Origin of the sequence: Tepidiphilus thermophilus, from assembly GCF_001418245.1 — a bacterium.
GTDB lineage: Bacteria > Pseudomonadota > Gammaproteobacteria > Burkholderiales > Rhodocyclaceae > Tepidiphilus > Tepidiphilus succinatimandens.
This window is the reverse complement of the sequence record NZ_LIPU01000007.1, coordinates 56440-111991: the sequence shown is the minus strand read 5'-3', so window position 1 is coordinate 111991 and position 55552 is coordinate 56440. Positions and strand designations below refer to the sequence as shown.

General features: G+C 66.4%; 54 protein-coding genes and 1 pseudogene (2 of these 55 running past the window's edge). 18 read left to right on the top strand and 37 right to left on the bottom strand.

Going from position 1 to position 55552, the window contains the following annotated elements; all coding sequences use genetic code 11:
• Together ASC37_RS11640 and tal are read left to right on the top strand one after the other, a co-directional pair.
• On the top strand, positions 1-292 hold the 3' portion of the coding sequence (locus ASC37_RS11640) for a pseudouridine synthase (RefSeq protein WP_232424753.1). The gene continues 566 nt to the left of window position 1, outside the view; only the last 292 of its 858 coding nucleotides appear in the window; its start codon lies off the left edge, out of view; its stop codon occupies positions 290-292.
• The gene (tal, locus tag ASC37_RS11635) at positions 289-1374 is read left to right on the top strand and encodes a transaldolase (protein WP_055423746.1); all 1086 of its coding nucleotides are present in this window, start codon (positions 289-291) and stop codon (positions 1372-1374) included. The genes ASC37_RS11640 and tal overlap by 4 nt, the downstream gene beginning before the upstream one ends.
• Positions 1375-1433: 59 nt before the next feature.
• On the opposite strand, the gene ASC37_RS07315 is transcribed toward tal, so the two are convergent.
• From ASC37_RS07315 to ASC37_RS07295, 5 genes are read right to left on the bottom strand one after another with little or no spacing between them, the layout of a single operon-like run.
• A complete protein-coding gene (locus ASC37_RS07315) occupies positions 1434-3311 on the bottom strand; it encodes a chemotaxis protein CheA (protein WP_055423763.1) in 1878 nt (625 codons plus the stop codon).
• Between the two features lie 48 nt (positions 3312-3359).
• Positions 3360-4226: a protein phosphatase CheZ gene (cheZ, locus tag ASC37_RS07310; RefSeq protein ID WP_055423745.1), complete on the bottom strand. Its 867-nt coding sequence runs from the start codon at positions 4224-4226 to the stop codon at positions 3360-3362.
• Positions 4223-4636, bottom strand: coding sequence for a chemotaxis response regulator CheY (gene cheY / locus ASC37_RS07305; RefSeq protein WP_055423744.1), 414 nt, complete (start codon positions 4634-4636; stop codon positions 4223-4225). The genes cheZ and cheY overlap by 4 nt, the downstream gene beginning before the upstream one ends.
• Before the next feature lie 23 nt (positions 4637-4659).
• The gene (locus ASC37_RS07300) at positions 4660-5625 is read right to left on the bottom strand and encodes a chemotaxis protein (protein WP_055423762.1); all 966 of its coding nucleotides are present in this window, start codon (positions 5623-5625) and stop codon (positions 4660-4662) included.
• Between the two features lie 22 nt (positions 5626-5647).
• The gene (locus ASC37_RS07295; RefSeq protein WP_055423743.1) at positions 5648-6622 is read right to left on the bottom strand and encodes a chemotaxis protein; all 975 of its coding nucleotides are present in this window, start codon (positions 6620-6622) and stop codon (positions 5648-5650) included.
• A 157-nt stretch (positions 6623-6779) separates the two neighbouring features.
• Between ASC37_RS07295 and ASC37_RS11835 the strand changes: the two genes are divergently transcribed.
• Positions 6780-8000, top strand: coding sequence for a methyl-accepting chemotaxis protein (locus ASC37_RS11835; RefSeq protein ID WP_055423742.1), 1221 nt, complete (start codon positions 6780-6782; stop codon positions 7998-8000).
• Here the strand turns inward: ASC37_RS11835 and ASC37_RS11510 are convergent.
• The 7 genes from ASC37_RS11510 to ppx form a co-directional block, all read right to left on the bottom strand.
• On the bottom strand, positions 7936-9582 hold the full coding sequence (locus ASC37_RS11510) for a chemotaxis protein CheB (RefSeq protein WP_072247947.1): 1647 nt from the start codon (positions 9580-9582) through the stop codon (positions 7936-7938). The two genes, ASC37_RS11835 and ASC37_RS11510, sit on opposite strands and share 65 nt — an antisense overlap.
• Complete coding sequence (locus tag ASC37_RS07280) at positions 9579-10652, bottom strand: flagellar motor protein MotB (protein WP_055423741.1); 1074 nt, start codon at positions 10650-10652, stop codon at positions 9579-9581. Before ASC37_RS07280 ends, ASC37_RS11510 begins: the two co-directional genes overlap by 4 nt.
• Before the next feature lie 12 nt (positions 10653-10664).
• Positions 10665-11516 carry a flagellar motor stator protein MotA gene (motA, locus tag ASC37_RS07275; protein WP_055423740.1) on the bottom strand — a complete coding sequence of 284 codons (852 nt, stop codon included), beginning with the start codon at positions 11514-11516 and terminating at the stop codon, positions 10665-10667.
• Positions 11517-11639: 123 nt separating this feature from the next.
• On the bottom strand, positions 11640-12212 hold the full coding sequence (gene flhC / locus ASC37_RS07270) for a flagellar transcriptional regulator FlhC (protein WP_055423739.1): 573 nt from the start codon (positions 12210-12212) through the stop codon (positions 11640-11642).
• Positions 12199-12543 (bottom strand): flagellar transcriptional regulator FlhD, encoded by a 345-nt coding sequence (locus tag ASC37_RS07265; protein ID WP_055423738.1) that lies wholly within the window; start codon positions 12541-12543, stop codon positions 12199-12201. Before ASC37_RS07265 ends, flhC begins: the two co-directional genes overlap by 14 nt.
• 153 nt (positions 12544-12696) lie before the next feature.
• The gene (locus ASC37_RS07260; RefSeq protein WP_055423737.1) at positions 12697-14340 is read right to left on the bottom strand and encodes an acyl-CoA synthetase; all 1644 of its coding nucleotides are present in this window, start codon (positions 14338-14340) and stop codon (positions 12697-12699) included.
• Between the two features lie 9 nt (positions 14341-14349).
• Complete coding sequence (ppx, locus tag ASC37_RS07255; RefSeq protein WP_055423736.1) at positions 14350-15852, bottom strand: exopolyphosphatase; 1503 nt, start codon at positions 15850-15852, stop codon at positions 14350-14352.
• Between the two features lie 118 nt (positions 15853-15970).
• On the opposite strand from ppx, the gene ppk1 reads away from it, so the two are divergent.
• On the top strand, positions 15971-18058 hold the full coding sequence (gene ppk1, locus ASC37_RS07250) for a polyphosphate kinase 1 (protein WP_055423735.1): 2088 nt from the start codon (positions 15971-15973) through the stop codon (positions 18056-18058).
• A 9-nt stretch (positions 18059-18067) separates the two neighbouring features.
• Here ppk1 and ASC37_RS07245 read toward each other — a convergent pair whose 3' ends face one another.
• Positions 18068-20254: a RelA/SpoT family protein gene (locus ASC37_RS07245; RefSeq protein ID WP_055423734.1), complete on the bottom strand. Its 2187-nt coding sequence runs from the start codon at positions 20252-20254 to the stop codon at positions 18068-18070.
• A gap of 46 nt (positions 20255-20300) precedes the next feature.
• On the opposite strand from ASC37_RS07245, the gene ASC37_RS07240 reads away from it, so the two are divergent.
• From ASC37_RS07240 to ASC37_RS07230, 3 genes are read left to right on the top strand one after another with little or no spacing between them, the layout of a single operon-like run.
• Positions 20301-21236: a DMT family transporter gene (locus ASC37_RS07240; RefSeq protein WP_055423733.1), complete on the top strand. Its 936-nt coding sequence runs from the start codon at positions 20301-20303 to the stop codon at positions 21234-21236.
• Positions 21237-21238: 2 nt separating this feature from the next.
• Positions 21239-22018, top strand: coding sequence for a M90 family metallopeptidase (locus ASC37_RS07235; protein WP_055423732.1), 780 nt, complete (start codon positions 21239-21241; stop codon positions 22016-22018).
• 53 nt (positions 22019-22071) lie between these two features.
• Complete coding sequence (locus tag ASC37_RS07230) at positions 22072-22521, top strand: host attachment protein (protein WP_055423731.1); 450 nt, start codon at positions 22072-22074, stop codon at positions 22519-22521.
• Between the two features lie 16 nt (positions 22522-22537).
• On the opposite strand, the gene thpR is transcribed toward ASC37_RS07230, so the two are convergent.
• The 3 genes from thpR to ispD are packed head-to-tail and all read right to left on the bottom strand — an operon-like array spanning position 22538 to position 24262.
• Positions 22538-23092 carry an RNA 2',3'-cyclic phosphodiesterase gene (gene thpR / locus ASC37_RS07225; protein ID WP_072247946.1) on the bottom strand — a complete coding sequence of 185 codons (555 nt, stop codon included), beginning with the start codon at positions 23090-23092 and terminating at the stop codon, positions 22538-22540.
• Positions 23085-23570 carry a 2-C-methyl-D-erythritol 2,4-cyclodiphosphate synthase gene (ispF, locus tag ASC37_RS07220; RefSeq protein ID WP_055423729.1) on the bottom strand — a complete coding sequence of 162 codons (486 nt, stop codon included), beginning with the start codon at positions 23568-23570 and terminating at the stop codon, positions 23085-23087. Before ispF ends, thpR begins: the two co-directional genes overlap by 8 nt.
• Complete coding sequence (gene ispD, locus ASC37_RS07215) at positions 23567-24262, bottom strand: 2-C-methyl-D-erythritol 4-phosphate cytidylyltransferase (RefSeq protein WP_055423761.1); 696 nt, start codon at positions 24260-24262, stop codon at positions 23567-23569. The genes ispF and ispD overlap by 4 nt, the downstream gene beginning before the upstream one ends.
• A 117-nt stretch (positions 24263-24379) precedes the next feature.
• Between ispD and amrB the strand changes: the two genes are divergently transcribed.
• The 8 genes and pseudogenes from amrB to ASC37_RS11735 all read left to right on the top strand — a co-directional run.
• Positions 24380-25207 carry an AmmeMemoRadiSam system protein B gene (gene amrB / locus ASC37_RS07210; RefSeq protein ID WP_055423728.1) on the top strand — a complete coding sequence of 276 codons (828 nt, stop codon included), beginning with the start codon at positions 24380-24382 and terminating at the stop codon, positions 25205-25207.
• Positions 25185-25775 (top strand): AmmeMemoRadiSam system protein A, encoded by a 591-nt coding sequence (amrA, locus tag ASC37_RS07205; RefSeq protein ID WP_055423727.1) that lies wholly within the window; start codon positions 25185-25187, stop codon positions 25773-25775. Before amrB ends, amrA begins: the two co-directional genes overlap by 23 nt.
• Positions 25772-26845 (top strand): AmmeMemoRadiSam system radical SAM enzyme, encoded by a 1074-nt coding sequence (gene amrS, locus ASC37_RS07200; protein WP_055423726.1) that lies wholly within the window; start codon positions 25772-25774, stop codon positions 26843-26845. The genes amrA and amrS overlap by 4 nt, the downstream gene beginning before the upstream one ends.
• Positions 26846-26856: 11 nt before the next feature.
• Positions 26857-27609 (top strand): hypothetical protein, encoded by a 753-nt coding sequence (locus tag ASC37_RS07195; RefSeq protein WP_055423725.1) that lies wholly within the window; start codon positions 26857-26859, stop codon positions 27607-27609.
• Positions 27610-27649: 40 nt separating this feature from the next.
• Positions 27650-31114, top strand: a complete 3465-nt coding sequence (mfd, locus tag ASC37_RS07190) for a transcription-repair coupling factor (RefSeq protein WP_055423724.1) — start codon at positions 27650-27652, stop codon at positions 31112-31114.
• A 28-nt stretch (positions 31115-31142) separates the two neighbouring features.
• Entirely contained in the window at positions 31143-32216 is a 1074-nt protein-coding gene (locus tag ASC37_RS07185; protein WP_055423723.1) for a 3-deoxy-7-phosphoheptulonate synthase, read from the top strand.
• The gene (gene serB, locus ASC37_RS07180) at positions 32216-33037 is read left to right on the top strand and encodes a phosphoserine phosphatase SerB (RefSeq protein WP_055423722.1); all 822 of its coding nucleotides are present in this window, start codon (positions 32216-32218) and stop codon (positions 33035-33037) included. Before ASC37_RS07185 ends, serB begins: the two co-directional genes overlap by 1 nt.
• 27 nt (positions 33038-33064) lie before the next feature.
• Positions 33065-33518 (top strand): annotated as a pseudogene (locus tag ASC37_RS11735) (transposase); the annotation flags it as partial.
• On the opposite strand, the gene ASC37_RS07170 reads toward ASC37_RS11735, so the two are convergent.
• The 20 genes from ASC37_RS07170 to ASC37_RS07075 all read right to left on the bottom strand — a co-directional run bounded on the left by ASC37_RS07170 (position 33447) and on the right by ASC37_RS07075 (position 52024).
• Positions 33447-33980: a GNAT family N-acetyltransferase gene (locus tag ASC37_RS07170; protein ID WP_055423721.1), complete on the bottom strand. Its 534-nt coding sequence runs from the start codon at positions 33978-33980 to the stop codon at positions 33447-33449. The pseudogene ASC37_RS11735 and the gene ASC37_RS07170 overlap by 72 nt on opposite strands.
• Complete coding sequence (locus ASC37_RS07165; protein ID WP_055423720.1) at positions 33977-34258, bottom strand: type II toxin-antitoxin system TacA family antitoxin; 282 nt, start codon at positions 34256-34258, stop codon at positions 33977-33979. The genes ASC37_RS07170 and ASC37_RS07165 overlap by 4 nt, the downstream gene beginning before the upstream one ends.
• Positions 34259-34854: 596 nt before the next feature.
• Complete coding sequence (gene yaaA / locus ASC37_RS07160) at positions 34855-35640, bottom strand: peroxide stress protein YaaA (protein WP_055423719.1); 786 nt, start codon at positions 35638-35640, stop codon at positions 34855-34857.
• A complete protein-coding gene (locus ASC37_RS07155) occupies positions 35637-36455 on the bottom strand; it encodes a TrmH family RNA methyltransferase (protein WP_055423718.1) in 819 nt (272 codons plus the stop codon). The genes yaaA and ASC37_RS07155 overlap by 4 nt, the downstream gene beginning before the upstream one ends.
• The gene (gene rnhB, locus ASC37_RS07150; protein ID WP_055423717.1) at positions 36452-37030 is read right to left on the bottom strand and encodes a ribonuclease HII; all 579 of its coding nucleotides are present in this window, start codon (positions 37028-37030) and stop codon (positions 36452-36454) included. Before rnhB ends, ASC37_RS07155 begins: the two co-directional genes overlap by 4 nt.
• A gap of 3 nt (positions 37031-37033) precedes the next feature.
• Complete coding sequence (gene lpxB / locus ASC37_RS07145; RefSeq protein ID WP_055423716.1) at positions 37034-38200, bottom strand: lipid-A-disaccharide synthase; 1167 nt, start codon at positions 38198-38200, stop codon at positions 37034-37036.
• Positions 38184-38966 (bottom strand): acyl-ACP--UDP-N-acetylglucosamine O-acyltransferase, encoded by a 783-nt coding sequence (lpxA, locus tag ASC37_RS07140; protein ID WP_055423715.1) that lies wholly within the window; start codon positions 38964-38966, stop codon positions 38184-38186. The genes lpxB and lpxA overlap by 17 nt, the downstream gene beginning before the upstream one ends.
• On the bottom strand, positions 38963-39400 hold the full coding sequence (fabZ, locus tag ASC37_RS07135; protein ID WP_055423760.1) for a 3-hydroxyacyl-ACP dehydratase FabZ: 438 nt from the start codon (positions 39398-39400) through the stop codon (positions 38963-38965). The genes lpxA and fabZ overlap by 4 nt, the downstream gene beginning before the upstream one ends.
• A 44-nt stretch (positions 39401-39444) precedes the next feature.
• Positions 39445-40485, bottom strand: a complete 1041-nt coding sequence (gene lpxD / locus ASC37_RS07130) for a UDP-3-O-(3-hydroxymyristoyl)glucosamine N-acyltransferase (protein ID WP_055423714.1) — start codon at positions 40483-40485, stop codon at positions 39445-39447.
• Positions 40485-41012 (bottom strand): OmpH family outer membrane protein, encoded by a 528-nt coding sequence (locus tag ASC37_RS07125; protein WP_408646107.1) that lies wholly within the window; start codon positions 41010-41012, stop codon positions 40485-40487. The genes lpxD and ASC37_RS07125 overlap by 1 nt, the downstream gene beginning before the upstream one ends.
• 57 nt (positions 41013-41069) lie before the next feature.
• Positions 41070-43382 (bottom strand): outer membrane protein assembly factor BamA, encoded by a 2313-nt coding sequence (gene bamA / locus ASC37_RS07120; protein WP_055423713.1) that lies wholly within the window; start codon positions 43380-43382, stop codon positions 41070-41072.
• Complete coding sequence (gene rseP, locus ASC37_RS07115) at positions 43379-44743, bottom strand: RIP metalloprotease RseP (RefSeq protein ID WP_055423712.1); 1365 nt, start codon at positions 44741-44743, stop codon at positions 43379-43381. The genes bamA and rseP overlap by 4 nt, the downstream gene beginning before the upstream one ends.
• On the bottom strand, positions 44740-45930 hold the full coding sequence (gene ispC, locus ASC37_RS07110) for a 1-deoxy-D-xylulose-5-phosphate reductoisomerase (protein ID WP_055423711.1): 1191 nt from the start codon (positions 45928-45930) through the stop codon (positions 44740-44742). Before ispC ends, rseP begins: the two co-directional genes overlap by 4 nt.
• On the bottom strand, positions 45927-46760 hold the full coding sequence (locus ASC37_RS07105) for a phosphatidate cytidylyltransferase (protein WP_055423710.1): 834 nt from the start codon (positions 46758-46760) through the stop codon (positions 45927-45929). Before ASC37_RS07105 ends, ispC begins: the two co-directional genes overlap by 4 nt.
• Positions 46757-47488 carry a polyprenyl diphosphate synthase gene (uppS, locus tag ASC37_RS07100; protein ID WP_055423709.1) on the bottom strand — a complete coding sequence of 244 codons (732 nt, stop codon included), beginning with the start codon at positions 47486-47488 and terminating at the stop codon, positions 46757-46759. The genes ASC37_RS07105 and uppS overlap by 4 nt, the downstream gene beginning before the upstream one ends.
• 72 nt (positions 47489-47560) lie before the next feature.
• Entirely contained in the window at positions 47561-48121 is a 561-nt protein-coding gene (gene frr / locus ASC37_RS07095) for a ribosome recycling factor (protein WP_055423708.1), read from the bottom strand.
• 9 nt (positions 48122-48130) lie between these two features.
• On the bottom strand, positions 48131-48847 hold the full coding sequence (gene pyrH / locus ASC37_RS07090; protein WP_055423707.1) for a UMP kinase: 717 nt from the start codon (positions 48845-48847) through the stop codon (positions 48131-48133).
• 15 nt (positions 48848-48862) lie between these two features.
• The gene (gene tsf, locus ASC37_RS07085) at positions 48863-49753 is read right to left on the bottom strand and encodes a translation elongation factor Ts (RefSeq protein ID WP_055423758.1); all 891 of its coding nucleotides are present in this window, start codon (positions 49751-49753) and stop codon (positions 48863-48865) included.
• A gap of 72 nt (positions 49754-49825) precedes the next feature.
• On the bottom strand, positions 49826-50608 hold the full coding sequence (gene rpsB / locus ASC37_RS07080) for a 30S ribosomal protein S2 (RefSeq protein WP_055423706.1): 783 nt from the start codon (positions 50606-50608) through the stop codon (positions 49826-49828).
• Between the two features lie 177 nt (positions 50609-50785).
• On the bottom strand, positions 50786-52024 hold the full coding sequence (locus ASC37_RS07075; protein WP_055423705.1) for an aspartate kinase: 1239 nt from the start codon (positions 52022-52024) through the stop codon (positions 50786-50788).
• 246 nt (positions 52025-52270) lie between these two features.
• On the opposite strand from ASC37_RS07075, the gene ASC37_RS07070 reads away from it, so the two are divergent.
• The 3 genes from ASC37_RS07070 (at position 52271) to ASC37_RS07060 (ending at position 54149) form a co-directional block, all read left to right on the top strand.
• Positions 52271-52609, top strand: a complete 339-nt coding sequence (locus tag ASC37_RS07070) for a helix-turn-helix domain-containing protein (RefSeq protein WP_055423704.1) — start codon at positions 52271-52273, stop codon at positions 52607-52609.
• A gap of 94 nt (positions 52610-52703) precedes the next feature.
• A complete protein-coding gene (queD, locus tag ASC37_RS07065) occupies positions 52704-53147 on the top strand; it encodes a 6-carboxytetrahydropterin synthase QueD (RefSeq protein WP_055423703.1) in 444 nt (147 codons plus the stop codon).
• Between the two features lie 63 nt (positions 53148-53210).
• Positions 53211-54149 carry an HDOD domain-containing protein gene (locus ASC37_RS07060; protein WP_055423702.1) on the top strand — a complete coding sequence of 313 codons (939 nt, stop codon included), beginning with the start codon at positions 53211-53213 and terminating at the stop codon, positions 54147-54149.
• 4 nt (positions 54150-54153) lie between these two features.
• Here ASC37_RS07060 and ASC37_RS07055 read toward each other — a convergent pair whose 3' ends face one another.
• Positions 54154-55552, bottom strand: partial view of an ATP-binding cassette domain-containing protein gene (locus ASC37_RS07055; RefSeq protein WP_055423701.1) — the 3' portion only. The gene runs 521 nt beyond the window's last position; the window shows 1399 of its 1920 coding nt (coding positions 522-1920); its start codon lies beyond the right edge, outside the window — the gene reads right to left on this strand; the stop codon is at positions 54154-54156.

The window sequence follows — 55552 nt, the reverse complement described above, 5'->3', positions numbered from 1 at the left end:
CACCACCTACGGTCACGGTTTACACAACCGCCTGTGGCGCGAGCACCTGGGCGTGTCGCGCCTGCTGCTCACCTGCTGCGATCTGGCGGTGCGCTACCCCGACAGCGGTGCACTGCTCGCGCTGCACGCGCTCGATGCGACCTTCGCCACGCTCGCCCGCCGGCTCGGCTGGGAAGAGGCGCTTTCCTTCGTCGAGGCGCCGCACGAAGATGATATGCTAAGGGCGAAGATCGCCGCCCTGGCGGCCCCTCTGGCAAGCTCCTGCGACGACGCCCTGGAAGACGACACATGACGACCCGAACCGTGCTGCATCAGCTCCTCGAACTCGGCCAACAGATCTGGCTCGACCACCTCTCGCGCGACCTCCTCGAGGGCGGACGGCTCGCCCAGCTGTTGGAAATCGGCGTGAGCGGCATTACGACCAATCCGTCCATCTTCGAAAACGCCATCGCCAAAAGCCCCCTCTATCGGGAAGACGTCGAAGCCTTGCGCCGCACGTCCCTGCCGCCGCCGGAACGGCTCGAGCGACTCACCTTCGCCGACGTGCGCCGCGCCTGCGACCTGCTCCTTCCGCTGTGGGAAGCCTCGGGCGGGGAGCGCGGCTACGTGAGCCTGGAAGTGGACCCGGCGCTCGCGCACGATGCCGCCGGCACGATCGCCGCCGCCCGGCGGGTGCATGCCGCGATCGAACGCCCCAATCTGCTCGTCAAGATTCCCGGCACCGCCGCCGGCGCCGAAGCGCTCGAAGCGCTCGTCGCCGAGGGGATCAACGTCAACGTGACGCTGCTCTTCTCGCGCACGCAGTACCGGCGCGTCGTCGAGGCCTATCGGCGTGGTCTCGAGCAACGTCAAGCCGCCGGCCGGCCGCTCGCACCCATGTTCGGCGTGGCGAGCCTCTTCCTCTCCCGGCTCGACACGGCCGTCGATGCGCTCCTTGCCGAGCGCGCGCCCGAACGCCCCGACTGGCAGGGCAAGACCGCGGTGGCCTTCGCCAAGCTCGCCTATCGGGACTTTCTGCAACATTTCGGCGAGCGCGCTTTCGGCTCCTTGCGCCGCGCAGGGGCCCGGGCGCAGCGGCCGCTGTGGGCGAGCACCAGTACCAAGAACCCCGCTTATCCGGATCTGCTTTACGTGGAACCGCTGGTGGGGCCGGAGACGGTCAATACCTTGCCCGAGGCGACGCTCACGGCGCTCCTCGATCACGGCCAGGCGCGCGGCGCGACGATCGTGGAAGACGTCGAAGCCGCCCAGGCACACTGGGAGCGATGCGCTCGGATCGACATCGACCTCGAGGCGATCGGAGAGACGCTGCAGCAGCAGGGCCTGGCCCAGTTCGAGGCGGCGCAGCAACGGCTCCTCACGCTCCTTGCCTGAAACGACGGCGGCGGGACCCGCCCGCCGCCTTTACCTCCACTTACAGCGCACCCTTTGCCTCAAGCAGGAGCGACGGCTTTCTTCGCATCGAGCGACGCCTTGCTCACCCCTTTGGTGCCCGTACCGGTCTCGAAGAGCTCCTTCATGTCGAGGATCAGCACGATCTGGCCGTTCGAGAGGATGGTCACCCCGGCCACGCCTTTGGGGCGGAAATCCTCCAGCGACTTGATCACCGCGTCCTCACGGCCAGCGAAGGTGTCGATGCCGAGGATGAAGGAGAATTCGGCCATCTGCATGAGCACCCCATAGGCCGGGGTACGCTCCAGCCTCCAGTTGAGGAGGTTGGCCAGCGGCAGGATGGGCAGTACTTCGCCGCGCACGAAGAGCGTCGCCCGCCCGCCGACCTCGCGCACTTCGTCGAGGTGGATCGGCAGGATCTCGCGCACCATGGAGAGCGGCACGGCGAAAGGCTGCTCGCCCAGGCGCACCAGCAACACCGGCAGGATCGCCAAGGTGAGCGGCAGGTTGATGATGAAGGTGGTGCCGCGCCCGACTTCGGAGCGCACGTCGATGGTGCCGTTGAGCTTGGTGATGTTGGTGCGCACCACGTCAGTGCCCACCCCTCGGCCGGAGACGTCGGAGACGCGGTCGGCCATGGAAAAGCCGGGCAGGAAGATGAGGTTCAGGCTCTGACGCTCGTCGAGGCTGTTGGCCTCTTCCGGCGTGATGAGCCCTTTCTCCACCGCCTTGGCACGGATCTTCTCGGGGTCCATACCACGGCCGTCGTCGGCGACGATGATGACGATGTGATCCCCCTCCTGCTTGGCGGCCAGCGTCACCGTCCCCTGAGGCGGCTTGCCCACGGCAATGCGCTCATCGGGCATCTCGATGCCGTGATCGACTGCGTTGCGGATGAGGTGGATGAGCGGATCGGAGAGATCCTCGATCATGGTCTTGTCGATCTCGGTCTCTTCCCCCTGGACGACGAGCTCGACTTCCTTGCCCAACTGCCGTGCCAGGTCGCGCGCGATGCGGGGATATTTCTGGAAGAGGCGCCCGATGGGCTGCATGCGCGTCTTCATGACGGCGTTTTGCAGGTCGGAGACGAGCAAATCGAGCTGATTGACCGCTACGTCGAGCGCATGCAGCGTATCCGGGTCGGTCTTGCCGGAAAGGATGTCGCTTCTGAGCGCCGTGAGGCGGTTTTTGGTGAGGCCGATCTCGCCGGCGAGATTGAGCACTTGATCGAGCCGGGCGGTGTCGACCCGGATGGCGGTTTCGCGCTGCACCGTCTCCTTGCGCGCAAGCGGCGCCATCGGACGCCGGGCTGCGGCCACGGGCACGCCAGCCCGTCCCCCCTCTTCGTCCGGCTTCCCTTTGGTCTCGTTGCTGGGCGGAGCAGTCGATCCCCCGGAACCCGACGGTGCCTTTGCAGAGGCTGCGCCCGCGCCGGTTACGGCGGCGTGCAGCGCGTCCCAGTCCGGTTCGGCCGCGTTCGGCTGCTGCGCGTTGGTTTGGGGTTGGGTCGCAGCCGTTGCGGCAGCCTCGGCGCCTTGTTCCAGCTTGCCGGCGATGGCGAGCCGCAGGCGTTCGAGCAGCTGTGGATCGGCCGGCGGCGGCTGGATGCTGCGTTCGAGATAGCCGAACATCTCGCGTACCGCCGCGGTGGCTTCCAGGATCACGTCCATCAGCGCCGGGCTCAGATGCAGCTCGCCGTTGCGCAGCTTGTCGAAGAGGTTTTCGGTGAGATGGCACAGGGTGACGAGCTCCTGTGCCCCCAAGAAACCCGCTCCTCCCTTGATGGTGTGGAATCCACGGAAGATCTCGTTCAAGAGCGCGCGATTTTCGGGGTTGCGCTCGAGTTCGACGAGCTTGTTGTCGACTCCCGAGAGTAGATCCTCGGCCTCGACGAGAAAATCCTGCAACAGGTCCTGCATTCCGGCAAAGTCGCTCACGGCCGTTCTCCCTTCGTGCGCCCGGTGCGTTCAGAACCCCAGGCTCTTCAGCAAATCGTCCACCTCTTCCTGCGAGGTGATGACCCCTTCCTTGCGCGTATCGATCACCGGCCCGTTCATCAGCGAAACTTCGACCGCCTTCTTCGGCCGCGCCTCCTCCGGAATCGCCTCGATGAGGATCTGCAGCAGCTCCGTCTCGATGCGGCTGACGATCTCGATCACTTTCTTTATCACCTGGCCGGTGAGATCCTGGAAATCCTGCGCCATCATGATTTCCATAAGCTGCTGCGTGGTCGCGCGCGAGGTGTCGGCCACGTCGGCGAGGAAAGCCCGGGTGTCGTGGGCGAGCTCGCGGAATTCCTGCGGCGAGAGGCGGTTGGCGAAGAGATCGTCCCAACGCTTCTTGAGCGCCTCGGCTTTCTCGGCAAGCGACTTCTGCAGGGGAATCGCGATGTCGGTGGCGTTGAGCACGCGCGAGGCGGCCTGCTCGGTCATCTGGGCAATGTAGTGCAGGCGCTGGCGCGCATCGGGCACGGCTTGGGCCGCTTCGGCGATGACCGTCTCGCAGCCCAGCTCCTTGAGCGCCTCGTGCAGCTGGCGCGCCACCTTGCCGAGGCGCTGAACGAGTTCGTCGTGCGGAACCTGACAGGGCGCCGGCGCTGGAGCAGCTGGTGACTCCTGCCTCGCACCTTCTTCAGCGGCGCTGAACTGCTGGGCCACGGCGTCGAAGAGCGCCTGCAGCTCGTCGCTGTCTCCTTGCGCCGGCGGCTCTTCGGGCTCCGACACGCTGCCCGCCGAACCGACGATGCTGTCGAAGAGCGCCTGCAGCTCGTCGTTGTCGCCGCTCGGGTCGGTTTGGCGTTCCGCGGAACGCTCATCAGGCGTTTTCTTGCTCATTGCGCCGATCCTCCGGCCGGTTTCTTACCCATCTTCTCGAAAATGCGGTCGATTTTCTCGGCCAGCACCGCCGCGGTGAAGGGCTTGACGATGTAGCCCGAAGCCCCGGCCTGGGCCGCGGCGATGATGTTCTCTTTCTTCGCCTCGGCGGTGACCATGAGCACCGGCAGGTGCTTGAGCTTGTCGCTGCTGCGGATCTTGCGCAGCAGCGTCAGCCCGTCCATGTTCGGCATGTTCCAGTCGGTGATGACGAAATCGTAGGGCTGCGACTCGAGCTTGTGCAGCGCCGCCACGCCGTCCTCGGCCTCGTCGACGTTGGTGTAGCCCAGCTCCTTCAAGAGGTTGCGCAAGATACGACGCATCGTCGAGAAATCATCCACGACCAGGAAGCGCGTCTTGTCGTCCGCCATCGAGCATTCTCCATCGTTGTTGATCAGCGCATCAGCAGCGGCCGCAAAGTCTCGGCCAGCATCTGCGCGTCGAATTTTTCCACATATCCATCGACCCCGACCCGCTCGCCCATCGTACGATTGGCTTGAGAAGTGAGCGAGGAATACATGATCACGGGAATGCCGTCGAAGCGGGGATCGGCCTTGATGTTCTTGGTGAGCACGTAGCCATCCATCTCGGGCATCTCGGCGTCGGTGAGGATCACGTCGAGCTGATCGCGCAAGGTCGTTCCCGTCTGCTCGGCGAAATTGGCCATGCTCTGCAGCCGCTCCCAGGCTTCCATGCCGTTGTTGGCGTGCGTGTGCTTGACGCCGAGCTTGTCGAGCACCTCGGCGATCTTCTTGCGCGCCACGCTCGAATCATCGACGAAAAACACGTGCCGACGATGACCGTCGGGAATCGGCAAGATGACGCCCACCACCGCCTCGCCGAAGGTCTTGGCCAGTACCGCCTCGACGTCGATGATCGACACCAGGCGTCCGTCGGGCAGCTCGGTGATGGAAGTGATCATGCCATGTACCTGCGAGGAGACGTTCTCCGGCTCGCGCACCTTGGACCATTCCACCCGGATGATGCGATCGACTGCATCGACCAGGAATCCCAGCGTTTTGCGGCAGTATTCGGCCACCATCATCGCCGGTGCGATGCGATCGTCCATGGGAGCGAGCTCCATCACCTTGGCGAGCGACACCACCGGGATCACGTTGCCGCGCAGGCTCACCAGCCCTTCCACGCCGGGCGGCACGTTCGGGGCGCGCGTGATGAAAGGCGTGGCCATCACCTCGCGCACCTTGAAGACATTGATGCCGAAGGTCTCGGACGTCCCGAGAGAAAAGAGCAGGATCTCGAAGCGGTTCGAGCCGGCGAGCCCCGCGCGCGCCTCGATCTCTTCGAAGCGCTCTGACGCCTTCTCGGCATCGGGGTCGACCAGTTCCGGTTCGATCACCATGGGTTCGGACGGATTGGCCATTTCAGCCCTCCTTGGCGGTTTCCTGACGTTTGGCGAACAGGCGCTGCAGCGTCTCGGCGAGTTCGCGCGGATGGAATTTGGGGACGTATTCGTCGACGCCCACCGATTTGCCCAGATACTGGTTCTGCATACCCGAGAGAGAAGAATGCATCAACACCGGCACGCCGGTGAAGCGCCGGTCGGATTTGATCTTCTTCGTGAGGATGAACCCATCCATCTCGGGCATCTCGATATCGGTGATCACGGCGCTGACGAAGTCGGTGATGGGACGACCGGTGATCTTGGCGCGCTCGGCGGCTTTTTCCAGATTCTCCCAGGCGATGCGGCCGTTGACCGCCCCCACGTAGCGTACCCCCATCTTTTGCAGGGTGCGCTCGATCTGCTCGCGCGCCACCGCCGAGTCGTCGGCGAAATACACGGTGTATCTGTCGCCATCCGGAAGCGGCTCGATGCCGGCGTACAGATCTTCGGCCTCGTCGTACTTGGTGATGTCGGAGAGCACCTTTTCCACGTCGAGCAGCATCACGAGGCGCCCATCGGGAAGCTCCGTGACCGCAGTCACCAAGCCGCCCGTTTTGGCCGTGAGCATCTCGGGCGGCACGCGGATCTGCGACCAGTCGAGCCGCAGGATGGTATCGACCGACTCGACGAGGAAGCCCTGCACCTTGCCGTTGTATTCGGTGATGATCATGATGTTGCGCTCGCTGCCGGGCTCCACCCCGACGTATTCGCCCAGGTCGACCACCGGCACGAGCACTCCGCGCAGGCTCACCACCCCTTTGACCGCCGCAGGCATGTCGGGCGCGGCGGTGATGGGCGGGGTCTTCATCACCTCGCGCACCTTGAAGACGTTGATGCCGTAGGTCTCGCGCCGCTTGGTGACCTTGCTCACGCCGAGCGTGAAGAGCAGGATCTCGAGCTTGTTGGTGCCGGCGAGCTTGGTGCGCTCGTCGATGCGTTTGAGTAGGTCGGACATCGCGCCACTCCGATTCGATCTTGGTACCGTATGTTACGGCAGCTCAGGGTTCAAACTTTAGCCGAATTACGGCATTTTTTTCCATCTATTTTTCCTCAAGTCCCGCGCCGACTTTGCCGTAATATATGTCATGACCAAAACGAACGAGGAGCGCCCCATGTTGTTCGGCCACAAAGAGCGCCTGCGCGCGCTCGAAACCCGCGCCAACGCCCTGGAAGAAGAGATCCGGCGCAAGGAGAGCGAACTCTCCGCCCTGCGCCGCCAGCTCGAAGAAGCCCAGGCCGAAGCCGATCGCTGCCGCTGGGAGAGCGACGCCATGCGCCGTGTGAGCGAGGAATTCAAGGCGTTTCACACCTCGCTTGTCCAGGTGCAGGGTAGTGTCGGCACCTTGGCGCAGCGCAGCGACGAAGACCGGGAAACCGCCGAGCAGGCCTTCGAACGTGCCGAACGCGGTCGCGAAGCGGCCGAGGCGATTGCCAAGAGTCTACGCCAACTCGCCGAGCGCTCGCAGAATGCGGCGCAGAAAGTCGGGGCGCTCGATGCGCGGGCACAGGAGATCACCGGCATCGTCAACCTCATCCGCGAGATCGCCGATCAGACGAATCTCCTGGCGCTCAACGCCGCGATCGAGGCGGCGCGCGCGGGAGAGCAAGGGCGCGGTTTCGCCGTGGTGGCCGACGAAGTGCGCAAACTTGCTGAACGCACCTCGGTGGCTACCGCCGACATCTCGCGCCTCGTCGAGCAGATTCGCAACGACAGCGGCTCGAGCCGCGAGGCCATGACCGAACTCGCCGCCGAATCGAGCCGCCTCAGCACGGAAGGAGAACAGGCGGCGCAGGAAGTCGAGGCTCTCGAAGGTCTGGTCGAACACATCGAACAGTCCGCGGGGTTGGCGGCGTTGCGCAGCTTCTGCGAACTCGCAAAAATCGATCACATTCTCTACAAATTCAGCGTCTATCAAGTGGTGCTCGGCGTGAGCGACAAGGCCGCGGCGGAATTCGCCAATCACCAGAACTGCCGCCTCGGGCGCTGGTACTACGAGGGGCGCGGCAAGGAGTGCTTCAGCGGCTTTCCCGGTTACCGCGAACTCGAGCGACCGCACCGGACGGTGCACGAGGCCGCCCAAGAAGCGTTCGAAGCGCTGGCAAAAAAAGACATCGATCACCTCGTCGAAGCCATCCACCGCATGGAGGTAGCGAGCCTCGAAGTCATGCGGGGGCTCGATCGGCTGGTCGAGGGCGCGGAAAAGGATGCCGAACTGCTCGGTTGCGTCAAAGAAGGGGAAACCGCCAAAGCCCCCTACGCCGCCAAACTCACGACCGGCCCGAAAGCCGCCGCTGTGACACCGCCCGCACGATCGCCGGCCCGATCTCGGTAAGCGGCAGTACCTCGCAGGCGGCGCCCAGGCGCACCGCCTCGCCGGGCATGCCCCAGATGACGGCGCTCGCCTCGTCCTGAGCGATGGTGTGGGCGCCGGCCTCTTTCAAGGCAAGCAGCCCCTGCGCCCCGTCGCGCCCCATGCCGGTGAGGAGCACCGCCACCGCCGCCGGCCCCAGCACCTCGGCCGCACTGAAAAAGAGCACGTCCACCGAGGGTCGATGACGGTTGACGGGCTCGGAGCGGTCCAGCCGCAGCACGTAGCCATTTCCCTGGCGTTCGAGGCGAAGGTGCGAGTGTCCCGGCGCCACCCAGGCCCGGCCGCGCACCAGGATCTCGCCGTCTCGCGCTTCGCTCACGCGCAAGGCGCACACCTGGTCCAGCCGCTTGGCGAACGAGGTGGTGAAATGCTCCGGCATGTGCTGCACGATGAGCACTGGCGGAGCGTCGGCCGGCAGGGCTTGCAGCACCGTCTTGATCGCCTCGGTGCCGCCGGTGGAGGCGCCGATGAGGATCACCGGTTCGCCGGGGTGCACAGGCTCTTCGCGCTCCCTGCACGAGGCCGCCTCCGCCCCGGCGGCCCCCGGGAGGAAAGATCTGCCGGCACGAGCGGGAGAAGGCACCCAGGATTCGCCGCACGGCGTGGCCTGCGGCGGTGCAGAAGACCGATGCTCCCCCCCTGCCGCCGCCTCCCCGTCGGCCTTGCGACGATAGATCGTGCGTCCCAGCGGCTCGAACGCCTCGCTCGCATAGAGGAGGTTCTCCGAATGCCCCAGATAGAGGTAGCCGCCCGGGCGCAAGAGGGGAGCGAAGCGCTCGAGGATCATGCGCTGGGTATGGCGATCGAAGTAGATCAGCACGTTGCGGCAGAAGATCGCCTCGAACGGCCCTTGCACCGGCCAAGGGGTTTCGACGAAATTGAGCCGGGCAAAGCGCACGAGGGCGCGCAGTTCGGCGCGGATCTGCCAGCGGCCATCGGCGAGCGGTTCGAAATAGCGGTCGCGTAGGCGAGGATCGATCGCCTCGAGCCGCTCGGCGGCATAGATGCCGCGGCGGCCCTCTTCCAGCACCTGCGTGTCGAGGTCGGTGGCGAGGATCTCGACGGGGGGATCGAGCCGCCCCCACACTTCGCAGGCCGTCATGGCGATGGAATAGGCTTCTTCGCCGCTCGCGCATCCGGCCGACCACAGGCGAGCCCCTGGGCGCTGCCCGAGCCAGGTGCGCAAGTGCTCGAAGTGGTGCGGCTCGCGGAAGAAATAGGTCAGATTGGTGGTGAGCGCATTGATGAAGGCTTCGAGTTCGCGCTCGTCGCTGCGCACCCGCGCCAGGTAGTCGGCGAAGCGCTTGAGCCCCAGCGCGCGCAGGCGGCGCGACAGGCGAACGTAGACCATGTCGCGCTTGGCCTGCGAGAGCGCGATGCCGGCTCGTTCGGCCACCAACGCCCGGATGGCGGCGAAATCCTCTTCGGTGAGCTCGAACTCGCGCGGCAGCGATTCGAGGCGGGTCTGGGCGAGGCGCTCGATGGTGCGCCGCACCTCGGCGATGCGGCGCAGCGCCGAAGCGGAATCCTCTTCGCGGTTCATGGCGAGGCTCCGCCAGGCTTGGCGGTCGGCGCAGCCGGCGGCTGACCGTACCCCTGCATGAGCGGCGCCGCATGCTCCCGCGCCCGCCAGGCATCTTCCACTTCTTTCTTCAGCACGATGATGCTGATGCGCCGGTTCTGCGGCGCGTAAGGGTCTTCGGGAATGAGGGGGGAGGTGTCGGCCATGCCGACGACGCGGAAGATCTTGGTCGGGTCGAGCCCGCCGGCGACGAGCTCGCGCCGGGCGGCGTTGGCGCGCTCCGCGGAGAGCTCCCAGTTCGACATGCCGCGCCCATCGCCGGCATAGGGTGTGGCGTCGGTATGCCCGGCGATGCTGATGCGGTTGGGTAGGTCGTTGAGCGTGCGCCCCACCGTGCGCAGGAGCCGCCGGGTGTAGTCCTGCACCTGGGCGCTACCGAGCGCGAACATGGGGCGGTTCTGCGTATCGACGATCTCGATCACCAGACCGTCGTCCGAGATGCGCATCTGGATCTGATCCTTCATCGCCCGTAGATTCGGGTCGGCCTCGAGAATCGCCTCCAGCATCGCCTTGGTCCGCTCGAGCTGCTGCAGTTCGCGCAGCTTTTCGCCCCCCATGCCGGGGCCGCTGCTGCCACCGCCGCGCCCCGGTGCTGGAGATGCCTCGGTGAGCGGCGTGCCGGCCACCCTTCCCTGCCCGCCAGTGGCGATCTCCACGTCGGAGAGGCCATGCATGGGAGAGGCGCCCTCCCCGCCTTCGCGCGTCGCGGTACTCTTCTCGCTGCGCGTCTCGCCACGCTTGACCTGGCCCACGCGCCGGCTCAGATCCTCGCCGCCGCCGGGGATGATACGCTCGGAATCGCCGGCGCCCTCCCCGCCTTCGCGCGCCACCTTGAGCGGGTTCTGAAAGAACTTGGCGATGCCTTCGAGGTCCCCTTGCGCCGTGGAGCCGAGCAGCCACAGCAAAAGGAAAAACGCCATCATGGCGGTGACGAAGTCGGCGTAGGCGACTTTCCAGGCGCCGCCGTGGGCGGCACCGCCGCCCTTTTTGATGCGCTTGATGACGATTGGTTGCTGACTCTCGTCGCTCATCGCATCGCGCCGTTATTTGCGCCCCTTCAGCTCTTCCTCGAGCTGAAGGAAGGTGGGACGATCGCGCGTCCACAGCACCTTGCGCCCGAATTCGATGGCGATCTGCGGCGGATAGCCGCTCATGCTGGCGAGCAGCACCACCTTGGCCACCTGGAAGGGTTTGGCGCCATCCTCGACTTTCGCTTCGAGCTGGCCGGCGATGGGCGCGACGAAGCCGTAGGAGAGGAGGATGCCGAGGAAGGTCCCGACCAGGGCGCCGCCGAGCTTCTTGCCGAGCACCGCCGGCGGCTCGCCCACCGAACCCAGCACATTCACCACGCCCATGACCGCGACCACGATACCGAAGGCGGGCATGGCGTCGGCAATCTTGCTCACGATATGCGGCGGCATGTGCGCTTCCTGATGGTGCGTCTCGAGTTCCTGATCCATGAGAGTTTCGATTTCGACCGGATTGAGGCTGCCACTCACCATCATGCGCAGGTAGTCGGTGATGAATTCGACGAGATGATGATCCTTGAGCACGAGCGGGTATTTGCCGAACAGGGCCGAACCCTCGGGGTTGTCCACGTCCTGCTCGATCGACATCAGCCCTTCCTTGCGGATCTTGACCAGGATCTCGTAGAGGAGGGAGAGCAGCTCGAGGTAGAAGGCGCGCGTATAAGGGGAGCCCTTGAGGGCGCCCGACAGCCGCCCGAGCACGAGCTTGAGGGTGGCGCCGTCGTTACTGGCGATGAAGCTGCCGATCATGAGCCCGACGATGGCCACGTATTCTGCCGGCACCCACAGCGCCACGAGGCTGCCGTGGATCGCATAAGTACCGAACGCGGAGGCGAGTATGATCACATACCCGAGCAGCAGAAACACGAATCCCCCCTTTTCGCTTTGCCGTGAGCCATCGAGCGCTGCGGATGCAGCCAAGCCGCCCCCGATCCGGGGGGCTCTATGTTAGCACAGGCTCATGCGTGGCGCTTGGCGCAATCGGGGGATTCAGGCGGGCTGGGCGCTCAGGCGCTTCTGTCCGCGGGAGATGGCCGTCTTGGCCGAGGTGCGGCTGCTGCCGGCGCGCGAGGGCATGTGGCAGATGCCGCAGACGAAGGTCTTGGCCGGCTCGTAGGCGTGGGTGAGGAATTCGCCGCCGCAGCAGGAGCACGGCGTGAGCTGCACCAGCTCGGCTTCGAAGAAGCGCAGCAGCGTCCAGGCGCGCGTGATGCTGAGCACCGGGTCGGTGCCAATGGCGTCGATCTGGTCGAGATAGAGGTGATAGGCGGCAATGAGCGCGTGCACGCCCTCGGCCGCACCGCTTTGCCGCACCCGGCGATGGAGGTTCATGAAAAGGGAGGCGTGCACGTTGGGCTGCCAGGTCATGAACCAGTCGGTGGAAAAGGGTAGCATCCCCTTGGGCGGGGAAGCATGGCGGATTTCCTTGTAGAGCTTGAGCAGGCGCTCGCGGCTCAAGGAAGTCTCCGCTTCGAGGAGCTGCATGCGCGCGCCGAGCCGGATGAGCTCGGCTGCAAGGCAAACGTCGGCCGCTTCTCGTTCGATCGACTCAGGTCTCGTCATGATGTCCTCCCGTTCGTTTGGTTTTCTTTCGCTGGCTGCCGTGCGCGAGGATGGCGGCGTGCAGGGTGGCGGTGAGCTCGTCGCGGGCCTTTTCTCCGGCCATGCGCTCGAGCACGGCCGCGTCGAAACGGAACTGCGGCAGCCCGATCTGCAGGCTCGCCATGCGCACCAGCTTGGCCGGCGGCAATGCGGCGAGCCAGCGCGCCGTCTCTGCTTCCAGCCCCAGCTTTACGGCGGCAGAGGCTGGGTCGCGCTGCACCATGCGCTGCGCGAGGATCAGGTAGCTGAGATTCAGGTCACGTATCTCGTCGGCGAAATCCTCGTGATCCATGCCTCTCTCCTTGGCCCAATTTTACGATAGCACGATCAGCGCGCGGCAAAAGGGGAAACAAGGGGCGCTGGACCCCGGATATCCGCCGCTTGTGGCGCCGGCGCAACGCCGCGCGGCGCACATACGCCGCACGGCGCGGCATCATGGCGCCTTTTATTCGATCGCCTCGCGCGATTTCGCCCGTTCGCGCAGGATGTACTTCTGGATCTTGCCGGTCGAGGTCTTGGGAATGGGACCGAAGATGAAGCGCTTGGGCACCTTGAAGCCGGCGAGGAGCCGCCGGCAGTGCTGCACGAGCTCTTCTTCGGTCACCGCCGCGCCTTCGCGCAGCTCGACGAAGGCGCAGGGCACTTCGCCCCACTTCGGGTCGGGCGCGGCCACCACCGCCGCGGCGGCCACCGCCGGGTGTTTATAGAGGGCATCCTCGACTTCGATCGAGGAGATGTTCTCGCCACCTGAGATGATGATGTCCTTGGCGCGGTCTTTGATCTTGACGTAGCCGTCGGGCTGCATCACGCCGAGGTCTCCGGTGTGGTACCAGCCGCCGCGAAACGCCTCTTCGGTGGCTTTGGGGTTCTTGAGGTAGCCCTTCATGACGAGGTTGCCGCGGAACATGATCTCGCCCATGGTCTCGCCATCCCAGGGCACCGGCTGCATGGTGTCCGGATCCATCACCGTGATCGCCTCCTGGGCGTGGTAGCGCACCCCCTGGCGGCCGTTGAGCCGCACCTGCTCTTCGAGCGGCAGGCTCGCCCAATCGTCGTGCTTGACACAGACCGCGGCCGGTCCGTAGGTTTCGGTGAGCCCATAGACGTGGGTGATGTCGAAGCCGATCTTGGCCATCGCCTCGATCATCGCGGCCGGAGGCGGGGCAGCGGCCACCAGGCCGGAGACCTTGTGCGTGATCCCCTTGCGCCAACTCTCCGGGGCATTGGCGATCATTGAGTGCACGATGGGCGCGCCGCAGTAGTGGGTCACCTTGTGCTCGGCGATCAGCTCGAGGATGAGGCGCGGATCGACGCGGCGCAGGCAGACGTTGGTGCCGGCGTTGGCGGCCATGGTCCAGGGGAAGCACCAGCCGTTGCAGTGGAACATCGGCAGGGTCCACAGATAGACCGAGTGCGGCGGCATGCCCCATGAGACGATGTTGCTGAAGGCATTGAGATAGGCCCCGCGGTGGTGATAGACCACGCCTTTGGGGTTGCCGGTGGTGCCGGAAGTATAGTTGAGGGAGATCGCCTCCCACTCGTCCTGCGGGTATTCGAGGGCGAACTCGGGGTTGCCCTGGGCGAGGAATTCCTCGTACTCGATCCGGCCGAGCCGCTCGCCGGGGCCGGTGTATTCCGGGTCGTCCACGTCGATGACGATGAGATCGGGGCGATGGGCGATGCGGATCGCCTCTTTCACCATCTTGGAATACTCGCGGTCGGTGATGAGCACCTTGGCCTCGCCGTGGTTGAGGATGAAGGCCACCGTCTCGGGGTCGAGCCGGATGTTGATCGTGTTGAGCACCGCGCCGCAGCCGGGTACGCCGAAATGGCACTCGTACATCTCGGGCGTGTTGTTGAGAATCACCGCCACCGTATCGTTCTTCTTCACCCCGAGCTGGCGCAGGGCGGAGGCGAGCCGCCGGGCGCGCTCCTCGACTTGTTTCCAGGTATAGCGGCGCTTGCCGTGGATGACCGCGATGCGTTCGGGGTAAATGTAGGCCGAGCGTGACAGGAAGGTGAGCGGCGTGAGCGGCACGTAGTTGGCGGGGGTCTTTTCTAGCCCCATTTCATAAGGGTTGACCGTCATGTCGTTCTCCTAAGGTTGGTTGATGGTTACGGGAATCGGATCGAGGCGCAGCGGCATGCCGACACTCGCCCATTGCGCGGTTTCGTCTTCCAGCGCGGCGCGAGTGAGCGGATGGCGACGCAGGAAGGTGGCCGGCAGCCTCAAAGCATAACCCTTGCCTTCGCGCCGGGCATGCAAATGGTCGAACCGTTTGCCGTCCCGGGCCCGATGCAGCACGGCGGCGATGCGCAGCGCGAAGATGAGATCCCATTGCGGCGAACCGGGAGGCAGTTCGGCGAGCCGCTCGAGCTTGCCGCGATGGCTCAGCACGAGGCGCGCGAGTTGCGCCTGCTCCATGCGGGAGAAGCCCGGCATGTCGGCGTGCGCCAGGATGTAGGCGCCATGCTTGTGGTGTCCGGCATGCGCAATCGACAGACCGATCTCGTGCAGTCGTGCCGCCCAGGAGAGCAGCAGGCGGTCGGGATGTTCCTCGAAAGCGAGCTCGGGGCGCAGATCGAGGGCGAGCTCGAGCGCCGTGGTCTCCACCCGCCCGGCGTGTACCCGGTCGACGCCATAGCGCTCCATGAACCGTTCGACCGAGGATTCGCGGATGTCCTGGTGATGATGCCGCCCGAGCAGATCGTAGAGTACCCCGAGGCGCAAGGCGCCTTCGGAGAAGACCATCTCCTCGAGCCCGAGCACCTCGAAGGCGGCGGCCATGATCGCCACCGCGCCGGGGAAGACCGGTTGGCGGTCGCGTTTGAGCCCTTTGAGCCCTTTGAGTGCCTCGATCGAGCCGAGCGTGGGTAACGCCTTGACGAGCTGCTGCAGCCCCTTGCGCGTGATGGTCTCACGGCTCCAGCCTTGAGCGACGAGCACGTCGCGGATCGCCTTGGCCGAACCGCTGGAACCGACGGCCCGCTCCCAGCCCAAGGCCCGAAAAGGGAGGGCAATCGCCTCGATCTCCTTGGCCGCGGCGAGCCGGGCCTCGCGCAGGCGGCCTTCGGTGATCTTTCCGTCGGGAAAGAAGCGCAGGCTGTAGGAGACGCAGCCCATGTAGAGGCTCTCGAGCAAAATGGGCTGGAAACCGCGGCCGATGATGACTTCGGTGGAACCGCCGCCGATGTCGATGACGAAAGTCTGGCGATGCGGCTCGGGCACGGCGTGCGCCACGCCGAGGTAGATGAGGCGGGCTTCTTCCCGGCCGGAGACGATCTCGATGGGATGCCCCAGGATCGCCTGCCCCTGAAGCACGAACTCGGGCGCGTTGCGCGCCACGCGCAGGGCGTTGGTGCCGACCGCGCGCACCGCTTCGGGAGGAAACCCTTGCAGCCGTTCGGCAAATCCCGCCAGCGCCGACAGCCCACGGGCGAAGGCGGCGGCATCGAGCCTTTTGTCGGCGCCGAGCCCGGCGGCCAGACGCACCGCTGCCTTGAGGTCGTCGACGGGGTAGAGCAAGTCGCCGTCGACGCGGGCGATTTCGAGCCGGAAGCTGTTCGATCCGAGATCGACGGCAGCCAGATGCGAGAACAAGCCCTTCCCCTCAGCGAATGGTCGCACGGATTGTAACGCCGAAGCGGTGGAAGCCGATGCGGGAACGCGATATGATCCAGCGGAAGATAACGCACGTGCATCGACCCTGGAGCAACGCATGCCCGTATCCATCGAGCGTCCCCCAAAGACCTATCCCGCAGAACACTTCTTCAACCGCGACCTGTCGCTGCTGCAGTTCCAGCGCCGGGTGCTGGCCAATGCCGCCGAGCCAACGGTGCCGCTGCTCGAGCGTCTGCGCTTTCTGTGCATCGTCTCGAGCAACCTCGACGAATTCTTCGAGATCCGTGTCGCCGGCTTGAAGGAGCAGCGTCGCCAGGGGGTGACCCGCCCCGGCATCGACGGCATCCCGCTCGAAGACCTGCTCGAGCAGATCAGCGCCGAGGTCCATGGCATCGTGGCGCGGCAATACGCCTTGCTCAACCAGGAAATCCTGCCCGCACTCGCCCAGGAAGGCATCGTCTTCCTGCGCCGTGCGGAGTGGAACGAGGCGCAGCGTCGCTGGATCGAGGAGTATTTTCGCAGCCAGGTGCAGCCGCTGCTCACGCCGATCGGGCTCGACCCGGCACACCCCTTCCCCCGGGTGCTCAACAAGAGCCTGAACTTCGCCATCGAGCTCGAGGGCACCGACGCCTTCGGGCGTGCCTCGGGCCGGGCCATCGTGCAGGCGCCGCGGGTGCTGCCGCGTGTCATCCGTCTGCCCAAAGAGGTGAGCGAGCACCCCTACACTTTCGTCTTTCTCTCGGCGGTGATCCACGAGTACGTACATCTGCTCTTTCACGGCATGGAGATCAAAGGCTGCTACCAGTTCCGCGTCACCCGCAACTCCGACCTCTTCCTCGACGAGGAAGAAATCAAAGACCTGCGCGACACGCTCAAGGAAGAGCTGCAACACCGCCACTTCGGCGACGCAGTGCGGCTGGAGGTGGCAGAGAACTGTTCCGAGCAGATGGCGCAGTTCCTGCTGGAGCATTTCCACCTCACACCCAAGGACCTCTACCGTGTGCCCGGCATCGTCAACCTCGTGCGCCTCATATCCATTCCCGACCTGGTCGACCGGCCGGATCTGAAGTATCGCCCCTTTCAACCGCGCATCCCGCGCGAGCTCTCGCGACCGCAGGACATCTTCCGCGTGCTGCGCCGCCAGGACGTGCTGCTGCACCACCCCTACGAGAGTTTTGAACCGGTGATCAACTTCCTCAAGGTGGCGGCCGACGACCCCAACGTAATGGCCATCAAGATGACGGTGTATCGCACCGGCACCGACTCGGTGCTGATGGAGCACCTCATCCGCGCCGCGCAGCGGGGCAAGGAAGTGACGGTGGTGCTGGAGCTGATGGCGCGCTTCGACGAGGAAGCCAACATCCAGTGGGCGAACCGCCTGCACGATGCCGGCGCGCACGTGGTCTACGGCATCTTCGGCTTCAAGACGCACGCCAAGCTCTTGATGATCGTGCGCCGCGAAGAAGGCAGGCTGCGGCGCTACTGCCATCTTGGAACCGGAAACTACCATCCTCGCACGAGCCGCTCGTACACCGATTTCGGCCTGATGACGGCCGACGAGACCATCGGACAGGACGTCTCCGAGATCTTCGATTCGATCACCGGCCTGGGCAAGCCGGGCGAGCTGCATCACCTGTGGCAGGCACCCTTCACCCTGCACGAGAACGTGCTCGCGCACATCCGCGCCGAAGCCGAAGCCGCCCGCGCCGGGCGCAAGGGGCGCATCATCGCCAAGATGAACGCGCTCCTCGAGCCGGAGGTGATCGAAGCGCTCTACGAGGCTTCCCAGGCAGGGGTGGAAATCGATCTCATCGTGCGCGGCGCGTGTGCGCTGCGCCCCGGCGTAGCGGGGCTCTCCGAGCGCATCCGCGTGCGCTCCATCGTCGGGCGTTTCCTCGAACACCACCGCATCTTCTATTTCCATGCCGACGGCGAGCAGAAGGTGTATCTGTCGAGCGCCGACTGGATGGAGCGCAATTTTTTCCGTCGCGTCGAAGCAGCGGTGCCGGTGCTCGATCCAAGGCTCAAGCGCCGCGTCATCAAGGAGGGGCTGCGCATCTATCTCCTCGACAACGCCCAAGCCTGGGAACTGGACGTCGACGGGCGCTATCGCCTCAAGCACGCCCGACGGCAGCGCCGGGCGGCGCAGGAAATCCTGCTGCAGGAGCTGGCGAAGCCCGTGTGACGCCGCCGGTCAGCGTCGACGCACTTCTACCACATCGGGCACCGCGCGCAGCGCCGCGATCGCGGCCGCGAGCCGCTCGGCATCCGGCGCCTCCACGGTGAAGTTCATCCGGGCACGGTGCTGCGTGGTCAAGGTCTGCACGGCCGTGACGTTGAGCCGCTGCACCGTAAACACCTCGCTCACGTCGCGCAGCAGCCCCTGGCGGTCGTGCGCCTCGATCTGGATCTCGACCGGATAGGCGCGACGCGGACCGGTGCCGGCGGCGGCCTCGTTCCATTGGGCGGTCACGAGCCGTTCGGGATGGCGCAGGCTCAGCTCGAGAAGATCCCGGCAGTCGGCGCGGTGGATCGTCACCCCCCTGCCCCGCGTGACGAAACCGACGATCTCGTCGGGCGGCATGGGGTGGCAGCAGCGCGCGAGCGTGGTCAGAAGGCCGCTCTGCCCCCCCACGAGGATCGCCCCGCCAGCGCGGGCCGACGGCGCGTGCAGCGGCACCGTGACCGGCCCGACCGGAGCTTCGGCTGCGGCTGGCTGTAGCGCCTGCACGATGGCGCGCGGACCGATCTCACCGCGGGCGGTGGCACGGTAGAGGGCCTCGGGCGATTTGAAGCCGAGGCGCTCGGCGAGTTTCTCCAGATTGGTGCGGGTGTGCCCCTCGCGCTGCAGCTCCCGCTCCACCAGCGAACGGCCGCGGGCAAGGAGCTCCGCCTCCTGCTGCTGGGCGAACCAGGCACGGATCTTGGCGCGTGCCGTCTTCGTCTTGACGTAGCCCAGCGCCGGATTGAGCCAGTCGCGCGAAGGGCCGCCTTCCTTGGCGGTGACCACTTCCACCGTCTGCCCCGAGCGCAGAGGGGTGTCGAGCGGCACGAGCTGGCCGTCGACGCGCGCGCCGCGGCAGCGGTGGCCGACGTCGGTGTGGATGCGGTAGGCGAAATCGACCGGCGTGGCCCCCTGCGGGAGATCGACGACGCGCCCCGTGGGGGTGAGCACGAAAATGGTATCGTCGTGCACCGCATGGCGCACCCGGTCGGCCCATTCGCTGCTGTCGACCACCTCGTCGCGCCAGGCAAGCAGCGAGCGCAAGAGGGCGATCTTCTGGTCGTAGGGCGAGGTCTTGTCCGCCCCTTCCTTGTAGCGCCAGTGCGCCGCCACGCCGAACTCCGCATGGCGGTGCATCTCGAAGGTGCGCACCTGGACTTCGAGCGGTCGGCCGTCTTCGGCGCGCACGGCGGTGTGCAGCGAGCGATAGCCGTTCGGTTTGGGTCGGGCGATGTAATCGTCGAATTCCCCGGCAATCGGCGGCCACAGCTCATGCACGCGGCTCAAGACCGCGTAGCAGTCGGCCACCGCCGGCACCAGCACCCGCACGGCGCGCACGTCATACACCTGCGAAAAATCGAGCCCTTTCTTGCGCATCTTGTTCCAGATGCTGTAGATGTGCTTGGCCCGACCATAGACTTCGGCACCGGCGATACCGAGCGCCGCCACTTCGGCCGAGAGCCGCTGCACCACGCGGGCGACGAACGCCTCGCGCTCGAGCCGGCGCTCGTCGAGCAGGCGGGCGATGCGCTTGTAGGTCTCGGGTTCGAGAAAGCGGAATGAGAGATCCTCGATCTCCCACTTGATCTGCCCCACACCGAGGCGATTGGCGAGCGGCGCGTAGAGCGCCAGGCTCTCGCGGGCATAGTCGACCCGTGCCGCGGTCTCTCCGCCCTCGCTGGCAAACCAGCGCAGGGTCTGCAGGCGCGAGGCCAGACGCAGCAGCACCACGCGGATGTCTTCGACCAGCGCGAGCAGCATCTTGCGCAAGGTCTCGGTCTGGGCTGTGTCGTCCATTCCGATCGGGACGCGCAAGCCTTCGAGGCGCTGCAGACCGCGCAGCAGCCGCGGCACGTCGGCATCGAAGCGCGAGGTGACCCATTCGAAATGCTCCGGCGCCCGTACCGGCACGGCATAGAGCAGCCCCGCGATGCACGAGGCCGGGTCGAGCCGCAGCTCGGCGGCAATCAGCGCCACCGCCATCGCGTGATCGAACACCGGCTCGCCGGTAGACAGGCGCAGATCGGCAAATTCGCGCCGGGCGAATTCGTGAGCCTCGCGCACCGCCTCGGCCTGTTCGACGGACAAACCCTCGGTGAGGGCCGCGAGCGCGAGATCGGGGGCCTTGGCGGCAAGTGTCAGTTGAGTGGCGACCATGGTTTCGTGCGAAACTATCCTTCGATCCGTGAGCCAGGAGCTTTCGATGCGCGAGCGTCCCGCGCCCTCTTTCGCCGCTTCCCACCCCTATCTCTTGCTCACCCTGGCCGTGGCCTTCTGGTCGAGCAACATGATCGTCGGACGAGCGATCCGCGACGAGGTTCCCCCGGTGACGCTCGCACTCGGGCGTTGGATCGTCGCTTTTCTTCTGACCCTGCCCTGGGCGCTGCCGCCGCTGCGGCGGCAATGGGCGGCGGTGCGCCGGCATTGGGCGATCCTGGCGCTGCTGGGAGTGCTGGGGGTGGGATGTTATAACACATTCGCCTACCTGGCGCTACGGCACACGAGCGCCACCAACGCGGCGATGCTCAATTCCTTCACGCCGGTGGCGACCATGCTGCTCGCCGCCGCCGTGCTCGGACACCGCCTCACGCGCCGGCAGGTTCTGGGCGTGGCGGTGTCGCTTGCCGGGGTGCTCGCCATCGTCGCCCAGGGACGCTGGCAGGTGCTCGCCTCGTTGTCGTTCAACCGCGGCGACCTGTGGATGCTGGGCGCCGTGGCGGTGTGGGGCATCTATACCGTGGCGCTGCACCGCCGGCCGGCCGGCATCGACCCCATGGCGCAGCTGGCGGTGTTCATCGCCGTCGGCATCCTCGTGCTGCTGCCCTTCGGCCTGTGGGAATGGCGCGACGGCCCGCCGCTACGCTGGCACGCCGACTCGCTGCTCGCCATCGTCTACGTCGGCATCTTTCCGGGCTTCCTCGGCATGGTGTGCTACAACGCCGGCGTGGCGGTGGTCGGCCCCGGCGTCGGCAGCCTCTTCCTGCACCTGATGCCGGCGCTCACGCCGCTCTTCGCTTTCGTCTTCCTTGGCGAGCGCCCGGCGTGGTACCACGCCGTGGGCATCGTCGCCATCCTTGCCGGAATCCTGCTCGCCACGGCGCGGCCGCGCTTGCCGCAGGACCGGCACGAAAGGGCTTAGCCATGCCCGCCTGGATCGATGCCTTGCGCCGCCTCTGGCGCGCCCGGAGGGAGCGCCCGGGGCCCGATGCGGCGTTCTGGGAGACGGTCGAACGCACCATTCCCTATTCAGCAAACATCCCTCCTGCGGCGCGCGACCGGGTGCGTCGGCTCGCCGCGCGCTTTCTCGCCACCAAGACCTTCTACGGGGCGCACGGGCTGCCCATCACCGACGCGCTCGCCGGCAACATCGCCTGGCAGGCGGCGCTGGTGGCGCACCGCACGGGCTTGGGCATCTACGATGACTTCGTCGGCGTCATCGTCTATCCCGAGCCCTTTCGCGTGCGCCGCCGCTTTGCCGACGAGATCGGGCTGGTGCATGAATTCGACGACGAACTCTACGGCGAGACCTGGGACGGTGGCCCGGTCATCGTGAGTTGGGGCACGGACGAGGAAGAAGGGGTGCAGGTGGTGCTGCACGAATTCGCCCACCGCCTGGACCTTGCCGACGGGGCGCTCGACGGCGTGCCGCCTCTGCCGCCCTCCCTGCCGCGCGCCCGCTGGGAAAGCGTGATGGAAACCGCGCTGCAGCGACTGCAAGACGAGCTCGATACCGGAAAGTCTCCCCCTCTCGACCCTTACGCCGAAGAAGGGCCGGAGGAATTCTTCCCGGTGGCGACGGAGACTTTCTTTACCGAACCGGCGGCGCTCGCTGCCTGGGATCCGGCGCTCTTCGAGGCGCTAGCCGAGGTCTATGCCCTTCGGCCTGGCCCCATGGTGGACTTTTCCTGCAAAACCGCCTAATCTAAAGGGCAGGAATCGAATTTCAATTCAAATATCATAAAAGGAGCTGGACCATGAAAAAAACCTGGGTATTGGTTGCCAATGCGAGCGTGGCCAAGTTCTACGAATTCCTCGGCTTCAAGTCCGGGGTGCAGCTGGTCGAGACCCGGGAACACCCGGAAAGCCGCCTGCCCACCCGGGAACTCATCACCGACAACCTGCCGTTCCCGGGCACGGGCGGTGACAAGGCGCCGCATACCGGCGAGCCGCCCGTCCCCCCCAAGAAACACGAAGCCGAACTCTTTGCCATCGAAGTGGCACGCCGCTTGCGCGAAGCGCGCGTCGAGCATGCGCTCGAGCAGATCGTGCTGATGGGCCCCGCGCCTTTCCTGGCGCTCGTCAAGGAGCATCTCGACGAACCCACGCGCAAGATCCTGGTGCGCGACGTAGAGAAGGATTACACCAAGGCCGACGACAAGACCATCGCCGAGAAGGCGGCCGAGGCGCTGCTGCCGCCCGCATGAGCCGCGTCGATCCGGTTCAGGAGAATTCACCCGCCGTCAGGTAGCGCAGCCCCTCCGGTCCCGATTCGGAGCGGATGAGGCGAAACCCCGCGGCGGGCCAGGTCAACGGCAATGGCAGACCAAGCCCCGAGGCATCGAACGCCTCGGGGCTTACTTTTCGCGCGAGCGTCACGTGCGGGCGAAACGGCCGATGCTCCACCTTTGCGCCCAAAGCGCGCGCTTCCTGGGCCAGACGCTCGATGAAACGCGCCCATGCGCCTTGCGGCGGCGGGCCGCTCAAGCACGCCACCCTCGGTCCGCCCCAACACTCGAAGCGGTCGAGCACGAGCGGTTCGTCCGGCGGAGCGCCCATCGCCGCGCCCAGCGCGAGAAAGGCACCCAGGCGTTCGCACGGCACGTCTCCCACAAAGACGAGCGTGAGATGCAGGCGTTCGGGCGGAACGACTTTCACTGCGATTCGCCCTCGCGCCCAGCGTCGCGCCGCCTCGTGCCACGCCTGCGCCCACGCTCGCGGCGGCCACAGCGCGTAGAAGAGCCGAACCTTGGTCCGGTCGCCGCTTCGCTCAACCACCGCCGTCCCTTTCGAGCAGCACCACCGCCTGCGCCGCCACCCCTTCGCCGCGGCCGGTGAAGCCGAGCCGCTCGGTGGTCTTGCCCTTCACCTGGATCGCGGCCGGCGGGGCGTCGAGCAAGCCGGCGATCGTCGCCTTCATCTGCGGCACGTAGGGAGCGATGCGCGGTCGACGGCAGATCACCACCGCGTCGAGGTTCCCTAGACGCCATCCCGCCGCCCGCACCGCCGCCCAGGCCTGCGCGAGCAGCGCCCGGCTGTCGGCGCCAGCGTGGCGTTCGTCGCTGTCGGGAAACCATGAACCGATGTCGCCCAGTCCCGCAGCGCCGAGCACCGCGTCGGTGATCGCGTGCAGCAATACGTCGGCGTCCGAATGCCCCAGCAAGCCTTCGGCGTGCGCGATCTCCACCCCGCCGATCACGCAGCGTCTTCCCGGCACCAGAGCGTGCACGTCGAACCCCAGCCCCACCCGGATCATGCTTCCTCCTGTAGCCTCAGGATCGCCGCGGCGAGCGCCAGATCGCCCGGCCGCGTCACTTTCAGGTTCAGCGGATCGCCCTCCACCAGTTTGGGCGCCAAGCCCGCCGCCTCCACCGCGCTGGCTTCATCCGTCACTTCGGGGTGGCGCTCGAGCGCGGTGCGCAGCACGGCGAAACGGAACATTTGCGGCGTCTGGGCGAGCCACAGCCCTTCGCGCGGCACGGTCGCCGCGACACGGCCGCGGATGTCGGCACGCTTGACGGTATCGGCGACCGGCAATGCAAGAAGACCGCCCACCTCGTCGTGTCCGAGCACCTCGGCCAGCTGGGTCAGGTATTCCCCGCGCAGACAAGGGCGCGCGGCATCGTGCACCAGCACCCAGTCGTCGGGCCGGGCGCCGCGGGCGGCGAGCACGCGCAAGGCATTGCCCACGGTTGCACTGCGCGTGGGCCCGCCGCAGAAGAGCGGCTCGACCTTGGGCCCCAAATCCGACCAGTCGTGACGGCGCCAATGAGCATCGTCGACCGCCAGCGCCACGAGCACCCGCCCGATCCACGCCGGTTCGGCCAAGCGCGCGAGCGTGTGCCACAGCAGCGGTCGCCCGGCGAGTTCAGCGTATTGTTTGGGCAAAGCCAAACCGCTGCGCCGCCCCACCCCGGCCGCAGGCACGATGGCCGTCACGCGCACGATCGTCCTTCCCCTTGCATTTGGTTCAACCTCCGCTGCCGCGCGCACTATAATGAACTCGTAACGAGACCGTTTGCCCGGACATCCGTTTCCTCGCCGTACCACGCAGGACCGCACATCATGGCTGCACGAACCATCCGTCCCCCCGCCGTGAGCGGGCTCTTCTACCCTGCTTCGGCGCGCAGCCTGCAGGCCCATCTCGCCGCGAGCTTCGCCCGCGCCGCTCCCCCTTCGCTGCCGGCGCAGCCCAAAGCCCTGATCGTGCCCCACGCCGGCTACGATTATTCCGGAATCATCGCCGCCAGCGGCTACAACCAGCTCACCCCTTTTGCCGCGCGCATCCGGCGCGTCGTACTCTTCGGCCCGGCACACCGCGTGCCGCTCCTGGGGCTGGCGCTGCCACAGGCGAGCGCCTTTCGCACGCCGCTGGGCGACGTCCCCGTCGACATGGACGCATGGAACGAAGCCCTGAAGCTGCCCCAGGTGGAAGTGTCGGACCGGGCCCACGAATTCGAGCACAGCCTGGAAGTGCAGCTCCCCTTCCTGCAGAGCATTTTACCCAGTTTCATGCTGGTTCCCTTCGTCGTCGGCTGGACGGAGCCCACCCACGTCGCCCGGGTGATGGAAGCCCTGTGGGGCGGGCCGGAGACGCTCATCCTCGTGAGCTCAGACCTCTCGCACTACCACCCTTACGACGAAGCCCGCGCCCTCGATCAGGCCACGATCGAGCGCATCCTGCAGGGCGACGCGACGATCGCACCGGACGATGCCTGTGGAGCCATCGCCATCGACGGACTGCTGCTCGCCGCCCGGCATCGCCGGCTCCAGCCCCATTTCATCGCCTATTGCAACAGCGGCGACACCTTTGGCGACCGGGACCGGGTCGTCGGCTACACCAGCATCGCCTTCACCGAGGAGATTCGCCATGGAGCCGAAGCCATCCATTGAGGTCGACGAGCGGCTTGGACAGGTGTTGCTCGCCCACGCCCGCGCCGCCATCACCGAGCATCTCACCGGCCGCCGCCTATCCCGGCCGGAAGATCCGCGGCTCGACGAACCCGGTGCCACCTTCGTCACGCTCACCGAAGAAGGAGAGCTGCGCGGCTGCATCGGCTCGGTGCGCGCCCAGCGGCCGCTGCGCCAGGACATCGCCGAGAATGCCATCGCCGCCGCCACGCGCGATCCTCGCTTTCCTCCCGTCACACCCGACGAGCTGCCGCTCATCCGCATCGAGGTGTCGCTGCTCTCGCCGCTCGAATTCCTCGAATTCCGCGACGAGGAAGAGCTGCTGGCGCAGCTTCGCCCCGGCATCGACGGCCTGATGATCTTCTCCGGCTGCAACGCCGCCACCTTCCTGCCCCAGGTGTGGGAAGAGATTCCCGATCCGCATCACTTCCTCGCCGCCCTCAAACTCAAGGCGGGGCTCGACCCGCGCCGCCCCGCGCGCAACCTCATGGCCGCACGCTACACGGTGGCCAAATGGAAAGAACCCTTGCCCGTCGGAGCCGTACGATGAACGCCCCCGCCCGCTACTACCGGCGCCTGCCCGACGGGCGCCTCGAGTGCGTCCTGTGCCCGCGCCGCTGTAAACTGCGCGAGGGGCAGCATGGCGCCTGCCTCGTGCGCGCCAACCTCGGCGGCAAGATGGTGCTCACCACCTATGGCCGATCGAGCGGTTTCTGCATCGACCCCATCGAAAAGAAACCGCTCAACCACTTCTACCCCGGCACGGCGGTGCTCTCCTTCGGCACGGCCGGCTGCAACCTCGCCTGCAAATACTGCCAGAACTGGTCGATCTCGGCCGCCAAGGAGCTCGACGCCACCCTCGACGACGCCGGCACGCCCGAAGCCATCGTGGCCGCGGCGCTCGCCTACGGCGCCCAGGGGCTCGCCTTCACCTACAACGATCCGATCATCTTTGCCGAATACGCCATCGACTGCGCCGAACTCGCCCGCAAGCATCGGCTCTATACGGTGGCCGTGACCAACGGCTACATCGAACCCGGCGCACGGGAGGAATTCTTCGGCGCGATGGATGCGGCCAACGTCGACCTCAAAGGATTCACCGAGGAGTTCTATTTCCGCTACTGCGGCGGCAAACTCCAGCCGGTGCTCGATACCCTGCGCTACCTGGTGCACCACACCAACGTGTGGGTGGAGATCACCACGCTCCTCATCCCCGGTCTCAACGACAGCGAAAGCGAGATCCGAGCCCTGTCGCGCTGGGTACGCGACGAGCTCAAAACCACCGTGCCGCTGCACTTCACCGCCTTCTTCCCCGCCTTCAAGATGCTCGACCGTCCCCCCACTCCGCCGCAGACCCTGGTGCGGGCACGGGCCATCGCCCGCGAAGAGGGGCTCGCCTATGTCTATACTGGCAACGTCCGCGATCGCGAGGGTGCGACGACCTACTGCCCCGACTGCGGCACGCCGCTCATCGAGCGAGACGGCTACCTCATCACCCGCTATGCGCTCACGCCCGAGGGGCACTGTCCCGCCTGCGGCCGGGAGATCGAGGGGCGCTTTGCCGCCGCACCGGGGCACTTCGGCAACCGGCGCATCCCCATCGTCCTCGGTGCCGGCTGAATGAGCTTGACATGACCACACCCGCCGGTTTTGCCGAAAACGCACCAGATGCCCATCCCAAAGGGCTGCAGCAAGCCGCGAGCGCCGTTGCGCGGGAAGGGCGTGCCAGCGGGGCATTCTGTGTCCAGGCGCTGCGGCTCAAGGTCGATGAGCGGCACTGGCTCGACGTCTCGTTTGCCCTGCCGGGGCAGACGCGCGCCTTCGTCCTCCTCCTCGAGACCCACCAAGAAGCGCTCCAGAACCAAGCTCTTGCGCAAGCGCTCACCGCACGGGGCTTCGGCACCCTGACGGCATCCCTACTCACGCCCGAGGAGCACACCGACGCCGAAGAGCTCGCCTGGCACGTCAACGACCTCGGCGAGCGCGCCGCCACCGTGCTCGAATGGCTGGAACATCAACCGTTTCGCGGCGCCCTTCCTCTGGCCGCCGTCGGCTGGCGCACCGCCGCCGCGGCGCTGATCCGGCTCGCGGCGCGCGAAACCCAAACTTTTTACGCCCTCTCCTGTCTAGAAGGACGGATCGATCTGGCAGGCGCCGGTCCGCTCCTCGCGCTGACCGTCCCGATCCAGCTCCTGACGTCTTCCGCCACCGACGACAAACCGAACCTCGCTGCATGGCCGCACATCGGTGCCGAGAAACGCTGGGAACACCTGCCTCCTCCGACGCCCGCAGGGCCCTGGCCGGAGGCGATCGCGCTCACCTGCGAGTGGTTCGAACGCCATCTGCCGACCACGCCCTCGTCCCTGGCGGCAGCGGCGGGTTAGAATCCCCCTTTCGGCCAGACCCTTTGCCCTTGATCCCCGAATGACCCGAACCCTCCTTCCCGTGCTCGAGCGGCTGCGCTGGCCGCAAGCCGGTCAGACCTTCCGTTTCCCCCCTCTTGCCGGCAGCGCCGATGCGCTCCTCGTCGCCGAACTCGCGAGCCGGCGCCGGCCGCTGGTGGTGGTGACCGCCTCGCCCCTGGACGCGCAACGCCTTGCCGAAGAAGTGCGGTTTTTCGCGCCGCAGCTGCGCACGCGGCTCTTCCCCGACTGGGAGACGCTGCCCTACGACCCTTTCTCGCCGCACCAGGACCTCGTCTCCGAGCGCATCGCCACCCTCTACGCCCTCACGCAGGGCACGCTCGATCTCGTCTTCGTCGCCGCGGCCACGGCGCTCGGGCGCCTGCCGCCGCCTGCCTTCATCGCCGCGCACACCTTCTCGCTCAGGCAGGGCGCGGCGCTCGAACTCGAAGGACTGCGCCGGCAGCTGGCACTGGCCGGCTACGAGCCGGTAGCCCAGGTGCTGCGTCCGGGTGAATTCTCCGTGCGCGGCGGCATCGTCGATCTCTTCCCCATGGGCGCGTCGCTCCCCTACCGCATCGAGCTCTTCGACGAGGAGATCGAGCGCATCAAGACCTTCGACCCCGACTCCCAGCGCACGCTCTACCCCGTGCCCGAGATCGAACTCCTGCCGGCGCGCGAATTTCCCACCGACGAGGGCGGCCGCACCACCTTCCGCCAACGTTTCCGCGAGACGTTCGAGGGGGACCCGAGCCGCGTCGCCCTCTACAAGGACGTCAGCCAGGGCGTGTGGCCGGCTGGCATCGAATACTACCTGCCGCTTTTCTTCGACGAAACGGCCACCCTCTTCGACTACGTAGGGGCCGAAGCGACCTGGCTGCTCCACGGCGACTGCCCGGCGGCGATCGACGCCTTCTGGCAGGAGCTGGAAGCGCGCCATCGGCTGCTGGGCGGGGATCGCAGCCGCCCCATCCTGCCGCCGTCTTCCCTCTTTCTTGACGCCGAAGCGTTTTACACCGCCTTGAAAGCAGTGCCGCGCTTCGAGCTGCGCGGCGAAGGCGACGAAGCCGAAGAGGCCCGAACCCCACCGCCGGCGGCGATCGATGCGCGCGCACCCAAGCCCCTTGCGGCGCTGCAAGACGCCGTGCACACCGCCACTGCGGCAGGCGAGCGGGTGCTCCTGGTCGCCCAGACGCCGGGACGGCGCGAGACGCTGCTCGAGCGCCTGCGCGAGGCGGAACTGGAGCCGGCGCTCGTCGAACATTGGGAAGCCTTCCTTGCCGGCGAAGCGCCCCTCGCCCTCACCGTCGGGCCGCTCGAGCGCGGGTTTTCCCTGCCGGCCGCACGGCTCCTCATCTATACCGAAGGGGAACTCTTCGCCGGCGGCGCCAAGGCCCGCAGCCGGCGCGCCGCGAGCAAGGCCGTCAGCCCCGAGGGCTGGATCAAGGACCTCGCCGAACTCACGCCCGGGGCGCCGGTGGTGCATGAAGAGCACGGCATCGGCCGCTACCTGGGGCTCGTGCGCATGTCCTTGGGGGCCGACGAGGGCGAATTCCTTCAGCTCGAATACGCCGGCGGGGACAAACTCTACGTGCCCGTGGCCCAGCTACACCTCGTGTCGCGTTATCTCGGCGCCGACCCCGAGCACGTCGAGCTGCACCGCCTCGGCTCCGGCCAGTGGGAAAAAGCCAAACGCAAGGCCGCCGAACAGGCGCGAGACACCGCCGCCGAGCTGCTCGCGCTCTACGCCCAGCGCGCCGCCCGTCCCGGCTTCGCCTTCGGGTTCGACGAGCGCGACTACGAAGCCTTCTGCGCCGGATTCCCTTTCGAGACCACGCCGGACCAGCAGGCGGCCATCGATGCCGTGCTCGCCGACATGCGCTCGGGCAAACCCATGGATCGGCTCGTGTGCGGCGACGTCGGTTTCGGCAAGACCGAGGTGGCGCTGCGCGCCGCCTTTGCCGCCGTGGCGAGCGGCAAACAGGTGGTGATCCTCACCCCCACCACCTTGCTTGCCGAGCAGCACTTTCAGACCTTCTCCGACCGCTTCGCCGACTGGCCGGTGCGCCTCGTCGAACTCTCGCGCCTGCGCTCGGCCAAGGAGCAGAAAGAGGCGTTGGCGGGACTGGCCGAAGGGCGCATCGACATCGCCATCGGCACGCACCGGCTGCTGCAGCCCGACGTGCGCTTCGCCCGGCTGGGGCTGGTGATCATCGACGAAGAGCACCGCTTCGGCGTGCGGCAGAAAGAGGCGATGAAACGGCTGCGCCAGGAAGTCGACGTCCTCACCCTCACCGCCACGCCCATCCCCCGCACGCTGGGCATGGCGCTCGAGGGGCTGCGCGACTTCTCCGTCATCGCCACCGCGCCGCAAAAGCGCCTCGCGGTGAAGACCTTCGTCGCACCCCGCTCGGAGGGGCTCATCCGCGAGGCGGTGCTGCGCGAATTCAAGCGCGGCGGGCAGGTCTATTTCGTCCATAACGAGGTGCGCACGATCGAGAACGTGCGCGAAGAGCTCGAGCGGCTGCTGCCCATGGCGCGCATCGTGGTGGGCCACGGACAGATGTCCGAGCGCGAGCTCGAACGCGTCATGCGCGACTTCACGCACCAGCGCGCGAATCTGCTGCTGTGCACCACCATCATCGAGACCGGCATCGACATCCCCACGGCCAACACCATCCTGATCGACCGCGCCGACCGCTTCGGGCTCGCCCAGCTGCACCAGCTGCGCGGGCGGGTAGGACGCAGTCACCATCAGGCCTACGCCTACCTCCTCACCGACCCGCACGTCAAACCCAGCGCCCAGGCGCAGAAGCGGCTCGAAGCCATCGCCCAGCTCGAAGATCTCGGCTCGGGCTTTTATCTGGCCATGCACGACCTGGAGATCCGCGGCGCGGGCGAAGTGCTGGGGGAAGAACAATCGGGCGAAATCCAGCGCGTGGGCTTCTCCCTCTACAGCCGCATGCTGGAAGAAGCCGTGCGTCGGCTCAAGAGCGGGCAGGAGCCGGGCGATCTCACCCGCCCCTTCCGCACCGTGGCCGAAATCAACCTGCACGCGCCAGCGCTGCTACCCGACGACTACTGCCCGGACGTGAGCGTGCGGCTCGAGCTCTACAAGCGGCTCGCCGACGCCGACAGCGATGCGGCACTGCAGGAGCTCACCGAAGAGCTCGTCGACCGCTTCGGCCCGCTGCCGCCGCAGACGCGTACGCTCGTGGCCACCCACCGCCTGCGGATCGCGCTTGCCCCCTGCGGCGTGGCCAAGGTCGACGCGAGCGAGAAGAGCCTCAGCGTGCAGTTCTCGCCCGATGCCCCCATCGATCCGGCCAAGGTGGTCGCGCTCATCCAGCGCGACCGCAGCGTCAAGATGGCCGGACCCGATCGGCTGGTGCAGACGCGCCCTTGCCCCGACGTGGAATCCCGCGTGCGCGCGGTGCGCGAACTCGTCGCGCGTGTGCTCTCCCCTCAAGCCGCCGAAACCGTATAATTCCCCTTTTGGCAGGACTCCCGAACCCATGAGCAACCCGCTGCTGGAAAACACCAACATCGAGCGCTTCGATCCCATGCCCTCGCCGGCCGAGATCAAGGCGCAGCACCCGCTGAGCGAGCGCACCGCGACCACGGTCGCGCAGGCGCGCCAAACCCTCGTCGACATCCTCGAGCGGCGCGATCCGCGGCTCTTCGTCGTCGTCGGCCCCTGCTCCATCCACGATCCCGTCGCCGGCCTCGACTACGCCAAGCGGCTCGCCGCCCTCGCCCAGGAAATCTCCGAGACCCTGGTGCTGGTGATGCGCGTCTACTTCGAGAAACCGCGCACCGCCACCGGCTGGAAAGGCTACATCAACGACCCCTTCCTCGACGACAGCTTCCGCATCGACGTGGGCATGGCGCGCGCCCGCGAGTTCCTGCTCTCCGTCAATGAGCTGGGGCTGCCGGCGGCCACCGAGGCGCTCGATCCCATCGCGCCGCAGTACTACGGCGATCTCATCTCATGGACAGCGATCGGCGCGCGCACGGTCGAATCGCAAACCCACCGCGAGATGGCCTCCGGCCTCTCCACCCCGGTCGGCTTCAAGAATGCCACCGATGGCAGCCTGGAAGTGGCCGTCAACGCCATCGTCTCGGCCTCGCGCCCGCACGCTTTCCTCGGCATCGACGAAGAAGGCCGCACCGCCATCGTGCGCACCCGCGGCAACCGCCACGGCCACCTCGTGCTGCGCGGCGGCGGCGGACGTCCCAACTACGACTCGGTCTCGGTATCGCTCGCCGAACAGGCGCTCGCCAAGGCGGGGCTGCCGGTGAACCTCGTCGTCGACTGCTCGCACGCCAACTCCTGGAAGAAACCCGAATTCCAGCCGCTGGTGCTCAAGGACGTGGTACACCAGATCCGCGAGGGCAACACCTCCATCGTCGGCGTGATGCTCGAGAGCTTCCTCGAAGCCGGCAACCAGCCCTTCCCCGCGCCGCCCTCGCAGCTCAAGTACGGCTGCTCGATCACCGACCCGTGCATCGACTGGGACACCACCGCCGCCATCCTGCGTTCGGCGCATGCGGTGCTGCGCGAGGTGCTGCCCCAGCGAGGGCGCTGATGCCGCATCTTCGCCTGCTCACCGCCCCGGCGGCACACGAGTGGCTGGCGCGGCATCGCTTGGCGGTGAGCGAGCAAGGCCCCTTCCTCGAAGTCGCCCTGCCAGCGCGCACCGCCGAGCTCGACCGCGAACTCTGCGCAATCGGCGCCGACTGGGCCTGGCTCGACGAAGACATCGCTCCAAGCTGGCGGGCCTTCCGGCTCTTCGTCACCGACATGGACTCGACGCTTATCGCCATCGAGTGCATCGACGAGATCGCCGATCTGGCCGGCCTCAAACCCGAAGTCGCCCGCATCACCGAAGCGGCCATGCAGGGCGAGCTCGACTTCCGCGAAGCGCTCAATGCCCGCGTGGCGCTGCTGGCCGGCATCCCGGTGGCGCGGCTGGAAGAACTCTACCGCGAACGGGTGCGGCTCAACCCCGGCGCGGCCCGGCTGGTGGCGGCGCTCAAGGAGAACGGCTGCCACTGCGTGCTCGTCTCCGGCGGCTTCACCTTCTTCACCGAGCGGCTCGCACGCGAACTCGGTTTCGACGAAGCCCACGCCAACGTGCTCGAAGCGAAAGACGGCCTCCTCACCGGACGGCTCGTCGGGCCCGTGATCGACGCCGCCGCCAAAGCCGGCATCCTGCGCACCGCCGCCCAGCGCCTGGGTGCGGCGCGGCGCGAGATCCTCGCCGCCGGCGACGGAGCCAACGACCTCGCCATGCTCGCCCTCGCCGGCACGCGCCTTGCCTGGCGACCCAAGCCGCGCATCCTACCCCACGTCAACGTCGTCAGCATGGCGCAGGGGCTGGATGCCGTGCTCGAGCTGTTGCCCTAGGGAAACGCTGATTTATTCCCCCTCTTCAAGAACGACTCGGGCAAGCGCGACCCCGAGATGCATCAGACGAAGAAGGGCAATCAATGGCACTTCGGCATGAAGGCGCACATCGGTGTGGATGCCGCCTCGGGGCTCACCCACACGCTGATCGGCACCGCGGCCAATGCCGGCGACGTCACACAAGCCCAGGCGCTGCTGCATGGGGACGAGACGGACGTCTTTGGCGATGCCGGCTACCAGGGGGTGGAGAAGCGGGCGGAGAACCTGGAGGTTCCCGTACGCTGGCACATCGCCCTGAAGCGCAGCGTGCGCAAGGCTGGCAACACCGATTGAAAACTGACACAGTTTTGCCTCGATCAACGAAGTAAAATTGATATGCTCCCTTTGACGCAAGCGATGCTATTGGGGCTTAGCCAAGAACACTGCCCAGCTGTTCACCCTCTTTGCTCTGGCCAATTACGGTTGCCAGCGGCAAAAATAGGGTCAGCGGCGAGTCGGGCAAGGCGATGAAGCCATGATGCCGATAGAAAGCCGCGGCCGCCTCGTCCTTGGCGTCGACCATCAGGGCGAAGGCGGCAATTTCTGAGCGAGCGGCACGCGCGAGCGCATCAGCCAGCAAAGCGCTGCCCAGGCCTTGGCCTTTGAATGCCCGATCGACGGCCAAGCGCCCCAGGCGAACGGCGGGCACGCTGGGATAACGCGGCAGCTTCTTGCCTATGCTGGGCGGAAGATCGGCCAGCAGCAGGCTGGCTGCGGCCAAGGTGTAATAGCCCGCGATGCGCGGCCCCTCAGCCAGGACCACGAAGCAGGCGGCCACGCGGCGGCGCATGTCCTGGGTGGCGTGTTCCCGTAAATAGCGATTCAGCGGCTCCGAACCGCAGTCGAACGAGGCACGATCATGCACTGCATCGAGTGGCACGAGCAGGAAGGGGGCTCGGCTCATTCGGTGCGCAGGAGCGCGCTACGGCGAGCAAAGGCGCGTTTCAACGCAGGGGTCGGTTCCGGCGGGGAGAGCAGCGCTTGCGCAAAGCATTCCTGATCGGCCAGCGACAGGCGGATCACCGTGGCTTGCTCGATGGCACGTTGCGCTGCGTCCTGCACGGCGGACACGACGAAATCGGTCAGGGTGCGCCCTTGAAGCTCGGCAGCGCGTTTGAGCATCGAATGCAGCTCGGGGCTGATTCTTGCTTCGAGACGGGCGGTCGCAGCGGTGTGGGCCATGGTTTTGTCCTCCTAAGACCAATTGTACGTCAGATTGCCGTACAGATCAAGGGGATTTTTCGATGGTGTAGCGAACAAATAAACTGTCCGGACTTGTAGCACGAGGTTTGTCCGGTTTTCATTAGGTATGGAAGGAGGTGCCTAATGAGACGGACGCAGTTGCTACAGGAGGTACGGAAGATGCGGTTTGAGGAAGCGTGTCAGGTCCCGGACGATTACGTGGCATTTTTATGAAAAGTTCCGGTTTTTCTTTGTACCATCTTTTCATGGCCTCGATGGGCGGGACATGTCCCAGGGCCTTCTGGGGATGGGGTGATTGTGCCGCCACGTAGCGCTGAATCGTCGCCTCCAGCGCTTCGTGACGGTCGAACCGTTGAGGAAGAGGGCGGCATAAAACCTCGGAAACCGCTTTCCATAACGCCCTGATACCACGACAACCCCCTCTCCTCCCTAGAGCTTGCGAATAAACCTGCTGCGCGGCCCGATTGCTCTTCGTTGCGCGGAGCTCGCTCCTCGCCTATCTTCGTGATATGTCTCGTCGCTGCGCTCCGGGCGCCTCGCACTCGAACCGCTCGCGACGGTTTCTTCGCCAGCGCTCAAACCGCCTTGCGCCGGAACACCGGTCGATCCGGGCTCGAGGCCGCAGGATCGTAGGCGTAGCCCTCGAGCGAGAAGCCGAGCAGATCCTCCACCTGCTCCGCCCTTTTCAGGGCCGCATGGCGCGCCATCAGCCCGCGGGCGCGCTTGGCATAGAAGCTGATGATCTTGAAGCGCCCACCCTTCCAGTCCTCGAACACGGGGCTCACCACCCGTGCCCCTAGTGCCGCGACGTCGACTGCCTTGAAGTATTCTTCCGAGGCGAGATTGACGAGCACGGGCACGCGCCCAGCCGCCGCCTGCGCCTCGAGCAGCCGCCGCAGGGCCGCCGTCACCGTCTCCCGCCAGTAGGCATAGAGATCGCGCCCGAGCGGATTCTCCAGCCGCGTTCCCATCTCCAGCCGATGCGGCAGGATGCGGTCGAGCGGGCGCAGCACGCCGTAGAGCCCCGAGAGGATACGCAGATTCTCCTGCAGCCAGGCGATCGCCGCCGAGGGCAGGCTCGCCGCCTCCAGCCCCTCATAGACATCGCCCGCGTAGGCGAAGAGCGCCGCCTTCGCCGCATCGGGCGTATGCTCGGGCGACCAGGCCGCATAGCGTCCCACGTTCAGGGCCGCGAGCTTGTCCGACAAATCCATCAGCTCCTGCAGCTCGGCCGGCGTCAACCGCCGCAACCGCCCGACGAGCTCCTGCGCCCGATCGAGAAAATCGGGCAGTGTCGTCTCCGCCACGGGGGCGGGCGTATCGAAGTCCATCGCTTTGGCCGGGGAGATCACGAATATCATGAGACGACTCCTTTCTTGGCTTGGCAAAGCCGCTGCCGCACCGCCTCGAACAGACACACCGCCACCGCTGCGGCGACGTTGAGCGACTCCATCGCCCCTGGCATGGGGATGCGCACGCAGGCATCCGCCACGGCCAACCACTCGGGACGCACCCCGGCCCCTTCCGCACCGAAAAGCCACAGCGCCGGCGCTTTCAGACCGAGCGCGTAGAGCGGCACGGCCTTCTCGGCGAGCGCCGTGGCGAAAACCCGGCCGCGACGTGCGGCGAACCAGGGCTCGGGATCGTCGATCGCGGCAATCGGCAACACGAAGTGCGCGCCCATCGCTGCACGCAGCACTTTGGGCGCCCAATGATCGGCGCAGCCCGGCCCGAGCAGCACCGCGCCCACGCCCGCGGCGGCGGCGGTGCGCAGGATCGCGCCGACGTTGCCCGGCTCCTGCACCCCATCGAGCAGCACGAGATCGCGCCCGGCGAGCACTTCCGGCGTGAGCGCCAGCATACGGCGCGCGAAACGCGCCACGATGCCAGACGGCGTCTCGGTGGCGGCAAGCGCGCGAAAAACCGGGGCAGAGACGCGAACACGCGCGCACGTGGGCGGCAGCGCCTCGAGCACGGCCGCGAAACGCGCTTCCCGCCCCTCCTCGACGAACACCGCCTCCGGCATCCAGCCGGCCTGCAGCGCCGCGGTGAGCAGGTGATCACCCTCGAGCACGAGCCACGGCTCGCGCCTGCGAAAGGATGCCTCGTTCAGCCAGCGCCGGATCGCGCGCACCTGCGGGTTGTCGCGCGAGCGGATCTCCTGCCAGGAACTCATCGCCCCATGCGCTCCAGCGCCGCACGTACCGGGGCGAAACTGCGACGATGCTCGGGACAGGGACCGAGCCGCGCGAGCGCCGCCAGATGCGCGGCCGTGCCATAGCCCTTGTGCCGGGCAAAGCCATACCCGGGATGGCGGGCTTCCAACGCCACGAGCCGCGCGTCGCGATGCGTCTTGGCAAGGATAGAGGCAGCCATGATGGCCGGTTCGAGGGCGTCGCCGCCGATGATCGTGCGCACCGGCACCTCCAGCGCCGGTGCCTGGTTGCCATCGACCAGCACCTCGTCGGGCGTCAAGGGCAATGCCGCCACGGCGCGCGCCATCGCCCGCAGCGTCGAGCGCAGGATGTTCCAGGCATCGATCTCCGCGGCCGACGCCTCGGCCACTGCCCAAGCGAGCGCGGTGGCGCGGATTTCCGCCGCAAGCCGCTCGCGCTGGCGCGGACTCAGTTTCTTCGAATCGTTCAGCCCTGAGAGCGACGTTCCGGGCGGCAGGATCACCGCCGCGGCCACCACCGGCCCGGCGAGCGGTCCGCGACCTGCCTCATCCACCCCGCAGGTGAGCGTCGACATCGTCTATCCCCTCCCGAGTTTCGGGCCGAACCGCGTCAGGATCGCCTCGCTTGCACGCTGGGCGGTGTCCTGGCGCAGCATGAGGTGCAGTTCGGTGAAGCGCTCGGCGAGCCGCGCACGCGCCGGTGCGTCTTCGAACCAGCGCAACACCGCCGCGGCCAGATCGGCGGGGTTCGCCTCGTCCTGCAGCAGCTCTGGCACCACCGTCTCACGCAGCAGGATGTTGGGCAAACCCACCCACGGCAGATAGGCCATGCGCCGCAGCAGGCGATATTGCCACGGATTCATGCGGTAGGCGATCACCATCGGGCGTTTGAGGAGCGCCGCTTCCAGCGTGGCCGTGCCGCTGGCGAGCAGCACCACGTCGGCCGCCGTCATCGCCTCGTGCGCCCGGCGCGGCAGCACGTGCACCCCGAGCTCGGGCGCCTCGGCCAAGGCTTCGGCCACGAGGGCATCGCCCAAGGCGTTGGCCGTGGGCAAGAGCAGCACCAGATCGGGCAGCGCCTGCCGCAGGCGCGCCGCCGCGGCGAGAAAGACCGGCAAGAGGTGCCTCAACTCCCCCTCGCGGCTGCCTGGCAGCAGCGCCAGCACCGGCGCCTGCGGTGCGATTCCCAGCGCGGCCCGGGCCCCCGCCTGGTCCGGTGCGAGCGGCAGCCGGTCGGCAAGCGGATGGCCGACGAAGCGCGCTTCGATCCCGGCCTCGGCATAGAGCGCTGGCTCGAAAGGAAAAAGGCACAGCATCAGATCGACCGCGCGGGCGATCGTCTTCACTCGCCGGCGGCGCCAGGCCCAGATCGAGGGGCTGACGAAGTGCACCGTGCCGATACCGGCGCGTTTGAGCTGCGCCTCGAGCCCGAGGTTGAAATCCGGCGCGTCGATGCCGATGAAGAGATCCACCGGCGGCGCCGCGAGCGCGTGCACGAGCGCGCGGCGAAAGCGCGCGAGCCGAGGATAGCGCTTGAGCGCATCGACGAATCCGTGCACCGCCAGGGGCTCGTAGGACCAACGCGCATCGAACCCCTGGGCCTGCATCGCCTCGCCGCCCACGCCCCAGAAACGAACCCCGGGCAGCGCCAGGCGCAAACCCTCGAGGAGCAGCCCGCCCAAGAGATCGCCCGAAGCCTCACCGGCCACGAGCGCGACCGAAGGCGTTTCAGCGGACGATGCCACGGCCCGGTTGTGCGAGGAAGTCGATGAGCGGTTGCAGCTCCGGCTGCTCGACGGCCAGTTCCGCGATGCGCTCGCGCGCCTCGGCCAAAGTAAGCCCGCTGCGATAGAGGAGCTTGTAGGCGCGCCGGATGGCGGCGATCGCCTCGGGCGAAAACCCCCGACGACGCAGCCCCTCGGCGTTGATGCCGTGTGGCGCGGCCGGGTTGCCCGCCACCGTCACGTAGGGCGGAAGATCTTGCAGCAGCACCGTGCCCACGCCGCAGAAGCTGTGCGCCCCCACGCGCACGAACTGGTGCACGCCGGTGAAGCCGCCGAGGATCGCCCAGTCCCCCACGACAACGTGGCCCGCGAGCGTAGCGTTGTTGGCGAAAATGGTGTGATTACCCACCATGCAGTCGTGCGCCACGTGCACGTAGGCCATGATCCAGTTGTCGTCGCCCACACGCGTCTCGCCGCCACCCTGCACCGTGCCGACGTTGAAGGAACAATACTCGCGGATGGTGTTGCGATGCCCGATCGTCAGACGCGTGGGCTCCCCCGCGTACTTCATATCCTGCGGCACCTGCCCCAGCGAGCAGAAAGGAAAGACGTGGTTGTCCTCCCCCAGCGCCGTGTGCCCCTCGAGCACGCAGTGCGCCTCGATCCGCGTGCGCGCGCCGATCTTCACGTGCGGACCGATCACGCAGTAAGGGCCGATCTTCACCCCCTCGGCCAGCTCCGCGCCGGCAGCGACGATCGCGCTCGGGTGGATGTCGACCGTGCTCATTTCAGCCCTTTGAGCGCGCACATGAGCTGCGCCTGGGCCGCCACCTCTTCACCGACGCGGGCCGTGGCCGAATACTTCGAGATGCCGCGCACGTTGCGCAGCAGCTCCACTTCCAGCAGCAGCTGATCCCCCGGCACCACCGGGCGGCGGAACCGCGCCTCGTCGATGCCGGCGAAATAGACGATGGAATCGGCATCGGGGCGCGTGCCCATGGTCTCGAAGGAGAGCACGGCTGCGGCCTGGGCGAGCGCCTCCAGGATCAGCACGCCCGGCATCACCGGCGCATGCGGGAAGTGTCCGGGGAAAAACGGTTCGTTGATGGTGACGTTCTTCAACGCCAGGATGCGCTTGCCCACTTCCATCTCGAGGACGCGGTCGACGAGAAGGAACGGATAGCGGTGCGGCAGATACTGCAGGATCTGTTCGATGTTCATCATGTCGCAGGGCTCGCGGCAGGAAATCGGGAAAGCGACGAGGATCAGTCCTCGTCGGCGAGTTCGGCCAGGCGCTTTTCCAGGCGGCGGATGCGCTCGGCCATCGCGTCGAGATGGCGCAGGTGGGCAAAGTTGCGCCGCCACTCCTCATAGGGCTGCAGCGGGATGCCAGCGCCATAGACGCCTGGCCTGGTGATGGGCTTCATCACGCCGGAACCGGCCATGATGGTCACGTCGTCGCAGATCTCCACGTGCCCGGCAATGCCGACCTGCCCGCCCAGGCGGCAGCGGCGCCCGATGCGGGTGCTGCCGCCCACGCCGACGCAGCCGGCCATGGCCGTGTGCGCCCCGACGTGGCAGTTGTGCCCGATCTGGATTTGGTTGTCGAGGATCACGCCCTCCTCGATCACCGTATCTTCGAGCGCGCCGCGGTCGATCGAGGTGTTCGCCCCGATCTCCACGTCATCGCCGATCACCACGCGGCCCAGTTGCGGGATCTTCACCCAGCGCTCTTCCCCACCGTCCCAGGCGAAGCCGAAGCCGTCGGCGCCGATCACCGCCCCGGAATGGATGCGCACACGCGCGCCGATCACACATCCGGGGTAAATCGTGACGTTGGCGGCGATGCGGCATTCCGGTCCGACGCTGCTACCGGCGCCGATCACGCTGCCCGCGCCGATCACCGTGCCTGCTCCGACCCGCGCCCCGGCTTCCACCACCGCGTTGGGCCCGATGGCGCAGCTCGGATCGACCTCACCCAGCACCACCGCGCTGGGATGCACCCCTGGGCACACCTCGGGTTCGGGGTGCAGCCACTGCGCTGCCTTGGCATAGAGCAGGTAAGGATCGGGCGCCAGCACCAAGGCAAGGTGGGGCGGCGCGCGATCGGCGAATTTCGGCGCGAGGATCACGGCGCTCGCGCGGCACTGCGGCAGGCGCGCGAGATACTTCGGCTGTGCCACGAAGGTGAGATCGCCCGGCTGCGCCGATTCGAGCGAGGCGACGCGGCGCAGCACGAGCGCGGGATCGCCGCGCACCTCGACGCCGAAGCGCTCGGCGAGCGCCCCTAGCGTACGCTCAGCCATCACTGCCCCGCCGACTCGAGCGCTTTGATGACCTGGTCGGTAATGTCGATGCGCGGGCTAGCGTAGACCGCGTCCTGCAACACGAGGTCGTATTTGCCGTCTTCCGCGACTTTCTTGATCGCCTTGTTGGCCTGGTCGAGCACGCGCGCGAGCTCCTCGTTGCGCCGCTGGTTGAGATCCTCACGGAATTCACGCTGCTTGCGCTGGAAGTCGCGACTCATCTCGGCAAACGCCCGTTCCTTGCGGCTGCGTTCGCTCTCGTTCATCGACGAGCCCTTGCGCTCCAATTCCTGCTGCAGCGCCTGCAGCTCGTCGGCCATGCGCTTCAACTCCCGGTCGCGCGGCTCGAACTCCTTCTCCAGGCGTTTTTGCGCCGCCACCGCCGGCGGAGCCTCGCGCATCAGGCGCTCCGAATTGACGAACCCGATCTTGGCCTCCGCCCAGGCCATCGCGCTCGTCAGGCCCAGCGACAACGCCACCAACACCGCCACGGATTTTCTCTTCACGCTGACCTCTCTCGTCGTCATTGCACAACCCACCTTCCGGCATCCTCACGCCGACGCCGGAAAAACCGGGACATAGGCTCAGAACATGGTTCCAAACTGGAATTGGAAGTTCTGCGTATCGTCTTTGTAATTGGAACCTCCGACGTCCTTGCGCAGCGGCACCGCGAAGCTGAATTTCAGCGGCCCCAGCGGCGAAGACCAGGAGAAACCGACCCCCGTACTCACGCGCATGTCGTTGAGCTGGATGGGATCGTCCTGATCCCACACATAGCCCGAATCGACGAAGACCGACATGCGGAAGGTCTTGTCCATCCCCATGCCTGGCAAGGGGAAATAGTACTCGGCGTTGAGCACGATCTTGCGCGTGCCGCCGTAGGCGTCGTCGTTCTCGTCCTTGCGCCCGAGGCTACCGGCCTTGAACCCTCGCACGGAACCGATGCCGCCCACGTAGTAGTTGCGGAAGAAGGGGACGTCTTTGTCGCCGTAGGACTCGATCCAGCCGATGTCGCCGTTCAACATGAGCGCCTGGCGCTCGGTGATCGGGATCCACCATTGATGCTGGTAGGAGAGCTTGACGATCTCGATGTCGCCCGGCGGCAGGTCCACTTCGGCCGAGACGCGCTGATAGCGCCCTTTCATCGGGTAGATGCGCGAATCGCGGGTGTCGCGCGCCCAGCCGGCCGTAAATGCCAGCGACGAGACACCATCGCAGTCATAGTCACTGCCCGGACCGCAGAACTCGATGTAGCGCAGCGGGCTATCCCAATAGACGTCGATCTTGGTGAGATCGTAGGCCAGACCGAACTGGATGTTGTCGTCCTCGCCGATCGGCCAGCCCATGCGCAGCCCACCGCCCATCGAACGAGTCTTATAGCGAGAAATATTGTAGCTTTCCGAGGGATCGAAGGTGCGGTAGTAAAGGTCGTAGCCGAGCGAGACGCCATCGATCGTATAGTACGGATCGGTGAAGGAGAGCGAGGCGGTGCGTTTCGACTGGCTGGTGTCGAGCTGCAGGCCCAGCGACTTGCCGCTGCCGAAGATGTTGTCCTGCGTCACCGAGCCCGAGAGCACGATATTGTCCGAGCTCGAAAAGCCCGCGCCGACCATCAGGTTGCCCGTAGGCTTTTCCTTGACGGTGAAATTGACGTCGACCTGGTCGGTGGTGCCGGGCACCGGCTGGGTTTCGACCTGGACGTCGTCGAAGTAGCCCAGACGGTCGATGCGCTGTTTGGACTTGTTGATCTTCTCGGCGTCGTACCACTCGCCCTCCATCTGCCGCATCTCGCGGCGGACCACTTCGTCGCGGGTGCGCACGTTGCCGCCCACGTTGATGCGATGCACGTAGGTACGCCGGCCCGGATCGACGAAGATGGTGAAAGCCACCTGACGCTTCTCGCGATCGATCTCGGGGGCGGCATTGACGTTGGCAAAGGCGTAGCCTTCGTTGCCGAGCCGGTCGGTTACCGCCTTCACCGTGGCATTGAGCTTCTCGCGCGAGAAGACGTCGCCGGGCTTGAGCTGGGCGAGCTTGCGGTATTCCTCTTCCGGCAGAATGAGATTGCCGGCAAAGCGCACCGCCGAAACGGTGTAGCGCTCCCCTTCCTTGACCGAGATCGAAATGTAGATGTTCTGCTTGTCCGGTCCGATCGACACCGAAGCCGACTCGATCTCGAAATCGAGGTATCCCTGGTTCATGTAGAATGAGCGCAGCGATTCCAGATCCTGCTGCAGTTTCTCGCGCGAATAGCGGTCGGATTTGGTGTACCAGGTGAGCCAGCCCGGGGTGGTCAACTGGAACTTTTTCAGGAGTTCTTTTTCGGAAAAGGCCTTGTTGCCGACGATCTTGATCTCGGCGATCTTGGCCGGCTCCCCTTCGGTGATGTCGAAACGGATGGCCACCCGGTTGCGCGGCAAGGGCGTGATGGTCGTTTGGATATCCACCGCATAGTAGCCGCGCGAGAGGTATTGACGCTTGAGCTCCTGCTCCGCTTGCCGCAGCAGCGAGCGGTCGAAGATGCGCGATTCGGCCAAACCAACGCCGCGCAGCGCCTGCTTGATGGAGTCGACGTCGAATTCTTTCATGCCGACGAACTGGAGTTCGCCGATGGCGGGCCGCTCGTCGACGAGGACCACCAGCACGTCGCCGTCGGCCTCGATGCGCACGTCGCTGAAAAATCCCGTCTCGAAGAGCTTGCGCACCGCCTCGTCGGCCTGCTCCTGGGTGATGCGCTCGCCCACCTTCACCGGCAGATAGCTGAAGATGGTCCCGGCCTCGACGCGCTGGATCCCTTCGACGCGGATGTCCTTGACCACGAACGGCTCGAACGCCTGGACCGACCCCACGAGCAAAGCTCCGATCAGGGCCACCACCGCCGCCAGTTTTTTCTTCATCCGCTCACACTCGACCAAATCCGGGACACATCGTTGAACAGCGCAATCGCCATCAACGTCATCAACAGCGCCAAGCCAATCTGCTGGCCGATCTCCATCGCCCGCTCGGAGAGCGGCCGGCCGCGCACGGCTTCGAGCGAATAATACAGCAAATGCCCGCCATCCAGAATCGGCACCGGCAGCAGGTTCAACACCCCCAGGCTGATGCTCACCAAGGCGACGAAGCGCAGATAGTGCTCCAGACCCATTTTCGCCGTCTGACCGGCATAGTCGGCGATGGTGAGCGGCCCGGAGAGGTTCTTGAGCGAGGCCTCGCCGATGAGCATGCGCCCGAAGAGGCGCAAGCTCATCGCGCTCACTTCCCACGTCTGCCGCAACGCCAGATTCAGCGCCTGCAGCGGCGGATAGCGCACGGATACGAGGAATTCCTCGTCGGGAACGGGGCGTACCGCCACGCCGATGCGTCCGATCGTTCCCCCTTGGCCATCGTCGGCGGACTCGGCGAACACCTCCCGTTCGAGCGTCCGGCCCTCCTGCTCCAGGGTGAAACGCAAGGTCTTGCCGGGATTCGCACGCACGATCTCGACCAGATCCCGCCAATCGGCGATCGGCTTGCCCTCGATGGCGCGCACCCGCATCCCGGGCACGATGCCGGCGCGCTCGGCCGGGCTGCCCGGAGCGACGCTGCCCACCACCGGCTCCAGGGGCGGACGCCAGGGCTTGAGCCCCAGCTGTACCATGACGTCGTCGCTGCCGTGATCGACGACGACCCCGGCGAGCGGCAAAGAGATCGTCAGGCGCTCGCCGGCGCGCTCCACCTCCAGCGTCGCCGCATCGCGGCGCAGGGCCGCGGCGAGCACTTCCCAACGCAGCTGCGGCAGGCTCAGCACCTCGCGCCCGTCGACGGCCATCACCCGGTCGCCCGGCTGCAACCCTGCCTGCGCCGCGATGCTCTCGGGCGGCGGATCGATTCGCGCCACCGGCTCGCGCACTCCCACCGTATAGAGCGCCGCATAGAGAACGATCGCCAACAAGAGGTTGGCCAGGGGGCCGGCGACCACGATCAGCATGCGCTTGCCCACCGGCTGACGGTTGAACGCACGGGCGAGATCCTCGGGCGCCACCGGGCCTTCCCGCTCATCGACCATTTTCACATAGCCGCCCAAGGGGACGGCGGCGAGCACCCATTCCGTGCCATCGCGCCCGAAACGGCGCGACCACAGCGCTGGCCCGAAACCAATGGAAAAACGCAGCACTTTCACGCCACAGGCCCGGGCGACGAGGTAGTGCCCCAGCTCGTGGAAGAAGATGAGGCCACCCAGGGCGATCACGAAAGGAATGAGGTAGGAGAAGACGTTCATGCGCCCTCCCCCGCGAGCAAGGATTCGGCCCGGTCTCGCGCCAGGCGGTCGAATTCCAGCACCGCCTCGATCGTGTCGAGCTCGCGCTTCGGCAGCTGCGCGAGCGTGGCTTCGATCAGGGCCGGAATGCGGTCGAACCGCAAGCGCCCCTGCAGGAACGCAGCCACCGCCACCTCGTTGGCCGCATTGAGCGCGGCAGGGGCCGAGCCGCCTTCGCGCAGCGCCTCGTAGGCGAGCCGCAGGCAAGGAAAACGCTCCAGGTCGGGCGGTTCGAATTCGAGCCGGCCCACGCGCACCAGATCGAGTGGCCTCACCCCCGCCTCGAGCCGCTGGGGAAAGCCCAAGGCATGGGCGATCGGCGTGCGCATGTCGGGCGTGCCCAGCTGCGCGAGCAGCGAACCGTCGCGGTATTCCACCAGCGAATGCACCACGCTCTGGGGATGGATCAGCACGTCGATGCGCGAGGGTGGCAGGCCGAAAAGCCAGTACGCCTCGATCACCTCCAGCCCCTTGTTCATCATCGTGGCCGAGTCGACCGAGATCTTGCGCCCCATCGACCAGTTGGGATGGGCACACGCCTCTTGGGGCGTAATGGCAGGAAACGTCTCCTGCGGCCGCTCGCGAAACGGCCCCCCCGAAGCGGTGAGGAGGATCCGCCGCACGCCGAAATCGTCCGGCCGGCTGCGGTCGTAGTCCGGCGGCAGCGCCTGGAAGATGGCGTTGTGTTCGGAATCGAGCGGCAGCAGCCGCGCCCCGTGACGCGCCACCGCCTCCATGAAGAGTCCGCCGGCGAGCACCAGGGCCTCCTTGTTGGCGAGCAGGATCTTCTTGCCCGCACACGCGGCGGCCCAGGCAGGGGGCAGCCCCGCCGCGCCAACGATGGCGGCGATCACCGTATCCACTTCGGGATGGCGGGCGACTTCGGCGAGCGCAGTCGCTCCTTGACGCACTTCGGTCGGAATGCCCTCACGGCGCAGTGCCGCGCGCAAGGCGTCCGCAGCGTCCGCCTCGCCCAGCACCGCCCAGCGGGGTTCAAACCGCCGGCACGCTTCGAGCAACTCTTTCCAGCGGCGCTGCGCCGTGAGGGCTACGACTTCGAAGCGCTGCGGGTGGCGCGAGACCACGTCCAACGCGCTCGCGCCGATCGAACCGCTCGCGCCGAGGATCGCCAAGCGTTCCCGCTTCATTGCCGCTCCAGCCACCACAGGGCGAGAAAAGGCATCGTCGCCGTCAGACTGTCGATGCGATCGAGCACCCCGCCATGCCCGGGCAAGACATCGCCGGAATCCTTCACGCCGGCGACACGTTTCATCCAGGATTCGAAGAGATCCCCTTCGATCGCCACCGCCGTCAAGGCCAACAGTACAACGAAGAAATGCCCAAAGGGCGTGCCCGCGGGAGCAAGGCCGAGCAAATACAAAAGTGTGGCATACCCCCCCACGGCGACGAATGCGCCCAACGCACCTTCGATCGTCTTGCCCGGGCTGATCGTCGGGGCAAGCTTGTGCCGTCCCCAACGACGCCCGACGTAGTAGGCGGCGGCATCGGCCACCCACACGAGCGCCATCATCGCCAGCAGGTGCAAGGCAGAGAACTCCCGTAGCGCCACGACCGCCAGAGCAGCGGGCCACAGCACCAGAGCACCCACCGCAGCCCACAACGAACGGCTGCGGCAGCGCCAACCCGCGAGCAGCGTCCAGGGCGCGAGGCTCAGCCAGAAAGCAGCCCCGGCGATCATTACTGCCTCGAGCACCGGCAGCACGGGTTCACCCAGGCTCACGCCGCTTACCCGCCACAAGAAGGCATACCCGACCACGTAACCCAGAGCCCCGCCCCAGGCGGGCACCTCGGCCCAACCGATGAGCCGGCACCACTCACGGCCGGCGAGGAACACGACGAACGCGACGGCCACCGCCCACAAAGTGGCCGGCGCAAAAAAAAGCAAGAGGAGCAAACCGGCGATCAAGATCGCTGCGGTAAAGAGCCGGCGCGAGGCATTCCCGAGAGGGGCGATCATGGAGAGGCGGCGAGCTGCTCGCTCGTGCGGCCGAAGCGCCGTTCGCGGCACTGGTAGGAGCGAACCGCCTCGTCGAGTGCCTCCTCGCGGAAATCCGGCCAGAGCATGTCGGTGAAATAGAGTTCGGTGTAGGCGAGCTGCCAGAGCAGGAAATTGCTCAAGCGCTGCTCGCCGCCAGTGCGGATGAAGAGATCGGGTTCGGGTGCCCAACCCAGGGCGAGCTCCGCCTGCAGCTCGGCCTCGGTGTAACCGCCGGCGCGCTCGGGATGTTTGCTGGTGAGCCGGTTCATCGCCTGCACGATGTCCCAGCGACCGCCGTAATTGGCGGCGATGTTGAGGCAGATCTTGGTGTTGGCCGCGGTCTTCGCCTCGGCCCTGGCGATGAGCGCCTGCAATTCCGCATCGAAGCGGCTGCGATCGCCGATGACGGTGAGCCGCACGCCGTTGCGGTGCATGCGCGCGACCTCGCGCTGGAGCATCATGCGAAAGAGCCCCATGAGAAAGCCCACCTCTTCCGCCGGACGGCGCCAGTTCTCCGAGCTGAAGGCAAAGAGGGTGAGATGCTCGACACCAAGCTCGGCGCAATGGCGCACGACGCGGCGCACCGCCTCCACGCCCTGACGGTGCCCCTCCATGCGGGGCAGTCCGCGCTGCTTCGCCCAGCGACCGTTGCCATCCATGATGATGGCGATGTGCCGCGGGATCGGGCGCACTTCGGGGATGCCCATCGTCGATGTTAGGGGAAGTTCGGCCACGGTGCCTCGCGCAGCCCCGCCGGACGCTGCGGCGGGGGAATGGGATCAGATCTGCAGCAGTTCCTGCTCTTTCTTCTCGATAAGCTTGTCGATCTCGCCGATGTAGCGGTCGGTGAGTTTCTGGACGTCTTCCTCGGCCCGGCGCGCCTCGTCCTCACTGATCGTTTTCTTCTTCAGGGCTTCCTTGATCTCATGGTTTACGTCGCGGCGCACGTTGCGCACCGCCACGCGCGCCTGCTCCCCTTCGTGCCGGACCACCTTGCCCAGCTCCCGGCGGCGCTCCTCGGTGAGCGGCGGCATGGGCACGCGCAGGATCTCGCCCATGTTGGAAGGGTTGAGCCCCAGATCGCTCTCGCGGATCGCTTTTTCGATCTTGGAGAGCATGTTCTTTTCCCAAGGCTGCACGCCGATGGTGCGCGAATCGATCAGGGTGACGTTGGCCACCTGCGACACCGGAACCATGGAACCGTAATATTCGACCATGACGTGGTCGAGCAGGCCCGTGTGGGCGCGGCCGGTACGAACCTTGGCGAGATCGACCTTGAGCACCTCGACGGCCTTGGCCATGCGCTGCTCGGCGTCCTTCTTGAGTTCAGCGACGTTCATCTCGACTCCTTACGAATGCACGAGCGTGCCTTCGTCCTCGCCCATGACGACGCGGCGCAAGGCCCCCGGCTTGAAGATCGAAAACACGTTGATGGGCAGCTTGATGTCGCGGCACAAGGCGAAGGCGGTGGCATCCATCACCGCGAGATTGCGCCCGATCGCCTCATCGAAGCTGATGCGGTGATAGCGCTTGGCGGTGGGGTCTTTCTGCGGATCGGCGGTATAGACCCCGTCGACCTTGGTCGCCTTCAACACGATCTGCGCCCCGATCTCGGCGCCGCGCAGCGCGGCCGCCGTGTCGGTGGTGAAGAAAGGATTCCCCGTACCGGCAGCGAAGATGACGATGCGACCTTCTTCCAGATGCCGGATGGCGCGGGCGCGGATGTAGGGTTCGACCACCTGCTCGATGCGCAGCGCCGAGAGCACGCGCGACTCGACCTCATGCCGCCGGAAGGCGTCCGACAGCGCCATGGCATTCATCACCGTGGCGAGCATGCCGATGTAGTCGGCGGTCGCCCGGTCCATGCCACTCGCCGCCCCTTGGATGCCGCGAAAGATGTTGCCCCCGCCGATCACGATCCCGATCTGCACGCCGAGCCCGGAGACTTCGGCGATTTCACCGACGATGCGTTCGACGACCTTCTCGTTGATGCCGTAGGGGTCGTCGCCCATCAGGGCCTCGCCCGACAGCTTCAAGAGGATGCGGCGATAGGCAGGGGTGGACATGGGCTCGCCTCGTCTTCAGGACTTGACCGCGGCCGCTGCCTGCGCCGCCACTTCGGCTGCGAAGTCGGTCTGTTTCTTCTCGATGCCTTCGCCGACGACGAAGAGTGCGAAAGAGGCGACCCTGGCGTTGCGCTGCTTCAGGAGCGTCTCGACGCTGAGCTTGTCGTCCTTGACGAAGCCTTGCCCCAGCAGGGTGACCTCCTTGAGGTATTTCTGCACCGCGCCTTCGGCGATCTTGTCGAGGATCGCCTCGGGCTTGCCCGATTCGATCGCTTTCTGCCGCGCGATGCGCCGCTCGGTCTCGATGAGCTCGGCGGGCACCTGATCGGCCGAAAGGGCCTTTGGCTTGCACGCGGCGATGTGCATGGCCAGGTCCTTGCCCAGCGCCTCGTCGCCGCCGACGAGATCGACGAGCACGCCGATCTTGGCGCCGCCGTGCACGTAGGAGTACACCTTGCCCTGGGCCTCGATGCGGACGAAACGGCGAATGGTGATGTTCTCGCCGATTTTGCCCACGAGTTCGGTGCGCACCTGCTCGACCGGCTTGCCGTCGAGCTCGAGCTGGGAGAGCGCGGCCACGTCGGCCGGATTGCGCTCGGCCACCAGCTGCGCCAGGCGGTTGGCGAAGGCGATGAATTCGTCGTTCTTCGCTACGAAGTCGGTCTCGCAATTGACCTCGACCATGGCCGCGAGCTTGGCATCGGGCGACACCCAGATGGCGACGATGCCTTCGGCGGCCACGCGGCTGGCGGCCTTGCTCGCCTTGTTGCCGAGCTTGACGCGCAGGATCTCCTCGGCGCGCGCCATGTCGCCGCCGGCCTCCGCGAGCGCTTTCTTGCACTCCATCATCGGCGCATCGGTGCGCTCGCGCAGCTCCTTGACCATGCTTGCGGTAATTTCAGCCATCATCCGTCCTCACGAAAGATTGTCGGGCGGACGCGCCCGAAGCGCGCCCGCCGCATGCACACTGCTTCTGCCTTACTCGGCCGCCGGCGCTTCGCCTTCCTCGGAGGCCGTCTCACCTTCGGCGCCTTCGACTTCCACGAACTCGTCGGAAGCCGCAGCGACCACTTCCTGCAGCGCCATGGCCTTGCCTTCGAGCACCGCGTCGGCGATCGCCCGGGCGTACAGGCGCACGGCGCGGGCCGAATCGTCGTTGCCCGGGATCACGTAATCGATGCCCTCAGGCGCATGGTTGGTGTCGACCACCGCCACGACCGGAATGCCCAGCTTGTTCGCTTCGGACACGGCGATCTTGTGGTGCCCCACGTCGATGACGAAGAGCGCGTCGGGCAGACGATCCATCTCCTTGATGCCGCCCAGGCTGCGCTCGAGCTTGTCGAGCTCGCGCTGCAGACCCAGTGCCTCGCGCTTGGGCAACTGCTGCACCGAGCCGTCGGCGAACGCCGCTTCGAGCTCCTTCAAGCGCGCGATGGACTGGCGCACCGTCTTGAAGTTGGTGAGCATGCCACCGAGCCAGCGTTCATTGACGAAAGGCATGCCGCAGCGCTGGGCTTCCTCGGCGATGATGTCACGCGCCTGGCGCTTGGTGGCGACAAAAAGGATCGTGCCGCCCTTGGCCGAGAGCCGGCGCACGAATTCGACCGCTTCGCGCAGCTTCGCCAGCGTCTTCTCGAGGTTGATGATGTGGATCTTGTTGCGCTCGCCGTAGATGTAGGGGGCCATCTTGGGATGCCAGAAACGGGTCTGGTGCCCAAAGTGGACGCCAGCCTCGAGCATTTGACGCATCGTGACGTTCATGAAGACTCCAATGGATAAGGGTTGAACCTCCGCCCGCGACCCACCGTGCGCGAACACGGACCCTCGTCGCTTGCGGGCGTGTGGAATGGCCTGCCGCGTACGGCAGGCCCGGCATTATAACGAAGGCAAGAGCGTCCGTCAAAAAAAGGCGGGACGGCGCAATCCCCGGCTCGGGCGTCAAGCGACGTCCGGCTCGGGCTGATCGAGTCCGAAAGCCTTGTGCAGCGCGCGCACGGCGAGCTCGAGGTACTTCTCGTCGATCAGCACCGAAATCTTGATCTCGGAGGTGGAGATCATCTGGATGTTGATCCCCTCTTCGGCAAGCGTGCGGAACATCTTGGCCGCCACGCCGGGGTGCGAACGCATCCCAACGCCCACCAGCGAGACCTTGCACACCGACTTGTCGCCGATCACCTGACGCGCCCCGAGATCGTTCTTCACCCGCTCGAGGATCTCCATCACTTTCTTGAGATCGTTCTTCGCCACGGTGAAGCTGAAGTCGGTGGTGCCGTCATGGCCGACGTTTTGCACGATCATGTCGACGTCGATGTTCGCATCGGCCACCGGCCCCAGGATCTGGTAGGCGACTCCCGGCTTGTCGGGCACGCCGAGCAACGTCACCTTGGCCTCGTCGCGCTGAAAGGCGATGCCGGAAATGATGGGCTGTTCCATGTTCTTTTCTTCCTCGACCGTGATCAACGTCCCTTCTCCCTCTTCTTCGAAACTGGAAAGCACCCGCAACTTGACCTTGTACTTGCCGGCGAATTCCACCGAGCGGATCTGCAGCACCTTGGAGCCGAGGCTGGCCATCTCGAGCATCTCCTCGAAGGTGATCTGCGACAAGCGCCGCGCCTCGGGCACGATGCGCGGGTCGGTGGTATAGACGCCGTCGACGTCGGTGTAGATCTGGCACTCGTCGGCCTGCAACGCCGCCGCCAGCGCCACGGCGGTGGTATCTGAGCCGCCGCGCCCGAGCGTGGTGATGTTGCCTTCGCCATCCACCCCTTGGAAGCCGGCCACGACCACGACCTTGCCTGCGGCCAGATCGGCGAGCATGCGCTCCGGCTCGATCTCCAGGATACGCGCCTTGGTGAAGGCGCTGTCGGTATGGATGGGCACCTGCCAGCCGGTATAGCTCCTGGCCGGGATGCCGAGCGACTGCAGGGCGATCGCGGTGAGTCCGATCGTCACCTGCTCGCCAGTGGCGAGCACGACGTCCACCTCGCGCGGATCGGGTGCGTCGGACAACGCCTGGGTGAGTGCCACGAGCCGGTTGGTCTCACCGCTCATGGCCGAGACCACCACCACCACCTGGTGCCCCTGCTGGCGGTATTTCGCCACGCGGCGCGCGACGTTCTGAATCCGCTCCGGCGAGCCCACGGAGGTACCGCCGTATTTCTGCACGATGAGCGCCATCTTCCCCTCGGAAACGATCTGAAACTTCGAATTTTATCAACGATCGCGTGTTCACGCCACGCGGCGAACTCCTCGCATTTCCGCCGCGGCACTTTCGAGACGATGATAAAGAGCGATACAAAAAATTCGTATTCGCTATCGAAAAATGGTTGTCTTACAATTTGCCTCGTTATATGATTATGCCTCGCTCAGGCACGACATGAGCGAGGCATGATCTCCTATCCACGAGTAATGGAGCCAATCTCGATGAAAAACCTTACCGGCGGCGACATCCGCGAACTGCGCAAGAAACTGGGCCTCAACCAGTCCCAGTTCTGGTCCAAACTCGGCGTCACCCAGAGCGGGGGCTCCCGCTACGAGAGCGGGCGCAACATCCCTCGCCCCGTGCAGGCGCTGCTGCGCCTCGTCCACGTCGAGCAGATCGACGTGAACAAGATCAAGCGGGAAGACTGGGAAGTCGCGCAATATCTCAAGGCAACCGATGCCGAGCGCTTCAAGGAACTCAAGAAAGAAGCGCGCGCCTGGCTGAAAAACCAGGGAAAGACGTCCGCCCCCGTCGAAGAAGGGGAAACGGTGGAAGACTGAGCCTCCTGGCTCGGCCGCGATCGACGGGATCACGGCGACCGCCGCGACCTTGCACCCTGCAGGCCGCGGCGGTTTTTTCCGCTAGAATCCTCCCATGCAGATCACCCGACGCTTCGAATTCGACGCCGGGCACCGCATTCCCAACCATGAAAGCCGGTGTCGCCACCTGCACGGCCATCGCTATGCACTCGAGGTGACGCTCATCGGTGAGCCGGTCCCAGAGGCCGGACGCAGCGACGAGGGAATGGTGCTCGACTTCTCCGCCCTCAAGGCCCTCGTCCACGAAACCGTGGTCGATCCTTGGGATCACGCCTTCCTCGTGCATCGCGACGACGCCTTGGTGCGCTCGCTCCTCGAGCGCATCCCGGACCATCGAACGGTCGTGCTCGACGCCGTTCCCACCGCCGAAAACCTCGCGCGCATCGCCTATGAGCTCCTGTCCGAGCGCTTGCACCTCGCCCATGGCGATCGGCTGCGACTGCGCCGGGTGCGCCTCTACGAGACGCCCAACTGTTGGGCGGATTACCCCGACGACTGAGCGCCTCTTGGCAAAACCCCGGCCGCTGGGGATAATCGCGGCGTCCCCGGCCGGAGAAAGGCGATGGAACGACTCGAACACCCGCTACCGGATGCGGCCGCCTGGATTCGCTTCTTCGCCGAGCGCGCCGACAAGGTCCCCATCCTCAGACATACCAAGCGCCGCCTCGAGGAACTGCGCCCGGCGGCGGAAACGCTCAATGCCCACGTCCTCTCGCAGGTGGTGCTGCAGGATCCACTCCTCACGCTGCGGCTGATGGTGACGCTGCAAAAGCGCCGCCCGCCCGACCTGCGCACGCGCGAGCTCACCACCATCGACCGCATCCTCCTCATGCTGGGCATCCGCGCCTTCTATGCCGAATGCGACCGCATGACGCTGGTGGAAGAGGAGCTCGCTGATCAGCCGCGCGAGCTGGCGATGCTGCTTCGGCTCATCGCGCGGCTACGGCGGGCGGCGCGTTTCGCCCGCGAATGGGCGCTCCTGCGCCGCGACATCGAAGTCTCGGAAGTGGTGGTCGCGGCGCTGTTGCACGACATCACCGAAGTCCTGATGTGGCTCTATGCCCCCCGGCTCATGTCGCTGCTCATCCGCTTGCGTCGCACCTACCCTGCCATCCCCCTCGAGCAGCTGCAGCGCAAGGTGTTCAACGCCACCGAAGTCGAGATCCGCAACGGCCTCATCGACGCGCTGGAACTACCCGAGATCCTGAAAAAGCTGCTCGACGACCACCACCTGGAGAATCCGCGCACGCGCACGGTATGGCTCGCCACGCGGCTTGCGCGCCACCTCGCCCACGGCTGGAACGATCCGCGCATCCCGGCCGACCTCGACGCCATCCAGGAACTGGTGCATGTCAATCGCGAGATCCTGCTCAAGCAGCTCGGCGCGCCGGAAGAGGTGATGGCGCGCCTACTCGGCCCTACCAACGCCGAAACGCCGCCCACCCGTACCGATGGCGGCGAGCCGTCGAACGTCACCCCTGCTCCGCCACACGGCAAATGAACGCTCACCCCTCGCCCGCGGCGAGCGCTTCCAGTTCCGACCAGCGTTCGAGCAAGGTTTCGATCTCTTCCTCCACCGCCGTGAGCCGCGACTTCAGGCCGGCCACTTCCTGCGCCCGCTCGCTGTAGAGCCGCGGATCGGCGAGCGCCTCGGCGAGCGCCGCCTGCTCCGCTTCCAAGGCTTCGATCCTTTGCGGCAGCGCCTCCAGCTCCTGGCGTTCGCGGTACGACAAGCGCCGCGGCCGGGAAGAGCGGGATTTCTCCGGGGCAGCGATCTTGGTTTTGACGGGCGCCTTGGTCGGACCCGTGGCTGCCGGCGCCAACGCGGTTTCGCCTCGCTGCCGCAGCCAGTCGCTGTAGCCGCCGACGCACTCTTCCCAGCGCCCGTCGCCGGTCGAGGCGATCACCTGCGTGACGACGTTGTCGAGGAAGCGCCGGTCGTGGCTCACCAGCAGCAAGGTTCCCGGATAAGCGAGCAGGCGCTCCTCGAGGAGCTCCAACGTGTCGAGATCGAGGTCGTTGGTCGGTTCGTCGAGCACCAGCACATTGGCCGGCTGAGCAAAGAGGCGCGCGAGCAGCAGGCGGTTGCGCTCCCCGCCCGAGAGCGTCTTCACCGGCGAGCGCGCCCGCTGCGGCGAGAAGAGGAAGTCCTCGAGGTAGCCGACGACGTGGCGCCGCTGCCCGGCGATCTCCACCGTATCCGAACCGGGACTGACGACGTCGATCAGCCGCGCCTCGGGGTCGAGCTGGGCGCGCATCTGATCGAAATAGGCGACGTTGCGGCGCGTGCCGTGGCGCACCAGACCCGCATCGGGTTCGATCTCGCCCAGGATGAGTTTGAGCAAGGTCGTCTTGCCGGCCCCGTTGGGACCGATGAAGCCGATGCGATCGCCCCGCAGGATGGTGGTGGAAAAATCGCGCACCACCGTCTTCTCGCCCCAGGATTTCGTCACGCCCACGAGCTCGGCCACCAGCCGACCGCTCTGCTCGCCCGCCTCGAGCTGCAGGCGCACCCGCCCGAGCCGCTCGCGGCGCGCCTCGCGTTCCTCGCGCAGCCGCTCCAGCCGGCGCACCCGGCCCTCGTTGCGCGTACGCCGCGCCTCCACCCCTTTGCGGATCCACGCCTCTTCCTGGGCGTGGAACTTGTCGAAGCGCGCCTGCGCCTGCGCCTCGGCCGCGAGCTGCTCGGCCTTGCGCCGTTCGTACTCGGCGAACGACCCGGGAAAGCTCGCCAGCCGCCCCCGGTCGAGCTCGACGATGCGGGTGGCGACCCGATCGACCAGGGCCCGGTCGTGCGTCACCAGCACGACGCTGCCACGAAAGGTGAGCAGCATCTGCTCCAGCCGCTCGATCGCGGCGATGTCGAGGTGGTTGGTCGGCTCATCGAGCAACAGCACTTCCGGC

Excerpts from the sequence above, each read along its gene's own strand:
- mfd (WP_055423724.1), top strand. The coding sequence starts at position 27,650 with ATGACCCGAACCCTCCTTCCCGTGCTCGAGCGGCTGCGCTGGCCGCAA.
- amrB (WP_055423728.1), top strand. The coding sequence starts at position 24,380 with ATGGCTGCACGAACCATCCGTCCCCCCGCCGTGAGCGGGCTCTTCTAC.
- ASC37_RS07185 (WP_055423723.1), top strand. The coding sequence starts at position 31,143 with ATGAGCAACCCGCTGCTGGAAAACACCAACATCGAGCGCTTCGATCCC.
- ASC37_RS07315 (WP_055423763.1), bottom strand. The coding sequence starts at position 3,311 with ATGCAGGACCTGTTGCAGGATTTTCTCGTCGAGGCCGAGGATCTACTC.
- ASC37_RS07170 (WP_055423721.1), bottom strand. The coding sequence starts at position 33,980 with ATGAGCCGAGCCCCCTTCCTGCTCGTGCCACTCGATGCAGTGCATGAT.
- ASC37_RS07240 (WP_055423733.1), top strand. The coding sequence starts at position 20,301 with ATGCGCGAGCGTCCCGCGCCCTCTTTCGCCGCTTCCCACCCCTATCTC.
- fabZ (WP_055423760.1), bottom strand. The coding sequence starts at position 39,400 with ATGAACATCGAACAGATCCTGCAGTATCTGCCGCACCGCTATCCGTTC.
- ASC37_RS07300 (WP_055423762.1), bottom strand. The coding sequence starts at position 5,625 with ATGGTGATCGAACCGGAACTGGTCGACCCCGATGCCGAGAAGGCGTCA.
- tal (WP_055423746.1), top strand. The coding sequence starts at position 289 with ATGACGACCCGAACCGTGCTGCATCAGCTCCTCGAACTCGGCCAACAG.
- rnhB (WP_055423717.1), bottom strand. The coding sequence starts at position 37,030 with ATGTCGACGCTCACCTGCGGGGTGGATGAGGCAGGTCGCGGACCGCTC.
- ASC37_RS07125 (WP_408646107.1), bottom strand. The coding sequence starts at position 41,012 with ATGACGACGAGAGAGGTCAGCGTGAAGAGAAAATCCGTGGCGGTGTTG.
- rpsB (WP_055423706.1), bottom strand. The coding sequence starts at position 50,608 with ATGAACGTCACGATGCGTCAAATGCTCGAGGCTGGCGTCCACTTTGGG.
- queD (WP_055423703.1), top strand. The coding sequence starts at position 52,704 with ATGCAGATCACCCGACGCTTCGAATTCGACGCCGGGCACCGCATTCCC.
- cheY (WP_055423744.1), bottom strand. The coding sequence starts at position 4,636 with ATGGCGGACGACAAGACGCGCTTCCTGGTCGTGGATGATTTCTCGACG.
- ppk1 (WP_055423735.1), top strand. The coding sequence starts at position 15,971 with ATGCCCGTATCCATCGAGCGTCCCCCAAAGACCTATCCCGCAGAACAC.
- lpxD (WP_055423714.1), bottom strand. The coding sequence starts at position 40,485 with ATGGCTGAGCGTACGCTAGGGGCGCTCGCCGAGCGCTTCGGCGTCGAG.
- ASC37_RS07230 (WP_055423731.1), top strand. The coding sequence starts at position 22,072 with ATGAAAAAAACCTGGGTATTGGTTGCCAATGCGAGCGTGGCCAAGTTC.
- ASC37_RS07075 (WP_055423705.1), bottom strand. The coding sequence starts at position 52,024 with ATGGCGCTCATCGTGCAGAAATACGGCGGTACCTCCGTGGGCTCGCCG.
- ASC37_RS11510 (WP_072247947.1), bottom strand. The coding sequence starts at position 9,582 with ATGAACCGCGAAGAGGATTCCGCTTCGGCGCTGCGCCGCATCGCCGAG.
- ASC37_RS07155 (WP_055423718.1), bottom strand. The coding sequence starts at position 36,455 with ATGAGTTCCTGGCAGGAGATCCGCTCGCGCGACAACCCGCAGGTGCGC.
- ASC37_RS07295 (WP_055423743.1), bottom strand. The coding sequence starts at position 6,622 with ATGTCCGACCTACTCAAACGCATCGACGAGCGCACCAAGCTCGCCGGC.
- ASC37_RS07280 (WP_055423741.1), bottom strand. The coding sequence starts at position 10,652 with ATGAGCGACGAGAGTCAGCAACCAATCGTCATCAAGCGCATCAAAAAG.
- frr (WP_055423708.1), bottom strand. The coding sequence starts at position 48,121 with ATGAACGTCGCTGAACTCAAGAAGGACGCCGAGCAGCGCATGGCCAAG.
- lpxA (WP_055423715.1), bottom strand. The coding sequence starts at position 38,966 with ATGAGCACGGTCGACATCCACCCGAGCGCGATCGTCGCTGCCGGCGCG.
- ASC37_RS07235 (WP_055423732.1), top strand. The coding sequence starts at position 21,239 with ATGCCCGCCTGGATCGATGCCTTGCGCCGCCTCTGGCGCGCCCGGAGG.
- ASC37_RS07060 (WP_055423702.1), top strand. The coding sequence starts at position 53,211 with ATGGAACGACTCGAACACCCGCTACCGGATGCGGCCGCCTGGATTCGC.
- yaaA (WP_055423719.1), bottom strand. The coding sequence starts at position 35,640 with ATGATATTCGTGATCTCCCCGGCCAAAGCGATGGACTTCGATACGCCC.
- pyrH (WP_055423707.1), bottom strand. The coding sequence starts at position 48,847 with ATGTCCACCCCTGCCTATCGCCGCATCCTCTTGAAGCTGTCGGGCGAG.
- cheZ (WP_055423745.1), bottom strand. The coding sequence starts at position 4,226 with ATGAGCAAGAAAACGCCTGATGAGCGTTCCGCGGAACGCCAAACCGAC.
- ispF (WP_055423729.1), bottom strand. The coding sequence starts at position 23,570 with ATGATCCGGGTGGGGCTGGGGTTCGACGTGCACGCTCTGGTGCCGGGA.
- bamA (WP_055423713.1), bottom strand. The coding sequence starts at position 43,382 with ATGAAGAAAAAACTGGCGGCGGTGGTGGCCCTGATCGGAGCTTTGCTC.
- ASC37_RS07165 (WP_055423720.1), bottom strand. The coding sequence starts at position 34,258 with ATGGCCCACACCGCTGCGACCGCCCGTCTCGAAGCAAGAATCAGCCCC.
- ASC37_RS07195 (WP_055423725.1), top strand. The coding sequence starts at position 26,857 with ATGACCACACCCGCCGGTTTTGCCGAAAACGCACCAGATGCCCATCCC.
- tsf (WP_055423758.1), bottom strand. The coding sequence starts at position 49,753 with ATGGCTGAAATTACCGCAAGCATGGTCAAGGAGCTGCGCGAGCGCACC.
- uppS (WP_055423709.1), bottom strand. The coding sequence starts at position 47,488 with ATGGGCATCCCCGAAGTGCGCCCGATCCCGCGGCACATCGCCATCATC.
- ASC37_RS07260 (WP_055423737.1), bottom strand. The coding sequence starts at position 14,340 with ATGACGGTCAACCCTTATGAAATGGGGCTAGAAAAGACCCCCGCCAAC.
- ASC37_RS07105 (WP_055423710.1), bottom strand. The coding sequence starts at position 46,760 with ATGATCGCCCCTCTCGGGAATGCCTCGCGCCGGCTCTTTACCGCAGCG.
- amrS (WP_055423726.1), top strand. The coding sequence starts at position 25,772 with ATGAACGCCCCCGCCCGCTACTACCGGCGCCTGCCCGACGGGCGCCTC.
- ASC37_RS07245 (WP_055423734.1), bottom strand. The coding sequence starts at position 20,254 with ATGGTCGCCACTCAACTGACACTTGCCGCCAAGGCCCCCGATCTCGCG.
- ispC (WP_055423711.1), bottom strand. The coding sequence starts at position 45,930 with ATGAAGCGGGAACGCTTGGCGATCCTCGGCGCGAGCGGTTCGATCGGC.
- ASC37_RS11835 (WP_055423742.1), top strand. The coding sequence starts at position 6,780 with ATGTTGTTCGGCCACAAAGAGCGCCTGCGCGCGCTCGAAACCCGCGCC.
- serB (WP_055423722.1), top strand. The coding sequence starts at position 32,216 with ATGCCGCATCTTCGCCTGCTCACCGCCCCGGCGGCACACGAGTGGCTG.
- ASC37_RS07070 (WP_055423704.1), top strand. The coding sequence starts at position 52,271 with ATGAAAAACCTTACCGGCGGCGACATCCGCGAACTGCGCAAGAAACTG.
- ASC37_RS07265 (WP_055423738.1), bottom strand. The coding sequence starts at position 12,543 with ATGGATCACGAGGATTTCGCCGACGAGATACGTGACCTGAATCTCAGC.
- flhC (WP_055423739.1), bottom strand. The coding sequence starts at position 12,212 with ATGACGAGACCTGAGTCGATCGAACGAGAAGCGGCCGACGTTTGCCTT.
- amrA (WP_055423727.1), top strand. The coding sequence starts at position 25,185 with ATGGAGCCGAAGCCATCCATTGAGGTCGACGAGCGGCTTGGACAGGTG.
- rseP (WP_055423712.1), bottom strand. The coding sequence starts at position 44,743 with ATGAACGTCTTCTCCTACCTCATTCCTTTCGTGATCGCCCTGGGTGGC.